This window comes from Clostridium sp. AM27-31LB (genome assembly GCF_003480745.1).
GTDB lineage: Bacteria > Bacillota > Clostridia > Lachnospirales > Lachnospiraceae > Butyribacter > Butyribacter intestini.
On record NZ_QUJS01000007.1, the window covers coordinates 1 to 55702 of the forward strand.

Below are 55702 nucleotides of genomic sequence, written 5' to 3' on the forward strand. Positions count from 1 at the left end.
ATGAGACTTGAAAGAGAAGAACAGTATAGGAAAGGCGAAGAAGCCGGAGAAGCCCGTGGAATTGAAATTGGAGAAAATCGTGGAAGATGTGAAGGAGAAAACAACAAATTAAAAGATTTGATAAGAAAGAAACTTGCAAAGGGAAAAGCAATTCCACAGATAGCAGATGAAGTAGAAGAAACAGAGGAAAAAGTGATTGAGCTGATAAAAGAAATTGAGACGGAGCAGGTATAGGGTGGAGAATAAATCAAGCTGTATTCGCAATTTTGCGAAGTTCATTTATTGGGATATGGTTTGACATTCTGTGTTAAAAAGCAAATAAATACCAATAATGTGAACATAATTATAATAATCAAAATAACTCAAAATGCTTCAAAATCGGTAACAGTTCAGCCATTCATTTATTACATTCATAAACCTGCCAGCAAGCTGTCAGTTGTTGCTTTGCAGCTTTTGTTTATTTACGCGAAAGCAAAGTGAGGATGGAACAAATAAATTTGTTCCATCTGAGCGTGCTCGTGAGGGCTTTGCCCTCATTTCAGAAATGAAAGGCTATTCTAACATAAAAATGTACTTAACAATACAATGAACAAGCTCATTGTATTGCCAATTACATTTTTATGGCTGAACTGTTACCAAAATTGTAAAAATAATACAACTTTAATATAAAAATTATAAAATTAAAAAATATCAATGTATAAAATTGCTAAATTTGCAGGTATAAAAAATATTAACACTGTGTTAATATTTTGTTCAAATGTTAAAGGCAGTTTGAGGGGTGCAATAAAGACCGATGATTTCTGCTTTAAGCAAAAGTAAATTAACAATTTATTACCCATAGAGATGGGAGAAGGAGGATTTCTTAATGAGATTAAAAAAAGGAATGAGAAAAGCCCTTTCTTTAGCTCTTTCAACAGCACTTATTATTACCAGTGCAAATATTGGAAGTACAAAAAGTAAGGCAGCGGAAGCGGATGATGCGACACATTCATATGTCGCAACAGTAGAAAAGAACAAATTAACAAAAGTAACTCTTGATGGAAAAGATGTTACAGATAGCCAGAAAGTATTTAACAATGGTACAGCCGATGATGGTAAGTTTTATGTAACAGATAAGGAAAATGCAAAAACAGTACATGGACTTGGGATTGATTTTTCTGAAGTTGTTTCTAGCACAAAGGGTTATAAAACACCAACTATCACATTAGCAGGTACAGGAGATTGCAATCAGTACTATTATGGCGGAAGTGTTGTTACTAAGTTTAATGGAACAGACAGTGATACTTGTGGTTCTTGGAATTATGTAGGAGATGGTGACTCATCAAAGGTTATCGCAGATGCAATAAAAGATAGCGGAAGTAAATTCCTTTTAAATATTAAAGATGAAGCTGGTGAGGATTGGACAAATATTAATTATACTGTTACAGTAGAGTATTATGACAGTTCAGCAAAACCGACTATTGATATGTCCAATGTCAAAGATGAGATTACTATTCATCGTGGAGAGACAATTAAGATTTCTGCACCTGTAACAAAACCAAATTCAACAAGAACTATTGAATTTGACGGATGGGCATATGACAAAACATATACTGCTATCAAAGGTGTAAAGGCTTGGTTTGATGATGAGACAGATGAGTTCTATATATCAGCAAGTGATGATGCGGATATGAATGCAGATACACCTAAGATTTATATGGGAACAAAAACAGATATTGATGGAACTACATATAAATTATCAGGTGGAAAAGATTGTGCTCTCGTTGTTAAAGAAGCTTTAGCAACACCGTCACCAACAGCAGAAGTTTCATCAGCACCTGCAGTGTCAACAAAGCCTTCAACAGCACCAACAAATGGAGCAACAACAGTACCGACAAACGGAGCAACAACAGCCCCAACAAATGGAGCAACAACAGCCCCAACAAATGGAGCAACAACAGCCCCAACAAGCGGAGCAACAAATACACCGGCACCTGTATCAACAAATACACCAGCCCCAACAAGCGATGCAACACCAGCTCCAACAGAAGCTCCTAAGGGAAATATGGATAAATTTAATGTTGCATTCAACTATGTAGCAGATGACAAATGGGGCGAGCAGTCATGGGGAGACAAGTCAGTTGATGTAACTGGTGATGGAAAATATGAAATCAGCTACACTGCTCAGTCTGATACAACTGACATCTTTATGATGATTCTTTCAACAGACCTTTACAAAGGTTCATTAAACAAAGACTTTAAGCTTGTTCCTACAACTGTTTCTGTTGGAAAGACAGATTACAAAGTAAATGCGAAAGGCGGATGGTGCTTCGCAGACCAGGAAAAAACAAACGCTTACAGATACAACATTGTAAATCCATATAACGGACCTATTGGTTCAGATGGTGTAACATATGTTGACCCTGCCGTAACATCTATTGATGGACTTGGAACAGCACCTGTAAAGAAGGGAGATACAATCAAAGTATCATTTACTGTATCAGGAATGAAGGGCAGCACTAGTGCGAAATCAAAAGCTAAAGTAACAGTTTCTAAGAAAACAGTAACAGTAGCAGCAGGAAAGTCAACAACAGTTTCTTATAAAGCACTTAATAAGGCAGGAAAAGCAGTTAAGGCATCAGCTAAGACTTCTAATAAGAAACTTGCAACAGTAAAAGTAACAAGCAGCAAGAAAATTAAGATTTCAGTACCTAAGAAAGCAACAAAGGGTTCTTCAGCTAAGATTACACTTACAAGTGCAGGAAAGAAAGCAACTATCACAGTTAAGGTTGCAAACCCTGTTAAGAGTGCAAAAGCAGCTAAGAAAACAGTAAAGATTAAGAAGGGCAAGAAAGCAAAAATAACAGTTAAGGTTACAGCTCAGAATAAGAAGAAAGCAACAACAGATAAATTAACAGCTAAATCTTCTAAGTCAAAGATTGCTAAGATTACAGGCAAGAAAGTTTCTAAGGGCAAAGTAACAGTAACAGTTAAGGGTGCTAAGAAAGGTGCTTCAAAACTTACAATCAAGATTGGTAAGAAATCAGTTAAGGTAACAGTTAAAGTAAAATAATTACCATAACATAATAAAATATTCCAAAGCATAATTTTTGAAATAAAAAGCAGAGGCGGATGTAAAAAAACGTCTCTGTTTTTCTTTGGTTATAGTAAATTTAGGGCGGAACTATTACGATTTTTCAAAAATTTTATTCCAAATATTGTCAAAAATTAGCCTTAACTATAATGTTGATAATATGGGAAAAATCACTGAAAAAAAACACATAATCAAGGTGTAATCATTTGATGAATATACAAAATACACAAAAAAAGCTGGAATAATTGTGCATTTTTACTGTTTATTTGAAAATATTATTCTGTTACTATGTTAGATGTAACGAAACGGCTTATAGGGTTGAGTGCGGACTACAACTTTATCGTTTCAAAAATTATGCAACCCTATATATGATAGGGAGAAGGAGGATATGTTAATGAGATTAACAAAGGGAACAAAAAAAGCTCTTTCCTTAGCACTTTCAACAGCATTAGTATTGACAGGTGCAAATGTTGGAACATTAAAGGCAGATGCAGCCGACAAAGACGGTGTTGAATTAACACTTAAAGGTGAAACTTTAAACAAAAAAGAGGCTACTGTTAAAGCAGACGGAAAAGTTGAAGTTACAACAACTTTTGCAAATGCAGCTACAGCAGGTGCTCTTGCTGGAGCTAATTTTGGAGAGACAACAACTACTGTTGAAAATGTTACTGAAGATTTCGATTTAAAGATTGTTTCAGTTAAAGTTGGAGACAAGGATGTGTTAAGTAAAAAAGCAGTGTATGGTGAATATGCTGATTCAAAAAATATCGCAACAACTAGTGTAGGTGATTTTGAAAAATTTACTGCAGAAAAAGGCGATGAGATTACATTTACATATAAAGTGAATGGTGTTACAGATTTAGATGCTCTTAAGAAAGAGAATGAAGCACTTGCAGCATCAAAAGCAGCCCTTGAGAAAGAGAACGGGTCACTTGCAGCATCAAAGGCAGCCCTTGAGAAAGACAATGCTTCACTTGTAGCATCAAAAGCAGCCCTTGAAAAAGACAACAAGTCACTTGCAGCATCAAAGTCAGCTCTTGAGACAGAGAACAAAGCACTTGCAGCATCAAACTCAGCACTCGTAGCATCAAAAGCAGCCCTTGAAAAAGACAATAAGTCACTTGCAGCATCAAAAGCAGCTCTTGAGGATCAGCTTAAGAATACACCTGCACCAACAGAGACACCGGCACCGGTTGCTAAAGGTCAGATGGGTAACTTCAATGTTTCATTCGACTATGTTGGGGATGATACTTGGGGCGAGCAGTCTTGGGGTGACAAGAGTGTCAATGTAACAAAAGATGGTGATTACTCTATCGAATACACAGCAACAAGTGATTCAAAAGGAATCTACTTAATGATGCTTGACACAGACCTTTATTATGGAAGTCTTGCAGACAACTTTGCACTCACAGTTAAGAATGTAAAGATTGGTGACAAGACATACGCTATAGATAACAAAGGATGCTGGGGATTTGCAGATCAGACAGTTTCAAAGAACTACAGATTCAACATCGTAAATCCATGGAATGGTCTCTTTGACAAGACTGGTGTTAACTGGCAGGATGAAAAAGTTACAACTATTGATAAGTTAAACAAAGCTCCTGTTAAAGCTAATGATAAAATTGTAGTAAACTTCAATGTAACAACAAAGAAAGCTTCTTCAACAGTATCTATCAAGGCTGCTAAGTCTAAGGTTTCAGTTGCTCCATCTAAGTCTGCAACAGTTAAGTACACAGTTAAGGGTACATCAACAGTTAAGGCTACAAGCAACAACAAGGCTGTAACAGTTAAGGTAAACAAATCTAAGAAGAATGTTACAATCACAGCTAAGAAGACAGCAGTTATGGGCAAGACAGCTACAATCACACTTAAGGCTGGTTCTAAGAAGTCTACTATTAAAGTAACTGTTGCTAAGACAGCAAATGTTAAGAAGAAAAAGACAGCAAAATACACAGTTGCACTTGCAAAGGTAACTAAGAAAGTTAAGGCTAAGAAGATTAAAGTCTCTGTAAAGAACAAGAAAGTTGCAAAAGTCACAGTTAAAAAGACTGCAAAAGGACAGGTAACATTCCAGGTTAAGGGACTTAAGAAAGGTAAGACAACTGCTACACTTAAATATGGTAAGAAGTCCGCAAAAGTCAGCGTAGTAGTTAAATAATATTTAATAAGTTTGAATTCCCACAATTAAGGAAAACAAATCGAAAGAGCTTTCAGGGAGGGCACACCAATAGGTGTGCTCTCTTTGTGTTATGAACAGATAAAGAGTAGATTGAAGATGTCCGATTGAGTATGCAACAGGTGTTTATAAATGCCGTATATATTAAAAAACATGTATAATATATCTAAAAGTCAGGATATAAATATTAACAAAAATATAATAAAATATGAACATAATAATAACAGTTCAGCTATAAAAATATATTGCAATATTTGAGTTTGCCAATTCTATTGCTATATTTATGACAAAACTGTTACTTATAAAAGGTATAAAATGAATTAAAATTATGTGAGAGGAGAATTATATGAGAAAAACAACTAAAAAATTATTAGCTGCTGCATTGTCAACTGCTATGGTTGTTACATCGTTTACAGGTGTAGGTGCAGTGAATGGTGCAAAGCCGGCAAGTGCTGCAATAAGTTCAGTCTGGAAAGAAGACGGCTATCATGCTTATCTTTATTATCAGACAAAGACATGGGATTACAGAGATCCGCTTAAAACAGGAAAAGAGTATTCGTATGTGCAGGCCGGTGGTCAGGATGTGACAGAGAAAGCAGAGATTACGGATGTTCTTTTAAAAGAAGGTGACGGAGAGTACACTGTTAAGATTTCAGGTGTTGACCTTACAGGTGCAGATGCATTTAACATGATGGGAATTTCGACAGATATTCCTCTTAAATCAGCAGACAGCATAAAAGTCACAGATGCAACATTAAAAATTGATGGTAATGAGGTAGAGGGAGCAGCAGGAGTAGAACTTCCACATACAAAATCATATGAGGCAAACGGTTATAGCGTATTCAGCTATACAGGTTATGACGGATGGAATCTTTCAAGCAATATTCCTTTCAAGCAGGGCAAACTTACAACAATGCCTAAATCCGATATTGAGATTTCATTTAAGATAACAGGTGTTCCTAAGTTTACAAAGACATATGGAAAAAAGGCTGGAGCTACATTTACAAGCGGAAATTATACATATAAGGTAACAACTGCCGCTACAGAAGATACAAATGGCAAAGTTGCAATTACAAAGCTTTCTACAAAGGGAAAGAAAGCAAAGACACTATCAGTTCCAAATACAGTTAAGGCATCAGGCGCGACATATACGGTATCTGCTGTTAATGCAAATGTTTTCAAAGCAGCAAAAGCAACATCTGTTACACTTGGAAAAGGTGTGACAAAGATTGCATCTTCAGCATTTGCAAATTGCAAGAAACTTACAAAACTTGTGGTAAACGGTAAATTATCGTCTGTTGCAAAGAATGCATTTAAAGGTTGTACTAAAAAGATTAGCATTTCAGGAAGTTCAGTTGATGCAAATGCTAAAAAGATTAAGGCAGCCGGTGCTAAGAGCATTAAAAAGGTTTATACACCTATTTTTGCCACAAAATATGCTACAAGTGGACTTGTGAGCGGAAAAGCTGGAACTGTTGCAATTACTGCTGAAAATGTTAAGAGTGTGACAAAGGTTACTGCTTCAAGTGCAGATGAAAAAATAATCAAAATTAAGAATGAGAAAACATCAGGTCTTACATATTCTGCTGAGATATTTGGTGAAGCTGCCGGAAGTGCAAAGGTTACATTTAAGATTGCATATAAGAGAATGGATGGAAAAACAGCAACAAAGACTATTACAAAAGATGTAACAGTTGCAGATGGCGGTTTTTACGGACATCTCGAAGATAAAGATATTACACTCCGTGTGAAGCTGCCGGAGACTTCAACAAATGTCGGTGAAGAGAGAACCGTTTCGATAAAGGGCGGGACTTCAGCAAACATGACTGTTAAAGACAACGGTACTGTTCGTAAAGATGTTTCTACACAGTGGCTCATTGAAAATGAGATGGGGGAGGGTGTAAACCTCGGAAATACTCTTGAAGCTACTTTAGGAACTTATGCTGACAAGGTTGCTGCTACAGATGCTACAGTATTTGAGCAGGCATGGGGGCAGCCTATTACAACAGAAGCTTATATCCAGTCACTCCGTTCATATGGCTTTAATACTATCCGTATTCCTGTAGCATGGTCAAACATGGATTCAGAGGATGGAACATATACTATCAATGAAAAATACCTCGGTCGTGTAGAAGAAGTTGTAAACTACGCATTAAACTGTGGTATGTATGTAATTGTCAACGATCATTGGGATTCTCAGTGGTGGGGACAGTTTGGTGCGTGCAAGGAGGATGCTGACGGAAAAAAAACTGCCGATGAGACAAAACGTGCAGAAGCATGGAAGAGATATAGTAGATATTGGACACAGATTTGTGACAGATTTAAGGATTATTCAGATCATCTCATTTTTGAAGGTGCAAACGAGGAACTTGGTGACAGATTAAACGATGCAATCTATGAAAGTGGTTATAGCGTACCAAAAGACGACAATGATACAAAGGCTATTTCAGGAAACCTTACAGAGGATGAGAGATACGAAATGGCAAATAAGATTAACCAGAAATTTGTAGACATTGTCCGCAGTACAGGCGGAAACAACGCATACAGACATCTTCTTATTGCAGGTTATGACACAAATATTGACAAGACTTGTGATGACAGATTTAAGATGCCTACAGATACAACAGAAAACGGAACTACAAAACTCAGCATATCAGTTCATTACTACACACCATGGGATTTCTGTGGAGATGGTGGTAGCGGTATCTATACACAGAAAGACAAAGAAGCAACAGAAACATACTTCACAAAGATGGATAAATTCTACAATGCAGGATATGGAATTATCATGGGTGAGTTCAGTGTTTGCAATCCAAAGCAGGAGGGTGTTGCACAGTGGTTAAATGATACAATGACTATTGCAGCTAAACATCATATTTTGCCTGTACTTTGGGAGACAAATCAGTATATGGATAAAGACAACTGCAGGATGAGATACAATGACATTGCTGTACTCTACAATACAATCACAGGTTCAAAAGGGGATACGAGTTCAAAGATAAACACAAACGGAACAACAACAGACGGTTCAATCGCTGATTATCTTGAGACAACAAATGTAAATAACCTCAAAGCAGGCTTTGAATGGACAGGAAAGTGGTACAAGAACGGCGGTGGAAACCTCGTAGGAGATGATATATACACAACAGAAGAAGGTGGAACAAAGGTAACAAAAGGTTCTGTTGAAGCATTTGTACCTGAGTCATCATCAAAGTCATCAATTGACGGAGATACAACAGAGCTTGGCTTTAATGACTGGGGCTATCAGGTATTCTTAAAGATTGATTTATCTAAGTATAAGAAGCCGGTTGTTGCATTTAACTTCTTAGATATATCAGATACAGAAGACTTTGTCGGAACAGTGACTATTGGAACATCAGACAAAGTTGGCGGAAGCGGAAAGAATACATATGACCTTAAGTATTCAGAATTCCACGGAAAAGGAATAGTGCTTAATGATACATTGTTAAAAGCACTTGAGACAGAGCCATACCTCTATATAACATTTGCAGGAAAACCTGCAGTGACAGGAATTACTGTTTACGAGGGTTAAAATCTTAACAGATAGTGTAAAGAGAATATTTTGTATAGTGTATCACTGACTTTTAGTTAAATAAGCATTAAAACAAGCCGAATACAGAATAAAATATCTGCGTTCGGCTTGTTTATTTATTTCTTAAAACTGGTTATGCTGATTATTTTCCACAGTTCTTTTTATCAATCTGCTGATTAAAAGCATAAAAGTTTCGACAGTCAAGGTTTTCCTGAGTGCGTCTGAGACATTCGCCAAATCTCTGGAAATGAACAATTTCTCTTTCTCTGAGGAAACGGATAGGTTCTGCAACTTCAGGGTCTTTTACTATACGAAGAATGTTATCATAAGTCAGGCGGGCTTTCTGCTCTGCCGCCATGTCTTCATAAAGATCGGTTATGGTATCACCGGTGCTCTGAAGCTGGCTCGCACTGAAGGGCTCTCCACTTGCTGCCTGCGGCCATATGGCAAGTGTATGGTCAATATAGTATTTATCAAAGCCGGATGCCTTGATTTCTTCCGGTGTAAGATTTTTTGTAAGCTGTCTGATAATGGTAGCAACAATTTCAAGATGACCGAGTTCTTCGGTGCCGATGTCAGTAAGAGCACCCATGACACGGCGGTCGGTCATACTGTAACGCTGTGAGAGATAACGCATAGCGGCACCAGCCTCGCCATCCGGACCACCGTAGTCGAGGACTGATGATATTACGAAAAGGCTTGAATTTAGGGGGGTGTGAGGAGTTATGGTTTTTGTTTGAGCAAAATATATCTTGCCGGATAGGCTGTAATCTTTGCTGGTTGCACTGGATATGTGAGCAATAATGCAATACAAAACTTGTCGGAATCCGACAGAATAAAATAGTTGCAAATATTTTTAATATTGTATATAATGAACTTAACAAGAGAGCCGAACGCTAGGTGCAGACTAGCCGCCGGCAAATAAGATGTTTATATTTAAAGTAACGCCTTACTTTGCTAGAGCTGGGGCGTTACTTTTTGTGTGTTATCGTATATACAAGAGTAATAACTGCACAAAGCATAATTACAAATGTGAATAAATCGCTATATGTAACCATTGGCATCAGCTCCCTTCCTTTGTAAGTCCGGCAACTGTCGTAGCACCCTTCGGCTCCCTGATTAAGTTCATTATTAAGTTATCGGTATTATAGTACATATGTTAATAATTGGCAATAGAGAACCCCTGAAAGTCTGGTCCACTTTCAGGGGTTTTGTTCAAAATGGAACATATTATGTGTCTGATGCCATTATATCATATGCAAAATCTATTTGCAATTTACAAGCGATATATCATCATTCAAAACCACGGTCATTTCCTGCGTTTCCTTATTCCAGACAAAATGGTCTACGACTTCCAGTAAAGCATTATGTTTTTCCATATCATTTGAATTTTCATCTTTTATAATATCAATCAATCCTTGAAAATCAACATCTTTGTGAACTGATGCAGGGTGAACAGTGATAGTGGCGGCTTCAAGTTTTTCGTTTAACTCCGTGCGTCTTTTCAAAATAAGTTCTTTATTTGCTTTGTATTCTTCTAAGGTGTCTATCTCATTTATATACGCATCTTTGATACGCTTCATTTTTGCATCAAGTGATTTGAGTTCTTTTAATATATATCCCCGTTCTGTATTTTCGGTATTGATTACATTTAGATTATAATTGTAAAAATATCCTGAGCCGGATAGTTCTTCGAGGATGGAGAGAACTTCTTTTTCAGCATTTTTCAATGTGATGCCATTTCGTGTAGAACAGAGCCCTTTTGAATATTTCCAGCAACAAAAATTTGGAACTGTTTTAGTACCACCGTGGGCGAAACCGAGCGAAGCACCACATTTTGAACATTTAATCATGCCGGACAACCAGTTGGCAAGGAGTGGAGCAGGGCGGCGTTTCTTGTTATATCCCGTGCGGAGTCTGTCGTGTGCTCTGCGGTTTGCAGCCTTTGAAAATTGTTCTTCAGATATGATAGCTTCGTGTTTGCCGTCAGATATAATCACATCGTCAGGATTTTTTCTTTTATTACTCTGTTTGTTAAAAAAGTTCCACCGGATTTTTCCTATATAAAAAGGGTTTTCAAGTATATATCCGATAACACGGGTTTCAAAAAGGGATCCTCTTGCAGTTCTATAGCCGGATTGATTCAGCCTTGCGGCTATGTCACCCATCGGGATATTCTGCTCTGTGTACATATCAAAAATCTTTCTGACAATCTCAGCACCTTTGGGTTCAATCTGTGGTATCTTATCTCTGCCACGCTCTTTGATGTAACCGATAGGAACATTTGAATTGTAGCCGCCCTTTAAGGCTTTTTGCGTCATTCCACGCATAACTTCACCTGAGAGATTATACAGATAAAATTCGTCACTCCATTCAATAACCATCTCGATAAGGCGGCCATACATACCCTCAGTGATAGGCTCGGATATGCTTATAACATCAACATTACATTTTTTTCTGAGAACTGATTTATAATAAGTGCTTTCATCAATGTTTCTGGCAAAACGGGAGAACTTCCAGAGAAGGATTGCATCGTAAGGATGTGACTTTTCTTTGCAGGTCGCAATCATTTCTTGAAAAGCCGGGCGTTTATCTGCTTTCTTGCCGGAAATACCCTTGTCTTCCTGATAAATTCGTGTAAGCAGCATATTGTGCTGTTCGGCATAATCCTTAATGAGTCTTATCTGGCTCTCCGGAGAAAGTTCTTCCTGTTTGTCAGTAGAGACTCGGATATATGCACAGACTTCTTTTAATTTTTCGCTCATGCGTCTTCCTCCTTAAAATTGAGTATAAAAAATAAGCCTATACAAAAGAAGTGGCTTATGTTAAAATAAATATGCGTTATCTTTATATTTTAGCCATATTCTTTTGTGGGTAAAGTGTAAGGTATTGACCGCCCGCAAAGGGCGGTCTTTTTGTTATATTAAATATACCGCATTTATATCTGATTGATTTGTTGTTTTAAAGCATCCTGCAATATCTGAGAAAAATTTAATCCTCTTTCTAATGCGGCGGCATTAAGCCACGCAGGAAGTGTTACTGTACGGTTTACTGATTTATTTACATTTGCCATTCTTATAGATGGCATATAAACATCAATCAATGCTGATTTTTGATTTTTTTCTAAAGTAATATCAGATAAATGTGTTGGTTCCGGAATAGGTTCGTTGTCTTCCTCAATTCCTAACATTGTGACTCCCAATAATTCTCTGGCAGATAAAAAAGCATCGTTTTCATCTTCTCCAGATGTGGCAGTATCTAAATCTGGAAACTCTACGGCAATTTCACAACCGTCCTCATAAGTGAAGATAGCAGGATAGATATAGCGTTCAACTTTCTTCTTGTTTGACATATAGGTCACTCCTTATAATTTTTTAAGACTTCCCTTGATGTAATTTGCATTATCGTTACCGCCTTACAACTATACGATAACAAATATAATTATATTTGTCAATTAAATATAACAAATATTTTTGTATTTGTTATGCTTTCTATTTCTAAAATATGGATTATTTACAAAATTAGAAATATATTGAATAACTAATTAATGAATAAGATAGGGTTTACAAAACAAAATTATTGCGTATAATATAAATAAAGATATTTTTATGGTGGGGCGTTGTGCGAATTTACGCTCTTTATTCAGTGAAAGGAGGTATATTATGAATAAAGAATACACGGATATTGATAGAAAGAATGATTTCAACTTTTTCTTAACTCATTATAATGAGTTTTATGAAAAGTATGGTTATTGTTGTGTGGCTATTAGATTTAATGAAATTTTGGGAGTATATAAAAGTATTCAAGAAGCAATTAATATACTTTCCAATCAGTATGAATTAGGGGAATATATAGTTCAGGAATGCAATGGCGATGAAAGTGGTTATACCAATTATATATCATCTTGGCAATTAATTAGTGTGTAGGGGAGAATTTTAATGAACAAAAGAATATTGTCTGTTTTCACAGAAAAATATACAAAAATAGAAAATCGTTTATTAAATAAAGTTGTTTTATGTGCAAATGAAATTGTAGATCAAGCATTAGCTCAATGGGATACTGGGGCAACAAATACTTGCATTTCAGAGGAAATTGCAAGTAGATATAAATTGAAGCCTATTTCTTATGCACAATCAAAAACACCTTCGGGAGTATTGACTGCACCGATATATTTAATGGATATTATTTTGAATAATGAAGTTATATTTACTGATTGGAATGTTATGGTGAGTAAAATTGGAGCGCAGGGTATAGATATTCTTATTGGAATGGATATTATATCAAAAGGGGATTTTGCTATATCCAATTATGACGGGAAAACTCAGTTTTCTTTTAGATTACCATCGCAACAAGATGTGGATTATAAAAATGGAGAATCTAATGACACAAATAAAGACACCTGATAAGGTGTCTTTATTATTTTATCTGTCGGAATCCGACAAAACAATATGATTATTTCAATGTTCATTAACAGCCTCCATCTCGTCAACACTCATATCTCCATAAAAGTCCTGATTTTGAATATGCCGCATTTCATGCCAGTATGCTTCAAGTCTTCTTTCATAAGATAGTCTTGCGTTTAGAAATATGCTGAAGCTGCCATCATCATTTATAGTTACAACCGCTGGAACAGAATTTCCGAAGTCTAAGATTTGTACATTTATATTGTAGTCATCGTTCAGATGCATCACCCCCATTGTATATTATTCACCCTTTTCTTTTCGTTTCAATGCCATCAACATACTGTGTACAGTCTGTAAATCCTCCGGCTCGGCATCCTGGGCGGCATCAAAAAGAAGTGAAAGTTCTTTATTATCATATATTTTCTGTGCAATCCTGCTTGTTTCAGGATTGAGATAGTAGGATTGATTTTTTTCAGTTGTTTTGTCTTCTATTAAGTCGGAGCGGTTAATATCAAAATATTTTGCTAAAATATCTACTTTATCCATGCGTGGTAAGCGTGTTCCATTGCACCAGGTTGATACAGAGGATTTGTTGAATCCTAAATCGTTTATTAAATCAGCCTGATTTTTATCATGTAACTTCATATAATGTTTTAAATTTTCAGCAAATATTTTTTTATATCTATCGTCAAGCATTAACTTCACCTCATTTCTGTTTTTAAAAATAATAATACTACAATATGTGGAAAAAAGCAATGGAAAAGTAGAAAAAGTTTACAAAAAGCATTGACATCTACAAAAAGTAGAGGTATAATATAATTGTAACAAGGAGTTAGCAAAAAGAAAGGAGTAAAACGATGGCTAAGAAACATAAGAAACAAAAAAAGCTGTCAGTTAAAGAAGTAATCGAGTTGATTATTGAAGCAGCAACCGCCATTGCAGCATTGATAGCAGCGATTAAGTCTTAACTAACAGCTAGGGTGGGAGGGGCGAAAGCCCCAACTGCTTAAATCTTAGCACATTGTATAATATAAAGCAATGAGAAATAAAAAAAGTAATGTTTTGTTTTATTTGTTATCACTTAACATAGTGTTTGGGATAGCAAATGACTGGCACATTGTAAGCCGTATTCTTACGATAGGAAATGCAATACTGTTACTGTTGGAATGTGGCTCAGAGTTGATGAATGGATTGAGAAGAGAGTGAAAGTAAACGGAAAGGAAATGATGTGATGAATGGAATGGATAAATTGAGAAGTTCGATAATAGTTCTTCTTTGCTGTCTTGTTGTAATCGGAGCACTTAAAGGTATGCTTTTGATTATGAAAGTAGCTATAGGGATTTTGGCAGTATTTTTATTGGTACTGATATTAAGAAAAATATTTATAGAAGATTAAAAAATGCCCCCGGAAGTATTTGACACTTTCGGGGGTTTTGTCTGTTAACGCTCCCAGACTGGTAAGGAAGGGAGGTGTTTATCATGGTCTATTATTTCCTTTTGTCTACCAACATTATAAAATATGCAAAGATGATTTGCAATATGCGTATTATAATTAATGTTTGTCGGAATCCGACAAGCTAAAAAAGGTAGATGTTTAAACGACATCTACCTTAACTAATAAATGAAATAGGTGGGGTGACAATCCCACATCTCTTTAAGACCACAAGGGCGTGACGGCTGCCTGTTCCGTCCTCAGATTTCATTTATATAAGTTTATGTTTTTCATACTTTATTATACACTGTAAATGAAAAAAGTCAATATATTTATATTGCTTTGGCACGACTGTTTTCAATGTAATTGTTAAGTTGAGAATCTCTTAATGGATACATTGTACGAAAAGATGCCTTACCGTCATTTGATATACGAACAGCAACGGATGTGTTTTTTGATTGCTTTTTTATAAATGATATACTACTGTCTTTAGGATTAGTACTTATAAAATCTGGATTGGATATTATAGATGGAATATTTTCAAAACATTGTTTAAATTGTTCTGGAGAATCAAAATCCGAAATATGTTTTTGAATGTGTTTTATACGATTTTTCCAAAAAATAATATCAGTGCCAGCTATCATGTTTTGTGCAATATTAGGGTTTAAGTCTTTTACAAGTGTAATCAATTTGGAATTTATAACACCTATAGAGACAGCTTTAGAATTATCCTTAAATGTGTTGTCGTCTAGTTTATTTACCTTTTTCATACATGTATTCCTTTTTATGTTTTTTATCTCATTCGCCCTTCTCTTTCCTCTTCGTGACCTCACGAAAATGGTTAAAATATTTCTTGTTTATTCGTCCTCGTCTTCTTCATCATCAGAATAGCTATCGTCTGAATAATTACCATTAGTTTCGAGCGAAGCACGATATTCACTTGCAAGCATTGTGCGATTGAATTCAGCGGTTGGTTCTATTTCTTCAACGAGCTTTTCAAGTTCATCTATTGATACTTTGAAGAACTCTTTACGAAGATTAACTTTATTTACTCGTTTATCTGTAAGCATCTGATGTAACTTGCTTTCAAGGGCAACTGCATCTTCTGAGAATATGAAGCTGTGGACATCGAATTTGAATGGCACACTTGCACTTCCAAGTTCGTTTACTCTGTCTTGTGGTTCAAGACGGCGTGTCATTCCGACCTTAAATACATCTTCGCCAAACGAACCAAGATTACTTATTATGTAAACAGTTCCAGCTTTACCATTCTGTAGGTTAGATATTTCTTCTTTCTTTAATACAACATCAGATAATTGATTTTGTAATTCAAGTATTCGTTTGTTCAGAATATCCATTTCTTCCTGAGCTGCATTTTTAAGCTGTTCTTTGACCTTATCAATTTCAGCTTTGTATTTGTCCTCTTCTTTTGCAATCTTTTTCTTTTCTGCTTCCAGTGCTTTGAGTTCGGCTGCTTCCTGACGCATCTTTTCTTTTAATGCAAGCTGTTCCTGCTTTTCTTTTTCTTTCTTTACATAATAGTTATATTCAATTTTGGCAGCATTTATAAACAGGTATTCAAGCTGGCCTATAAATTTTGTAAGAGTGCCGTATATCTGTTGGTTGCCATTGCCGGCAATCTCAAGATATTTCATCGTGACTTCTTTTATTTTATCTGTAGCTTTGTCTATTGTGCCATATTTCAAATCAGATAAAATATTTTGAAGTTCTGAACGCAATGCGATAACCATAAGCGAGTACATTGCTTTGTTTGATTTTGTAGTGTATCTTGAGGAATATTGTTCCATCAGTTTTGTTATCTGTTTGTCGTTTTCACGGTAGGCTTTGCGAAGTTCTTTTGAGTTCATGTATTGTAAATGCAAAAATACTGATGGAGCATAGGCATCAACAAGATTAAGGTCTTCTTGTTTGAAAGTTAGAAGTTCGGAAGATGGATCATATTCAAAGAAATTATTGATAGAGTATTTGATACTCTTGTAAAGCTCTCTGAATTTTGAAACTTTCTTTGCTTCTTTTTTGATAAGTTCTTTCTGTTTTGTTAATTCAAGATTTATCTCTGAATCAGCAGCAGCTTTCTGAATGTTTATTGTCTGATTTAAATTCTGGTATTCATTAGTGACATTCTGTAATTGTTTTTGTCTGTCTTTTATGTCAGATTTAAGCGTTTCAAGTCTTTTTTCAAGTGTTGAAATTTCTTCCAGTCGCTCTTTAGTGTCAAGTTCTTTAACTTTATCTTCAAGTTCTTTTATTTGATATTTGTGATTGTTTATAACCTGTTTTATTTCATCTTCTTTTTTATGAAGAAGGTAAAACTGGTATCCTATAAGTCCAGCTGCAATAACAAGCGGAACGATAAAATTCCAAAATAATGACGCAAAGCAGGCAATAGCACTTATAATTAGTATTTTTTTGATAAAATCTTTTTGGTTTTCCATATTATGTACCTCTTTTTGTTAATTTGTGTAATTTTAATCGAAAAGACTATGATAATCTGAATTATAGTCATCTAATGTATCTTCGATATTTTCGCCAAGAGCCTGAAAAATATTGTTTAATTTTTTGGCATAGTTAAAGGTAATAATTGCTGATATGAGCCAGCAGACAAGTAAAACTACAGTAACTCCAAACATGAATGTAACTTTTTTGTGCATGGAGTTCATTTCATTATGCATAGATTTGAGTTCATCATGCATTTCTGACTGTATATCGGGGGATACAATATTTGCATCAATGGCATCCTTTATAATCTTATCTTTTTGCAATGCTGATGCTTCATTCCATTCATTAACATTCATATGTAGATATATGCCGGGTTTGTGGCAAATTGGGCAATTTGCGTGTGTTTCTTCGTTTAAAAATGGTTGTTTACAGTTTGTGCAATAATGCATATAATTCATAGCTATTCTCCTTTTTGTAGTTTATTTATTCACCCTTTTCTTTCCTCTTTAAAGCCATAAGCATACTATGTACCGTTTGTAAATCTTCCGGTTCAGCATCTTTGGCAGCATCAAAGAGCAATGAAAGTTCTTTGTTATCATATATTTGTTGTGCAATCTTACTCGTTTCGGGGCTAAGGTAATAAGATTGACTTTGTTTATTTGTTTCGTTTTCGTTCCAACCCATTAAATATGGGACTGTAGTGTTTAATGATTTAGCAAACTTTACAACATCTTCTGTGGTTATTTTTATATTTCCACTTTCTATTTTGGAAATAGTTGTTCTTGATGTATATCCCATTTTTTGAGCAAGTTCATTTTGTGACATTCCACACTGAGTTCGTAATGTTTTTATTCGAGTGCCTATATTCAATATTATCACCGCCCTTTCTATTGGAAATTATACTATATGAGTGATTGAAACTCAACTATTTTTTAAGTTTTAATAAAACGGTGTTGACAAATAATCACATATATAGTATCTTATGTGTAGTGATTATAAATCACACAATAAGCGAAAGGAGTAAATTATTTATGACAAATACAGAACGATTGCGTAAGATTATTTCAAATTCTGGTTTAAAATATTCATATATTGCCGAAAAAATAGGACTTACGTATCAAGGGTTTAAGAATAAAATTGAGAATAAAAATTTATTCAATGTTGAGGAAGTTGATAAATTATGTAAGCTTTTAAACATTACGGATGTTTATCAGAAAGAAGAAATTTTTTTTGCTAAACAAGGTGATTTTTAATCACATGAGTTGCGAAATATTATATAAAAATGACTAAAGCGAGGTGAGAGCGATGGATAAAAAGGTAAAAGAGATAACAGAGTTGCAAAAAGAACTTGACCGCAGAACTGCGGTTGAAAAGTTGGCTGAGAAACTTATTATTGATGGAAAGTTTGAGGAAGCGAAAGAACTTCTTGAAACTTTAGATGATGATAAGGTTGAAAAGCTGATGGAACAGGAACCGCAACATGAATTTTCAAAAAATGATGAACGAACTTTAATTGAATACATAGCAGGTGCTGGTAAATCATGTTCTAAAGAAGAGGAAATAAAAAGAGCCGAAACACTTGGGAGGCTGTTTGCGGTATTGAGACAACCAGAAGATTTATATGCACTTCGATTTGCGTTAAGCAACCTTATAAGTTCGATACAAGTGGGTAGTTCTTTTCAGCTTGTTGTTAATTACGACAAAGACTTAAAAAAATTAAAAATAAATTATAGTCATAAGCCAGAAAATTTTTTGAAGTAATTGCAACAAGCCTTTGCTGTAGAGAACAAAGGCTTGCTGAGAATTAATAGGAATATTTAGTATTAATGACAAACTTTGCAGGCTCTAAGTTTTAAAGCCTTAGCTTTTTTAAGAGTTATTTTTTTGATTGTTTTACTGCGTCTAAGAGTGCGGCAGTTGCGTGTGGAATGATACGCATAACTAGAACCGGGAACATAATAGACGCTCTTAGCTTTAACTTTTTTAGCCTTAGCCTGAACGGTTGTACTTGTAGTGTTTAATGGTGCAAGTGCAATACTTGATACAAGGCATAATGATAAAGCTATTGAATAAATTTTCTTTTTCATAACAGTAAGCCTCCTTATTTAGTATTAGTTGCTGCAACAACTTATATATATCATAGGAGCATTTAGAGAAAAAATCAATAGATACTTAGATAGTAGTGAATAAAGACGAAAAGAGGTGAGCGGTATGGATAAAGCAAATGCACTAATTTTGGTTTCGATTATTCAGGAACAGGTTGTTGGATTTTGAGAAAGTGAGGTGAGAATAGTTGGGTGACAGTATAGAAGATATGTTAAATGTTACTATGAAGCGACTTGATTATATTATGAATGAAACAGATATTAATAGGGCATTAAAGTCGGAAATAAACAGTCTTATGCAGTCAGCTATTATAATTTTGAAAAGCCATTCAGGAGAAATTCAAGCAGAAAAGATGATGAAATGTTGGAAAAAATTGCAGAATTGGGCAAAAGTTTTATACATAGTTTCATTGAGGATGCCGTATGGAAAACCGCAATTAAAACAATTTCATTGTTCAAGATACTTTATGCACATAATTATTGAGAGCAAAAAGGAAATAAAACTAATTGAAAATTGTATAAAAGAGGCTGACGCAAAAACAGCGTCAGCCAAGAAGAATAAAACAGTTTAATGTTATTAGTAATTACTTCTTCTTTTTGAGCCTGCGTTCCTGCTTTTCTTCATAGGAACAGCGTGGAGCCGCAGAACCAAGCAGACAACCGTGTCTGTTGATGTCACGTGCGGAACAAATTTTGATATTGCAGCAATCTTGCAAATATGTTCCGTCAATATCCAGACGGTCTTCAAAGTCTGGAGAAATCAGGGGATTTACATAATTTCTTTTCATTGCAGCACCTCCTTTGTTATGGATTGCCAGCTCCGCAATAGCTGACAATTTGATTATAGCAATGGGGAAAGAAAAGGTAAATTATATAATTGCACCTGATTAAACAAAAAACTTTTGCATGGTACTTGGAATACGATGCGGAAGCTACAAATGTGTATATGGATTTTGAGAGAGTGAGGTGAGAGTGTGTATCAGATTATGGAGAGCTGGGCAGATGCTAAAAACAGAAATAATGTAACTCTTGAACAGAGGGTTATTGACAGGGTTGTTGCAGATGCATTGCAGACAATAAAAAATGGACTTCCTGAGGAAGCCCAGACGGTGGAAATTTTGGAATACATTGTTTCAAAATTGAAAGACAGGATAAAGGAGTGTCATTTGAAATTGTAGAAAGAGGTGAGAGCGATGGATAAAAAGGCAAAAGAGATAACAGAGTTGCAAAAAGAACTTGACCACAGAACTGCAGTTGAAAAGTTGGCTGAGAAGATGATTATCGAGGGAAAGTTTGAGGAAGCGAAAGAGCTTCTTTATACACTTGACGATGACAAGGTTAGAAATCTGATGGAAGAATGTCCAGATGAAGAAATTACAGAGACATATTTTTATCAGGATGAACTTAATCGTGAACATTCTGTTGATAAGCTTGTTACTGAGTATCTTATTGATGAAAAATTCGATGAGGCTATATCACTTTTAAAATCAATGGAAGATGAAAAAGTAATAAAAACTAAGTCTTTAAAAAATGATAGTAGCAGTGATAAGTGTTATGCGGAAGGGCATGAGGAAGTTAAAAGAGTCAAGCAGCTTGGAAGAATGTTTGTAAAGAAAGAACCGTTTGAAATAATGGCAGCTTTTGCATCAACATTATTTAGATTTTTTTATTTGACTATGAAGTTAAATAAAAACTTCCGCATGGTATTGGAATACGATGCGGAAGCCACGAATGTGTATGTGCATTTTGAGAAGATTATGGAATCTTTTTCACGATGCAACCATCCGGAATATTAATAAAGTTTAAATCATCTTCAGAGTAAAAAAAGAAATCGGATGATTGTTGGTTTGGCAACATTTCAAATCCGATAGCCGACATATCATCAATTTCTTTAATAACTCTAAGTCTTTCTTTTAGGGAAGTTGATTTAAAAGTTATTTGGTAATGGACTAAGCACATAAAGTTCTCCTTTCTTTGATACTTGGCTACGGCAATAGCCTGTATTAAAAGTATAGGGGGATGTGATGTGAAAATCAAGACGGCTTGTCGGATTCCGACAAGGGAGTTAGGAAGAAATTATCATTCATGATAAAAAAATCTGCAAAAACAGTTATTCATGATATGTTTTTTCGGATTTAGGCTCTTAAAATTAGATTAAAGAACAGTGGTCAAGACCTAAGCATAATATAAAACAAAAGCAGAAAAGGAGAGAATTATGGCAAAAAAGAAGATAACGCATAAAATCCTCGTGCCGACTAAAGACGGCGGTTATGTAAACTTTAATGATTTGTCTGAGGAGCAGAAGCAGCATATAAGAAATCAGTGCTTTACAAGATTTGCTGACAGCTACATGGGACAGCTTGGATATACAAGGGTACATACAGAGGACGAAGCGGTTTCACAGAATTAATAATATGCTGTGCTATCGGCATGACGGGCTGTTGTTCTTCCAAAATTATTTTTAGGGCGGGATTGCCCGCCCTAAAGAATTTGAGGACAGCAAAAATCAAGATAAAGGAGGCAAAAAAGTATGGCTAGGTTAAAGCTGGACGAGCTTGCAGGCGGTGCGGCTCAGGAAAAGTTTGACAGAAGTTTTAGCAAGGTGGCACAAAATCTTATGGATGTAAATTGCCCGTTTGATAAGAAAAGGGCAATAACGCTGCAGTTTGAGTTTGCATTTAAGGATGAGTCAAGAACTGAACTTGAGGTTAAGATTACATCTAAAGAATCGCTTGCTCCTCAGATGCCAATTCGTACACAGATGTCAATCGGACAGGATTTAGAAACTAAGAAAATATCTGTGCAGGAATATGGCAGCAGTGTTCATCAGAAATCTCCGGTAAATACAAATGAATTAGAGGATGGTTCAGAGGTGACATTATCTGATGGTTCGGTTGTTAATACGGATACGGGCGAAGTAGTAAATTATAGGGATATTAACAGATTAAAGGCTGTTCAGTAAGGAGGAAATCAATGATTAAAGATGCGTTAGAGTACATTGTAGGAATGAAAAAACCTAACATTACAGAAATAGGCGGTCAAACTTATTCGGATAAAAAGCTGGAAAGGATAAGTTATGAGCCTCATATTGAACCTTTTAAATTATCTACTTTAGATAGTTTAATAAAGTACATCAAATCTGATTTAGAAGTGCCTGTTACTCCATTCTTTTTACATATAGTAAGTGAAAAAAGTGTAAAAATGCTTTCAACACTTGACAGTGATAAGCATAGAGAATGTTTAGCAGTTGTTGATGCAGAAGTTCCAAGATTTGAATTTGGTGCGTATATCCCGCAGGAAAATTTTTGTATCAATCTGAAAACGAAGTTTATTCAGAATGAGGACAGAGAACTTTTAGTTTCATTTGCCGGAAATGTTGAGGATAAAACTGTAGCAGAATATGGTGACGATGGCATTTCGCAGAAAGCAACAGTAAAAACAGGGGTTGCTTCAAAAACAGAAACAATCGTTCCTAGTCCGGTACATCTGAAACCGTATAGAACATTTGATGAAATAGACCAGCCGGAATCAGATTTTATTTTTAGAATTAAATCTGATAAATTTGATGGAATTACTTGTGCATTGTTCTCGGCAGATGGCGGTGCATGGAGAACAGAAGCTAAGCAGCGTATAAAAGAATATTTAAACAATGAATTGTCTGATTTGATAGAAAAAGGAAAGATTATAATTCTTGCTTAATAGGATAGGTCAATATTATTCAAGTGATCCGTTCTTTATTGTGAAGTGCAATAAGTGTGGTAAAGAGGTTTACAGTACCAGACGGAAAAATGAAAAATGCAGCAAGTGTGGAAGTGCCGATGTGGAAACATCGGTACCGTACCACACGATTGAACAACATAAAAAATGAATATCAGGAGGAACAACATTATGAAGACAATTTGTATTGCCGGGTTGAAGGGTGGTATTGGCAAGACCACTACCACAACAACCCTTGCTTATTTATTACAGGCTGAAAAAGAAAAAAGAGTGCTTTTGATTGATGCGGATTGTCAGGCAAATGCTACCATGACATACGATGTAGAGCCGTCGGATGATGGTATTGCGGATATTATGTCATATGCGTTAAAAGGTGATACGCCGGATATTAAAAGCCACATTATAACTACGGACTATGGTGTGGATATTGTTCCATCGTCTCCGGGTTTGCAGGTTGTAAACGGACGCTTACAGGTAGAAAAGGAACATAGCCAAATTGATGTTCTGAAAAGAGCATTGTCTGAGATTGAAAATGAATATGATTATTGTATTATTGACTGCGGTTTGCAGCTTGATATTACGGTTTTAAATGCTATATGTGCTTCTAATCTTGTACTCAGTCCGCATAAGATTGGTGGATTTGAGGAACAGGGAAGTGATGTATTGGATGAAATTCTTATTCAGTTATCCAATACGGATATAGGTGAGAATATAAGTTTGAGAAGATTTGTGACATTGTTCAGGAAAAACAAGACAATGTGCAATTTTCTTCTCGCAACGCAGGAGAAATATGACTCTACTCTTATGCCGTCATATGTGCGTGAGAGTGTGCAGGTTATTAAAAATTCTATGATGTCGGGTCCATTGCCGTATAATTTTAAAAATTGTATTGCGGTAAAAGATTACAGGCAGCTTCTTGATGATGTGCTGGAGGTGATGGCATGACAGGTTCAAACATTCTTGATACTTTAAATTCAAAAAGTATATCCGGAGGTATGAATACTACATATGCGAGATTTCGTTTACAGGATATACCGATTGATAAGATTTATTCTAATGATAAAAATTTTTATCCTCTAACTGATATTGAGCAGCTTGCAAATGAAATTAAACTTTGCGGTCTGATGGAAAATCTTACTGTAGTCAAAGATAGCTGCGAGCGTGGAGAGTATCGGCTTGTCAGTGGCGAACGAAGATGGAGAGCGTTGACTTATCTTGTAGAACATGGTGAGAGTAAATTTAAGAATGTATCAGCTAAGATTACAAAGTTTGATAATCAGAATGAAGAGGAATTGTATTTAATTGTGGCAAATTCTTATAGAACAAAGGATTCTGGTACAAAGATGAATGAAGTTAAGCGGATGCAGGAGCTTCTTCAAAATGCAAAAGAAAACGGGACAAGTATCAATGGTTATGATATGCAGCAGGAGAGCATCAGAAGTGTTATGTCAAAACTTCTGGGAATGTCGGAAACTAAGATTGCGGAGCTGACTGTTGTTATAAATCATTTGATTGATGAATTTATGACAATGCTTAACGATGGGACGCTCGGTATATCGGTTGCTTACAAAATAGCAGGAATGTCACCCGATATGCAGCTTGAGTTTTTTGATTATTGTGAAAATGAACCAAAGATTTACATAAATTATATATGTCTTTTTGACTATCTTTTTATATCTTCTTAAATGTCCGCAAAGCCTTATTTTATCGGCTCTACGGGCATTTTGCTTTTGTGGTAAACCTCACATATCTAGGTCTATCTTCTTATATTTTCGCTATCAAGCGTGGTTAAAATCGTGGTAAATACTTCTATGCAATTAGACGCTGAACCTCTGATTTTGCGGTATCTATGGACGCATGAGCGTACCAATTCATTGTGATACTAATGTTTGAATGCCCCATGATATACTGTAAATCTTTTGGGTTCATGTTCTTGCTTGCCAGCCTTGTGCAGAACGTATGGCGTAGCGTATGCGGTGTGATATGTGGCAAGGGATTGTCCTTGTGGTGCTTGTTGTATTTCTTTACCATACGGACAAATAAGGCGTTGTAATCAATCGCAACTTTTGGCTTGTCCTTATGATTGACAAATAGGAAATTGCCCCGTCCGTCTATCACAAATGGTTCTGCCTTTGGGCGTTTCTTCATAACCCGTTGAAATGCCTGTATCGTTTCTCTGCTTAATGGTACTTGCCTTATTCCGCTTTTCGTCTTAGGCGTTTCAATATAATAGCCTTGTTCCTTGCTCTTTAGTAACTGGTGGTCGATAATCACAACTTCATTCTTGAAATCAATATCGGCTACTGTCAGTCCGCACAGTTCCGAGATACGAAGTCCTGTTTTTAACAGTATCAGCACATCATCATAATACTTGTGATACACATTGTCCGTCTTGATGAATGAGAGTAAGGCTTGTTCCTGTTCCTCTGTCAATGCAACTTTCTCTTTGGTATCATTTTCTAGGACTTCACTTAACTTGAAATCAAAGGGATTTTTCCTTACGCAATCGTCTTGTATGGCGATATAGAATGACGCTTTTAACGAGCGTTTATGGTTGTTAATGGTATTGTAGGAAAAGCCTTTGTCTTTCATGCGTAACGCCCATTCTTTAGCGTCAGAGGGTTTTATCGTATCAATGCTCCTAGCACCTAACTTATCCTCTTTCAATAACCGCATGAGTTGTTCCCGTTGTTTTATTGTGCTTTTCTTCACATTTGCCCTCTGTGCGTTCTGTTTGGCATAGAGTTGGCAAAGCGTCATTTTCTTGCCTGTGCTGTCGATACCGTCCTCAATATCCCGTCTTATCTGCTGTTCCAGTTCACGAAGTGAGGGTTTTTCCCGTTTTCCCTTTGGTGTCGGGTCTGTGGGTGTCAATCTCCAAGCATACACATATTTTGTGTTTCCAAATGCGTCTACATATTTATATAAGTATTTCCCGTCTGTTCGTTGGCTCTCTCCAGTATGCAGGATACGACCTTTGTTATCCCGTCTTTTTTCTTTCATGGTGTCTGCTCCTTTCCTTGTTGGAAAGAGCCTTGATATGACTTGTGTTCATCATAACACATACAAGGCTCATTTGCATTAGATTGCGTCCAATTTGTCAATAACCTGTTCAAACTGTCGGCGTTTAATCTGTATGCGGTTGCCATTCATAATGAGCCAGCCAGCGTCCTTGTTTTCCTCTGCTAAGCGTCTTAACTTGTTTTCTCCGATACGGAAATACTTTGACGCTTCTTCAATGGTAAGGGTGTATTTTTCCCATACGGGAATATCGTTGTTATTCATCAGATACCCCCTTTCCCATGTTTCGTGTCATACTGGATATAGGGGATAAGGTCGGTGCGGTTTATCCTCTGTAAATGGGCGGTTAATTTACTGGAAAGGGAATTGCTGTATCTTGCCTTATCAAGCATAGTTCCCACTTTTTCCAGTCCGCCTAATGCGTCATGTTCTTCCAAGAAGTAAAAACTTTTGACAGCGGAAATCACGCCACCCTCTGTGAGCCATTGCTGTGTTTCTTCAAGGGAATTTTGCTGTTTTGGTACTTGCAGTTTTAAGACTTCCACAGCCCCTAAAAAGCGTTCCCAAAACCGACATGTTTTCCATCTGCTCTTATTACTTTCGTTTCTGTTTGGTACGACAAAGCGTAGGTTGTTTGCCAATAGACCGAAAGCCAGTTCTCCAAGTTCCAGCGGTCTTTCCTTGAATGTCATGGCAAAAGCATGAGCCTTATCATCACGCAGTTGCATTTCTGTCCGTTTCCAACTGCCGACTTCCTCAAGCGTCTTATTATGTTTTGAACAGACTTCCTTATCCTTATCATAAAAGCGGTAGGACAATCCCGATTTACCAGCACCGATATAAACAGTCTTTGCGGTGTCGAAATCATCAAACTTGCTTTCGTCAAAGTGGTAGCCCTCACTATTCGAGATAAATTCCTCTTTTTCGCATTTCTTCTTTATCTGCTCTATGGTAAAAAATGGCTTTTCGTTTTTATCATCAATGGCAATATCAAGCCTTGTGAAGTGGAAGTTATCCTGTCCGTATCTTCGCTCACAATGTTTGAACATATCCCCAAAAGTACAATTCCTACTGTCGAGAATACGGAAAATATCATCACACCCTCTGCCGGTCATAACAAGATAACAGCCTAACCCTTGTGGGTTATCCTCTGTTTTTCTTGCGTCGCCCGATACATAAATATCTCCAATCTGCCAGCGTGCTTGATAGGTTTTGTATTTAATGCTTGCCGGATAGACATTGAAAATGTCAGTCGGTAAACCTAAAATGTGCATGATGACATCTTCAGCAGTTGCCGTTTCAAATACAATGCTGATGTAATCAATCTTAACGGATAAATTTTTGTGTGTAGTTATAGTGCATTACTCCTTTCGTATGTCCCGTTTTTTGCGGGGTAAAAATTGTGTTTTTTCCTTTATTTATCACAGTTTCTAGGTACTATGACATGTATGCGCAGGGCGGTGTTACATATACGCCCTCTGCGAACGCCTTTAGGCGTTCCTTTTCCAAAAGGAACTGTCTGTCCGAACACGTCTGGGGGACGTGCCCCGTCCAGCCAGCCCCTTTTGGAAACCACTATTTTCGGTCTGATAGTCCATGCTTATTCATGCTATCAAAGTGAAAATGTATCTTCTCTATGCTTACTCAAGCGTGTGATTGACCCTATCGTGCTTAATCACTCTATCTGATACGATAATAACGCCATTAGAATTACTTGTCAAGAAGTTTTTGTTGACTTTTAGATGTAGATTAAGTATGATATGCTTATAAATACCAAGAAAAGCAACGAAAGGAGCGGTTATACTAAGTTATGGAGCATTATGAAAAGAAAATCAGTTTCTTAGGAGAGAACATACAGACCATAAGAAAACACAGAGGAATGAAACAACAGGAACTTGCGGATAAAATCGGTATCAATATGCAGAGCCTTTCCAAGATTGAACGAGGTGTGAATTTTCCTACCTTTGATACATTAGAAAAGATAATGGACGTGCTGGGTGTAATGCCCAATGAATTATTATCGGGAGAATGGAAGTATGTTAATCAATCCGAAAAGGAAGTCTGCCAGTTTTTAAGAATTGAAGAACGATTAAATGCAGAACTAAAACATGGACATTATGACAACTTCTTTGACAGCGAGGAAGAATGGCTGGAATATGAGTTGGAAAAGTTACGGGAATATATTACCGACTACATCAACGGGAAAAGTATTGTAGCGTCCGACCTTTATCCAATCAAAGAATTTATCCAGCATTTGAAGTTTCAAAAACTGTTAGACCGCTATGATGATTTATACAGCATGGATATGTTCGGGGAAAGCATAGAGGGACATAAATATAGGACACCTTATCAAGTCGTAAAAATGATAAACCCCAATTCAAAAGAAGATATGGAATTATTACGGGAAGTATTGAAAAATAACCATTTTGATGATGAGGACGAATAACTTTTTTCCTCTTTGTAGAAGATACAGCAAACAAAAAGCCCAGTAAAGAGTGCAAAGCACCACCAATGGTGGCAAGGCTCTTGACAGGGCTTTTTCTTTTCTGTGGAGGGTAATCAAGAGGAAGAAAAGATAAAATTTGATTTGTGGTAAATCGGATAATATCAATGAAATTGTCACGGTACAAGTTTGGGCTATATAAGGAATAGTAACTGGAAGATTGTTGGATAAAAGAAAAAGGCTTGCAGTTCTGTATTGATTTGCAAGCCTAAATATATTATTTATACTTCTGGAAAATCCCGACTAATAAAGTATCTATCGCTTCAGCTAATTCAAATCTAACTTTATCTGAGGCAGAAAAAGCGTTTCCTAATTGCAAAGTTGTATAACCGTGAATTATTCCAGTAAGCATATTTAATATTTCAAGTGTTTTGTCTTTGTTAAGACTGCACGATTGGATAAGAGTAGTTAATAATGAAAGATAGTTGTTAAAAATGGTTGCTGTTTCCTCTGTTCCGTGCCACACAGCCCATTGAATTGTTTCATAAACTCCGGGGTGTTCAATCATATAGTTTAGGTATTCGATAGAAACTAACTTAATTGCTTCTTTCCCTATTTTTCCAACGGCAATTTTCATCATTCTTTCATTCATGTCACGCATACCATTATGAGCAACTTCTAAAAGAAGATTATCTAAACTTTCTATGTGATTATATAAAGATGGTGTACGAATGTTTAATTTTTGAGCAACAGCTTTTAACGAAACGTTATTTAATCCTTTTTCATCTGCTAAGTCTGATGTTGCTTTTATTACTGCTTCTTTAGTGGTTTTCATAGTTATGCACCTCATTCAAAATATCATACAAACACAATTCTAGCTAATTGAATTAGTGTAGTCAATAACACAATTAGAAAATTATGATTATTTATTGACTTTCCTACAAAAACATTTTAAAATACTAATTGAATTAGTTAAATAACTATTTGAAGTAGTATTTTGAGGAGTGAGTATATGTGTACAAGATTTGTTTACAATGGTATAGATAAAATTGTTGGTTTTAATTTTGATATTGACCTTTCTGTATGGGATCATACTGTAATTACCGAAGAAAATAGATTTTATATTGGTATTAAAATGCCTGACGGTATGTATCATTCATTTCATGGGATAAATAAAAATGGTAATGTAGGAACACTTCTTTATGTTCATGGTAATGAAAATGCAAGGTATATAGAAAGCGAGGATTGTATTACAATATCTGAATTAACAGAAAAATTCATTAAGGCAGAGATTTCTTTTGATAAAGCCTTGGACATTGTTAAAAAGAAAAAAATTATTTATGCACCAGATGCTACTATGCAAGCTATGCTTTCTGATAAAAAAGGACGAGTTTTAATTATTGAACCCGGAATTGGGTATAGATATGAACAAGAAAATTTTTCACTTATTACAAATTATTCTATTCTAAAACCAGATATAACAAAGCCGTACATTGTTTCTGGGGATACAAGATACGAAGTGGCTAAAGAGTTATTGGCAGGATATGATAAAGATTTTTCAGTAAATGACGCATTTAAAGTATTAAAATCTGTTTCTCAAAAAGACTTGTGGGCAACTAGGGTTTCATTTGTATATTCTACAGAAAAAAATAAAGTTTATTATGTCTTGAACAATGATTTTAGTAATGTATTTGAATTTCAGTTTTAATACTAATGAATTTATAAATTTGCAATTATGATAAGAAAGGTTATTATGATAGGACTAAAAAAGCAAGATATAAAAGCATTGAAAGTAACTGCTGTGGAAAGTTTTAGGAATAATCTTATACGATTATGCACTACCTAACAGCATTTTATCAACAACTAAATATTTTACAATATTAAAAGTTCGTACAGACGGTATATTTTGTACGGACTTTTTTCTTGTTCTTCTTTTTGTATTTTCCAAAGATATAGACGGTATCTCCGTTTATATATTTCAGCGTATGCGGAAAGGAGGTGAGATTATGAACCCATCTTCTTTCGAGCATATCGTTAGAATACAGTTTAATGCTTTGATGATGACTGTTATTAAATGCACAGTAAAAAACAGAAACAGACAGTTTGCAAGACGTTCTAAGCGTGAAGTTTTATTCTGTGAATTATCAGATACGAAAAATGTTGAATGTGTAACTAAGGATAACTATTCTTGTGATTACATTTCGTTTGAAGTCTTGAATTTTACAATTCAAATATCAAATGAGAAACTTGCTGTTGCTTTATATAAGTTATCGAATAAAGAGCGTGATGTAATTCTATTACGCTATTTTCAAAGTATGAGCGACCAAGAAATAGCCGAATTATATCATGTATCACGTTCTGCTATTTATCGCAGAAGAAGTAACGGATTGAAGAAACTAAAAACAGTATTGAAAGAAAGGAATTGAACCAATGAAAAAAGAATATGGCTACCCTACATTAAAAGTAATATGTCAAGCGTCTGCTGGAAATGAAACTGCCATAAGAGAGATTTTGAAGTTTTATGACGCTTATATATGTAAATTATGCTTGCGTCCGTTTTACCACTCTGAAAGTGGTAAAATCATTATGCAGGTTGATGAAGAATTAAAAGGTCAAATCCATACAGAAATGATGAAAGCAATCTTGAAATTTGAAATCAGAGTAAAATAATCATACTACATGAATGAAAAACGGGAGATACACAGATATTTGTGCTATCTCCCATGTTGTTTTTGTGTCATATCAAGGCTCATTCAATCGTGGTAAATTCGTGGTAAAATGAATAGTTTTCTATACTTCAAAATGTTTGAAAGTATAGTGTTTATGCGGATAATCAAAAATCAGATATAAAATTTACATTAAATGTTGTAAAGGATTTTAAGTGGCTTAAAGAATCCGAACATGAAAATCAGCAGATACCGGGACAGAGTTCTATTGATGATATAAAAGGAGACTATGATATAGAGCCTGAGAATATTGAAAGCGATGTAAATAATGTAATTAAGGCTTTGGAACATGATAGCGATGCAATAGAAATAGAAACAGGACAGGACGATGCAGAGGTAAGTTCACAGGCTGCTGATGTAAAAGACAGTATTAAATCATTTGATGCATTGATGGCAGAAAAACATGGAAAGTGTGATGTAAATGTTGATGATGATATTGAATTGGAAACACATAATGTTTGTGAAAACGATAAGGCAGCAGATTACATTGCCGGGATGCTGAACAGTCCGGTAAATGAAAAAAATACTGAAAATGTTGAAAATAATTGTGAAATAAAAGAGGAGATGAGACACAGTATTATTGAGTATGTAGTAAATAAATATAATATCAGTTTACTTCAGTATATCAAAAGCAGGATTGCTATGTGCTGTGAAGACTGCTGCATAAAGATTGATGATGAGCAGATGAGTACAATGAGCAGTTATCTGTCAAGGGATATAAATGCCCTTGCTGAACAGTATAAGTATGATGACTGATATTGCTATTTGAAAGGATGTGGTTCTATTGATTGTTTTTAACCATAAGGCAGATAAACCTTTGATTTTATCAGATAGGAGATGTAATGAGGAAAGACAGACCTTTGAAGAAACTTAACAAGTTCAAATATAAAGAGCTTGCTTATTTCTGTTACCAATATAATGAGTGGTTGTCTCAGATAAGAGACATTAAGCACAATATTGGTGTATCGGGAGTGAATTATGACGGGATGCCACACGCACATAATACGGCATCCTCTGTGGAAAATCTTGCTATTAAGCTGGCAATGCTGAGTGGCAGAGTAGAACTTATTGAAAAGGCTGCAAAGCTTACGGATGCTGGACTTGCATATGCTTTAATAAGATATTGCACAACGCCCGGTATGAGTTTCAGGGAATTATGCAGCGTTGAAACTGTAAGCTGCAGCGAAAGTACATTTTACAGAAAAAGAAGTGAGTTCTTTGAGATATTGAATAAACTCAAAGAAGAAAGTTATTATTCAGAGCTGCCCAGGAAATACAGGGCAGTAGAAAAACATCATAGGGGTAAGTGGACCTCATGATAGATTTATTTACTTATTAGCTTATATGGTTTCTTTAAAAATATTGTGAAAGTATATGGGTTAACAATATAGTTTTTGATTATTTTATTTTTATGGGACTTGTATGCTTTGCTATGGTGAGCATATTTGGTCTGTGATACAAGAGGATGCCGACTATTCGGACGGAGTCAGTTGGTCGGATGTTTCTCTTTGCTTTTGTAAAATAGCCCGTTTAATTAAAAGGAGGACGCACTAATGAACCATAAGGAAGGTATTGACTACTTTCCAGTTAAATGTGCGGCTGATAAAGCAATTGAACTTGTAACAGCAGAATGTGGGTTAAAAGCATATGCCGTCATATTTACCATGTTAAAAAAGATTTATGGTGAGCATGGGTATTATTGTGAATGGCAGCGAGAGGACGCTTTGTTACTTGCGTCAAATATGTTTGGCGGTGGTGACGGGGCAGTCAGTCGTATAAATCATATAGTGAACTGCTGTGCAAGGCGGGGTGTCTTTTCATTGGAACAGCTTGAAGAAAACGGAATATTAACTTCCGAGGAAATTCAAGAAAATTTTCTTTTCGCAACAAAGAGAAGAAAATCTGTAAAAATGAAGAGAGCATACCTCTTAGTTAAAGTCGCCCTTTTGCCGGATAATGTAATCATTTTGGATGAAAATGTAGACATTTTGGACGAAAATGCAGACATTTTAAAACATAGTAAAAGTAATAGTAAATATACTAACACTCTATCTATAGTGCCAACGCTTCAGGAGGTAAAAGATTATGTTGCTTTAAACAATCTTAAAATCAATCCTGAAAAGTTTTATGAATATTATGACCGTATTGATTGGAAAGACAAGTATGGCAGGAGAATAAACTGGAAAAGCACTGCTGATTATTGGAATAAGACAGAGCGGGCAGACCAAAAGCCGTCAGGCAATACAAAGTCAGGATATTCAACTAAAAAGAAAAATCAGTTTAATTTATTTAACCAGAGAGAGATAAGTTCCTCAGATATGAGCGAACTTGAACAGCGATTATTAAATCGTGGTTGATTTGTCGGAATCCGACAAGATAAAAAATTTAAATGCACCTTTACATAGCAAAAAAATAGCTGTAGGAAAATTAACTATCACAAATAAATATTGGGAGTGTGGTGCAGCTCCCGGAAAGGAGTGAATATGGGTCAGCTAGAGAAAAAATGTATAGGATGTGGCAAAACATTTACTGTAAGTGCAAAGAATCAAGTTTATTGCACTGTAGAGTGCCGAGAGAATGAACGCAGAAAAAGACATGCGGAAATGTACAAGAAAAGAAAAAGGCAGAAAAAAGTAAGCAAAGTCAAAGAAAAGAAAGAAGTACATATGGGAGAAATTGCCACATTTAATGATAAAGCAAAGCAGATGGGACTTACATATGGACAATATATGATTTTTCTGCAGACGGAAAAAGACAGAGAAGAAAGAGCAAAAATAAGATAAAACAAGTGATTAGGAGGATGTTGATATGTTGAATAAATTGTTGATAAAGATGGTAAAAAGATTTAGATATGTGCAGGATTTGGAAACATTCCCGGAAAACAGAATCATGGTGAGAGTTAAGGAGGGAACAGAAGAATGATTGATGAAAACATACTTATAAAAGTTTTTGAAAACAGGATTGATACATTTTTAAAGCAGCACCCAGACCAGAAAGATTGTGTAGCAGTGCAGGGACAGAGAGAAATTATACAGTTGATTGAGGCAGAAGCAAAAAGGCAGGAGGCAGAACGGCGGGAACACATAAAGAGCTTTGAGTGTAAGCTGTTAGGCAGACTGGACGATATAAAGGAGTCAAAAGAAGCGTTTTGCGATGAGCAGGAAGAAAAGTGCGGATTGTATGATAGTTGTTTTAATTGCTTAATCGGTGGAATTGTCGATTTGATAAAACAACTTGAGGATGAACAGGAATACTCTTATGCAAACTTTGATGAATATGTGGACGAGGTTGCACCGTACTTTGATGCGGAATATAATGACCGATTTTGTGACGGCATTAAACAAGCAATTATGGTTATCAGAACGGCTTTTAGAGAGAAAATGCCGAGGATAATGGAATATGTTGTGACAAAGTGAAGATAAGGGAGGAGTGCCGGAGATGAGATTGATTAGTGATGAAAATTTAAAAGATAGAGCAAGTGAATATTGCTTATCAGAAGATGAGTTCAGAAGATTTTGTGAAATAATAGACGCAGAACCAACGGCTTGTGATGTGAATAAATTGATAAAACATTTAAACGATTATGCTTTGCAGGAAGCACCAAACGATAATGAAAGTCCAGGAGAAAGAAGAATATCAAAAGCTGTGTATGATACAATACAGAATTGTATTAAGAGTATAAAAGAAACAGTGGGAGCTTATGACAAAGGGTAAATTTAAAATACTTAAAAATTAAGGAAAGGCGGTCGATAGACCGTCTTTTAAAAAATAAAATAAATTTATAAAAAAGCATTGACATAAGGGTAACCTTATAGTATAATATAATTGTAGCAAGGGAATGGCAGGAAAGGAGATAGAAATGGAAACGGAGATTGAAGAAATGACAAAAGCAGATTTGATAGCAATATTGGTATCAATTAGAGAAGTAGCAAAAGCAAATAATGAACAGGCAACAGTAAATCACATAACAAAAATGCTTGAAGAAATTCGTAAATAAAATCTTCAAGCATTAACCATCAAAACCGAGGGCAGACCTACAACTTCCTGCTATCTGTCCTTGGTATAAAAATAATAGCAGGAAAATAAAAAAAAGTAAAGAGGTGATATGATGCCAACAGCACAGACAAAGGCAACTGAAAAATGGCAGAAGAAAGCCGGATATATGACAAAAGGATTTAAGTTAAAAAGAGAGTTAGCCGATGAATTTAAGGAAGCCTGCGAGAAAGCTGGAGTGAGTCAGGCGGCACAGATTTCCAAGATGATGCGTGAGTTTATAGACGAGCAGAAATAAATATTTGAGGTAGATTTTATGAAAGTTGCATATCCGGTTATTTTTACAGATGTCGGTACAAATATTTTGATTGAAGTACCGGATTTGGGTATTCTGACAGAGTCAAATGAGGAAGGTAAAACAAAGGGAAGTATGGCAGATGCAATTACAATGGCAAGAGATGCTATTGTACTGAGCAACAGCGAAGCACAAGAAGCAGGAAAGAAAGTAATACAGCCATCTAAAATGACGGATATAGACATATCCAAAGGTAAATTTTTTCAAGATGGGGTAAGCATTTTATCTTTAGTTGATGCTGAGATAGTATCATAAAAATATTATAAAAGGCGGTCGAAAGACCGTCTTTTTTGAAAAAATAAAATAAATTTTAAAAAGTATTGACATAGGGGACACCGTATGGTATTATATAATTGTAGCAAGGGAATGGCAGGAAAGGAGATAGAAATGGAGAACGAAGAAATGAACTTAGCGGAATTGTTAAAAGATACAGCAGAGGAAAATCAAACAAGAAAAATCTTAGCAATCTTGGAAGAAAGCAAAGACTTGCAAGAGGCAAAGGAAAAAGTAAAAGCCCTACTTAAAAAGTAGAGCTTACACAAACCAAAACACCGAGGGCAGACCTACAACTTCCTGCTATCTGTCCTTGGTATAAAAATAATAGCAGGAAAATAAAAAAAAGTAAAGAGGTGATATGATGCCAAAGGCACAGACGAAAGCTACAGATAAATGGCAGAAAAAGGTTGGTATAATATCAAAGTCGTTCAAGCTGAAAAAAGAACTGACTGACGAATTTAAGGAAGCCTGTGAGAAAGCTGGAGTGAGTCAGGCGGCACAGATTTCCAAGATGATGCGTGAGTTTATAGATGAGCAGAAATAAAAATAAATTCCCTGTCGGATTCCGACAAAATAATTTTTTCAAAAAGTTGGGAGGCAGGGACACCAATTCTGTGATATAATGCTAATATCGCAAAAATAGAAACAAAGGGAGAGAACGCAGGTTTTCTCTCTTTTTTAATGCTTGATTTAAGGAGGTGAGGAGGAGTGAATACGGTTGAACCAATTCGTGATATAAACACGGTGATGGATATTGCTGATTATCTAAAAAGCAAGAATGAAAGAGATTATGTAATGTTTATGTTTGGAATTTATACGGGACTTAGAATATCGGACATACTTAAGTTTCGTGTGCGAGATGTTAAAGGGAAAGATGCGATTTATCTTAGAGAAAAAAAGACAGGGAAAGAAAAACGGTTTCCACTTAATGCTGAACTAAAACCGATTATTGAAGATTATATATCTGACAAGAAAGATTATGAATATCTCTTTAAATCATGCAGGAGTGGTAATAAAGCAATAAGCAGACAGCAGGCATACAAAATACTGTCGGTAGCAGGTAGGAAGTTCAACATTGATAAGGTGGGAACACATACACTCAGAAAAACATTTGGGTATCATATGTACCAGCAGACACACGACGCAGTCACTATAAAAGAGATTTTAAATCATGCAGATATAAGTGTGACATTGAGATACATTGGTATCAATCAGGACAACAAGGACAAAGCGATAAAAGGTTTATCGTTTAGAAAGAGTGGAGAGCATAAGGCTCTCTATTGATGTTAAATCTAAAAATTGGCATAAGATTTATTTTTTCATGTGCTAGTTGTCATATTGTGGCTATGTAATCTTAGATGAATATTTTTTTCTGCACTTTAATGAAAGAATACAGTTTAAAAGAAGTTTACAAAATTACTAGATATGTCAACTATTTTGAAGAAAAACGGAAAATTGAAAAAAGCTAGGAAAATTGAAAATTTTTGTGAAAATTCCGCAGAAAAAATTTAGGTTCTGTGACGGGTCTGAAAAAAATTGAGGGTCATGTGAGCCCGATTCTTGGCTAGTTTTTTATAAAAATAATATTGCATTGCCGTTTCCGTTTTTAAAGAAAGGTGGTGGTAAAGATGGCAGATAGCACAAAGGTAACAGATGTATCAGCGGTGACAGTATCAGCAAAGGTGCTTGCAAACATAATAGGCGTTGGTGACAGGCAGGTGAGAAATCTTGCAGATGAGGGAATTCTTGTCAGAAATAGTCATGGTCGCTATTTGCTTGAGAAGTCTGTTAAGAATTATATTATGAATCTTAAAATATCAAAGGTCGGTGAAACAGTAACCAGCGATTTTGAAGACGGTGAACTGGATCTTAAACAGGAACAGGCAAGGCATGAGCATATAAAAAGTATGATTTCAGAAATTAAGCTGCAACTTATCAAAGGACAGGTTCATAAGTCTTATGATGTAGCAAATGTGATTACAGATATGTTTACTAAGTTCAGAAGCAAGATTTTGGCTATCCCGGCGGAGGTTGCTCCGTCAGTCGAGGGAAAGAGTAAAAGTGAGATTATGGAGGTTTTGCGTGATGAGCTTGAAAATGCTCTTAATGAGCTGGCAGACTATAATCCATCTGATTATTATCCGGATGAGTATATAGAGCTGTCAGAGGATGACCTTTTTAACGAGTCAGCAGGGAAAGCAGGTGAGGCAGATGAGGACTAAAAAGAAAAATGAAAAGGTAGCTTACCACACATTGCATTTTATATGTTCTCTTACAAAAGCTCTAAGACCTAAGGAAAAAATGTCGGTTTCCGATTGGGCGGACAAACACATGGTTTTGCCGGGGGGAAGTAATAAGGCTGGCAAGTTTAGGAGTGATTCTGTTCCGTATCAGAAAGAAATAATGAATGCGATTACGGATTCTGCCGTAACGGAAGTTACTGTTATGTCATCGGCTCAGATAGGAAAGACAACTATTGTATTGTGTGGTATTGCATACTATATAGAGCATGAGCCGAGTACACAGCTTTTGGTTCTTCCAACTTTATCGCTTGGTGAAAAATTCTCAAAGACAAGGCTTGCACCTATGATAAGAGATATTCCGGTGCTTCGTGATAAGATAGCACCTGCAAAGTCAAAGGACTCTGATAACACGATTCTTTTTAAACAGTACGCAGGCGGTTATATCGTTGTGTCGGGTGCTAATTCTGCGGCTTCACTATCATCAATGCCTATCAGGGTTGTATGGATGGATGAGGTTGACCGCTTTCCGGCTAGTGCAGGCGGTGAGGGTGACCCTGTAACACTTGCTCAAAAGAGAGCAACAACATTCTGGAATAAAAAATATATTAAAACATCAACACCGACTACAGAAAATGGTCGTATCAATAAAGAATATTTAAAAGGCACTCAGGAAGAATGGTGTGTGCAGTGTCCTTGCTGTGGTATGTATCAGCCGTATTCGTTTAAGAGAGTGGATTTTAACATAGTCGGAATGAAATGCGAATACTGTGAGGAAGTAATCGAAGAAAAATATTGGAAAGAATCAGAGCATATGTGGATAGCTGCACATCCGGAAAGAAAAAATAAAAGAAGTTTTCACCTCAATGCAATGGCATCGCCGTGGGTGGCTTGGAGCGATATTATAGATGAATTTCAAAGTGCAATGGATGAGTTTAAGACATATCACGATACAGAAAGGTTACAGGCTTTCGTGAACACAACTCTTGGCGAAACATGGAAAGAGGACGAGGTCGCAGAAGAATCGACCACCGAAGATAAACTTTTGGAGCGTGCGGAGCATTACAAAGCTGAGATACCGGAGGGAGTTCTTTTGCTGACGGCAGCAGTAGATGTTCAGAACAACCGTTTTGAGGTTGAAGTGAAAGGCTGGGCGAGGGATTACGAAAGCTGGGGCATACATAAGACAGAGATTTATGGAAATCTTGAAACATCACAGGTATGGAATGAGCTGGAAGAATATCTTGAAACAACTTTTTGCTTTGAGGATGGCAGGGAACTTAATATAGCTGCATTTGCTATTGATACGGGTGGTAATCACACAAACAGAGTATATAAGTGGATAAAAGCAATGAAGAAAAAGGGCAAGAAAGCATATGGAATTAAGGGATATGCCGGAAAGCCCGGCATACCACTTTTATATAAGCGAAGCAAAGTCGAGATTAAGGAAAAGAGCAGAGACGGCAAGAGAGATATAGTTGTGGACTCAACAACGATATGGATACTTGGAGTTGATGCAGGCAAGGAAAATATAACAAACTGGCTGACGATTGAGGAAAAAGGCGAGGGATATTGTCACTTTCCGAATAATGTCGGAAAAGGTTATGACAGAGAGTATTACAAGGGACTTCTCTCAGAAAAAAAGATAAAAAAGAAAGTCAGAGATGTTATTAAAGATGTGTGGGTAAAGAAAAGCGGTGCCAGAAATGAACCGCTTGACCTGTTTAACTATAATCTTGCAGTATGTGAACTTTTGCGTCCTGTGTGGAGTGATTTAGAACTAAAAATTTCAAAAGGAATAAATTATACAAAAGCGGTTAAAAAGGTTAGAAAACAGAGAAAAAGCACAAAAGGTCTGTCAATTTGAGAAAAATTTTTATAAAATTTCAAAAAGTTGGGAGGCAGGGACACCAATTCTGTGATATAATGCTAATATCGCAAGAGGTGAAGAAAGAGAAATATTGTTGATTTTGAGGAGAGAACGCAGGTTTTCTCTTTTTTTGATGCTCAATTTTATTTGGAGGGTTATTGTGGAAAAGAATAAAGAAAGAATTACTTTTTTGAAGAAAAGGCTTGAAATGTATTACGAAGCAGAAGAAAAGATATTGCAGGGGCAGTCTTACACTATCGGTTCGAGAACATTGACAAGAACAAGCCTTGCGAATGTTCAGAGCAAAATTAAAGAACTTGAGAGTGAGATTTCTGCATTGGAGACAAGAGGAAATAGCAAAAGGCGAAGCGTCAGAGTTGTGCCACTTGGATAGGAGGTCATATGTTTGAAAATATAATGGCTGTTGTTAATCCGGGCGGTGTGGCAAAGAGAGCAGAGGCAAAGCTTAAAATAGCTGAAACAAACATGAAGATTGATGCGGTCAAAATGAAACATACTATGTTGAATGATATTATTTCAGACAGCGGAAAAGATGTGACAAACAGCGGATATTCTCATGGAGCCGCATCAAGAAGGAGAAGCTGGGCGAAGAAATATCATTCAACGAGTTTATCTCCAAAGTCGGATATTGAGGAAAACAGAAAAATTTTAAGAGAGAGGTCGAGAGATCTTGCCATGAACGCTCCGCTTGCATCAGCGGCGATTGCGAGTACAAGAACAAATTGTGTCGGAGCTGGTCTTGTTCCAAAGCCTAAGATTGATTATGAATTTTTAGGGATTTCAGAGGATGAAGCAAAGGAAATTCAAAGGCATATCAAGAAAGAATTTGCAATCTGGGCGGAAAGTACCATGTGCGATAATAACGACCAGAATAATTTTTACGAATTGCAACAGATAGCTTTTAATGATTGGCTGCGTAATGGTGAAGAGTTTGTCTTGATAAAATATGACAAGCCTACAGCGAATATGCCGTATCGTCTTAGGATAAAACTTGTAGAAGCTGACAGGGTATGTACTCCGGGAAGTATTGACGGAGAATATGATGGTTTTGATAAAAAAACAGCAAACGGCAACACGATAATAAACGGCGTTGAGATTGATGCAAACGGCAAGGTTGTAGCTTATCACATATCATCACAGTTTCCGGGTGAGTATAACTCTGCAGAAACAAAATGGACGAGAGTTGCAAAACGTGGTGATAAAACAGGAAATCCAAATATATTACATATGTTTAATGGGGAACGTGCCGACCAGTACAGGGGCGTTCCTTTTTTAGCACCTGTTGTTTCTACGATTAAGCAGCTTACAAGATACACCGAAGCTGAGATAATGGCAGCAGTCATAAATTCAATGTTTACCATTTTTATTCAGACGGAGAGTGGCGAGGATATGGGTGGATTTGCCGGAGAGGATGAGTATGACGATGGAGCAGAGACAGAAGATGACGAGGTCGAACTTGGTTATGGAAATGTCAATTTTCTAAAGACAGGCGAGAGTGTCAAGACTGTTGAATCATCACATCCAAACGCAAATTTTGATACATTTGCAACGGCAATGGCAACTCATGTTGGTGCCGCATTGGAGATAGCTCCGGAGGTGCTTCTTAAAAAGTTTTCTAATAACTTCTCAGCATCCAAAGGTGCAATGAATGAAACATGGAAAGCTTTCAGAATGCGCCGCACATGGTTTGTAAATGATTTCTGCAAGGAAATCTATGAACTTTGGTTTAATGAGGCAGTGAGCACAGGGCGTATAAATGCACCGGGGTATTTTGAAAATCTTCTTGTAAGAAAAGCATATCTCAACTGTACATGGAATGGACCTGCACAGGGTCAGTTGGATCCGGGCAAGGAAGTCGTGGCTGCTGCAAAGAGGATTGAGGCAGGGCTTTCAACGCATGAGGATGAGTGTATTGCATTAAATGGCTCTGATTTTGAAGATAATGTCAGGGCATTAAAGAGTGAAAATGAGATGCTTGCTGATGCAAATAAAAATGAAAGTGAGGATGTAAAAGAGTGACGAAAATAAATGTCAAAGGTCCGATAGTATCAAATGACTCAGCGTGGCTTTACCGCTGGCTTGGGTGGGATGCCTGCTGTGTTAATGATATTAATACGGGACTTGAAAGTGCAAATGGTGATGATGTAGTAATTGAGGTTAATTCGCAGGGCGGTCTTTGCACAGCCGGATTTGAAATGTATTCGACTATTAAGCAGTATGAGGGAAATGTAGAAGTTCATGTTATAAATGCCTGCTCTGCCGCCACGTTTATCCTTTGTGCAGCGGATAAGGTGCTTATGTCAGATGCAGCGGTTGTAATGATACATAATACTCAAAGTTCTTGGGGTGGTGGTGATTACAGAGATGCACAGATGACTGCTGATATGTTAAGAGAGTTTAACGAGAGTGTGTTAAATGTCTATGAGAAAAAAACCGGAAAGAGCAGGGAAGAATTGCAGGCAATGATGGATAATGATACATTTATGTCCCCTCAGACTGCGATTGAAAATGGATTTGCTGACGGTATGCTTTTTGAGGATGAAAAGGACGATGAAAGCAGCCAGATGAATTTTATTGAGGCATCAAAGCAGATGGCTGTATATAACAGCACACTTCCGGTTATTTCAGATGAAAAAGCACATGAACTTATGCTTTTGTTAAACAGTGGAAAATTGCCGGAGAGAAAAGTACCTGATGATTTGAACAGCAATAAGGCGGATAATCCATCTGAAAATGCTGATACAAATAATATAACTAACGAAAACAACGGAAAGGAGCAGAACATGACATTAGAGGAAATGTTAAAGGAGCATCTGGAGCTTAAAGCTGAGGTTGATGTGTTAAAAGCTGAGGCTAAAGCAGAGGGTGAAAAAGAGGGAGCAGACAAAGAGAGAGACAGACTTGAAAATCTTGATAAGATTGCGGCAAATGTATCTGCGGAAATGCTTAAAAATGCAAAGTACGGGGATGCTGATGCGAGGGTTGATGCGAGAGAACTTGCTTATCAGGCTATGCTTGCGCAGAAACAGGAGGCGGTTGCATATATGCGTGATGCAATGGCTGATTCTAAGGAGTCGGGAGCTACTGATGTAGGGGCGAGTTTGTCGGATTCCGACAAGGACCTGCAGGATGTTGAAAATATGGCAGCATATGTAAATGGCAGAAGAGGAGGCAAGAGATGAGCTTAAACAGTAGTATAAAACATTATAGTGACAAGCTGATTTATGATTCTTCACATGAGATTGATGCGGGAGTTTTTACAGTGACGCTTCCTACGGAATCAAAAGCAGCAGGAACAGTAAAAAGAGGTCAGATTATTTACTTTGATACGACCAAAAAAGAATATGTTCTGAAAAAGGGTGATGATGGTGTGGCAGCAGTTATTGCTGCAGAAGATACATCTTATGCAGAGGATGACACAGAGGTTGCGGTACAGTCATACATAAGTGGAACATTCAGGGAAAGTGAATGTATTTCTGACGGAAAACTTGAAGCGGATGATATTGACACATTACGCATCAGAAATATTTATCTCAAATAAAGGGGGAAAACAGAGTGATAAGAGAAACTTACAAACTTGTAAAAACAGTTAAAAAAATGTATCCGGTAGTACAGTTCTTAAAAGACAGATACTTCCCGGATGGACCTGTTTATTATTCAGAAAAGGCGTTAATCGAGTTCAAGAAAAAAGGACGAAAGATTGCGCCTTTTGTTATTCCACTTGTAAACGGAATAGTCATGGAAAAAGACGGTTACAGAACGGATATTGTAGATGCGCCGTATATTGCACCTAAAAGGGTTATTGCAGCAAAGGAACTTGAGCAGAAAGCGTTTGGAGAGTCTCCTGAGTCAGGAAGAAGTCCTGAACAGCGTGAAAATGAACTTGAGTCGGAGTTTATTGACGATAATCGTATATCTATACTCAGAAGACATGAAAAGATGTGTGCAGATATTCTTTTGACGGGACAGGTTATAATGAAACATTATGCAACAGCGGAAGATGCCGCAAAGGGTGAAAATTATGATTTTAAATATCTCCGCTTTTATGAGGGTGAGTTTAAAAATAAATATAAATTCACAAAGAAGTTTAAGGACATGACAACAGCCGAAAAAATTCAGGAGTTTTACAAAATGGCTACAGTTCTTCGCAAGAGGGGTGTTAGAGCAACAGATATTGTTATGACATCTGATGTGTCAATGCTTCTTATGTCGGATAAGGACTTTTTAGAGTTCTATAACAAGGCAAAAGTAAATATCGGTGAAATCAATCCGACAGAACTTCCAGACGGTGTGGTATCAAATGGCAGCATCAATATAAACGGTGTAGTTATGACATTGTTTACATATGATGAAATCTATGAAGATTTAGATGGTGAGGAAAAAGCAATTCTTCCGGCAGGAACTATTGCTTTTTTACAGCCTAACATGGGAACTACAGTATATGCTCAGGTTACTTTCTATACAAAAGATGGATTTAAGTCATATGCAGAAAAGATTGTTCCACGCTTAGTTGGGGATGAAAAGTCAAACATGGCAGAGGTTCAGGCATTTTCAAGACCTGTTATGTATCCAAATGATATGGATGGTTGGCTTGTGGCAAATATTTATGATGAGACTGCATCTACTCAGACAGAAGCGGACAACAGCGTGGATACGCATGAGCCTCCGACAGCAGATGTGAGTACATTAAAGACAGAAGCTGAGATTACGGCAATGACAAAGAAAGCGGAGCTTATTGCGTATGCAACATCAATCGGACTCAGTGGTCTTGATAATTCAATGAAGCTTGATGAACTTCAGGACGCAATTCTTAACTATCAGGAAGAAATTTATGGTGAGTAGCAGGAGGTGACAGGGATATGATTGCAAATATATTATTAACTGTTGCTGATAAAACTTATAAACCGGGTGAAAGTATTGATAAACCGTTGAGTAAAATTGACAGAGAATTTTTGTTGTCGGGAAATTATATTTCTCTTGAAGATAAAGATGATGTAGGGTCTAAAAAGGCAGTTGAAATATCAAAAGATAAAAAGTCGGAATCCGACACATCAAAAAAAGATAGCAAGATTTTGAAAAATGGTTCAGAAAACAAAGTAATTGTTGATACAGAGGTTAAATAACATGGGTTTTGTGGAACAGGTATCAAAAGATATTGATGAAGTATTTTTTGATGAAGGCTTTTTCGGAAGTAAGCACAGTCTTGATAATAAGGAGATAACTGTAATCGTGGATGAGGACGCACTTGAGGAAATAAAAAAGAACTGGCGGGACGAGCTTGTAAAAAAGCCCGTCCTTCTTTATGTCAAAGAGTGTGACATAGAAAGAAAGCCGTCTGTCGGTTCAGTTATTGAGTACGACGGAAGACCTCACATAATACGGGAGATTTCAAAACAGGATGGTGTTTGGAAAATTTTAATGGGAAGGAGCGGAAATTGATGGGTTCAACATTTGTTGATATAACCACGAATGCTGATGAGGTGGAAAGAAAATTAGCGGAAATAACTGATAAGTCAAAGCTGGTTATGATGCGTGCTATGAATAGAACAGCAAGTGTGGTTAATACTTCTGTGAAAAAAGAAGTGTCAGCAAGATATTTTATTTCTCAGAAAAAAATATCAGAAACCTTGCATATTGAAAATGCAAGTACAAGTAATCTTACAGCATTAGTTGTTAGTCAGGGGTCAAAACTTGGGTTGGAGAAATTTAAAGTCAGTCCGCTTCGTCCTGTGAAACTTTCTAAGAAAGGAAAAAGGACACCGGGAGTTTACAAGGCAGCAATAAAAAAAGCAGGAGGATTAAAGCCTCTTACCGGAAAAAATATTCTCGGAAGAAAAAACAAACCATTTGTAGCGATAATGCCAAATGGTCATGAAGGTGTATTTATTAGGGAAACTTGGGATGCTTACCCTATAGATAGCATGATGGGACCGGCAGTGCCACAGCTTGCAGGTAAAAAAGAAGTTATGGAGGCTGTTACTAAAAAAGCAAATGAAACCTTGGAAAAGCGTATAGAACACGAACTTAGCAGGGTAATGCAGTGAGGTTAGTGTGAAAAATAAGCCTGATAGCTTATTTTCACACGCAAGATTTGTGTCAGTGCATACTTGACACAAACTTGTTATGTGCAAAAAAATGCACAGAAAAGGGGATTTTATGACAGATTTACAGTTGTTAAATAACATTGTTGAATCACTTAGGGAGTTTGTAAAAAGTGATGCTATAACGATGAAACTCGGAAACGAGTATAAAGATTTAAAGGTATATCCACAGGATTTGCCTGAAAAATATGACGAGGATGACGAAGAACTTCGTAACTATGTTGTAGTAATGATAGCGGATGAAGATGTGGTGGATGATGAATGGCGTGTTGAAGTTCATTTTTCAATCAATATTGAAGATATGGATAATGATCATTCTGGATGGGTAAATGTTATGTATCTTATGAATGAGATATATAGGCATTTTATAAAAGTTGGAATTGTTGGCAGACATACAAGGATGGAAAGAAAGGCTCATAAGCGGTTTAATCCGAATGTATTATATCCTTATTTTGAGTCAGATTTGATTACATACTGGACATTGCCAACACCATGCGAAGAATTTGACGAGATGGAGGTAAGTATTTGATGACGCAGAAGATTTATATTGGTCCTACTATTCCGGGAGTGGTGACAAATGGGACTATTTTTAAGGACAAACTTCCGGAGCATATTGAGAAAAAAGCAGAAGAAAACAAAAACATTGCAAGGCTTATCATACCGATAGGTGATGTGCTGGAGGCTAAAAAGAGACTTAATATTGAGGGCTCAGTGGAGTATGCAGCATATAAGAACTTGCAGAGCAGGAAAGGAGTAAACAATGAGTATATATAAACATGGTATTGCAACTAAGTCAAGTGGTGCTGTTGGAATAACTCAGAGTAAAACAACATATTCAGCACAGGTTATTATTGGAACTTTGCCGATAAATACACTCAAAAATCCAAAGGATGCAGTAAACTCAATAATTCTACTTGAAAATTCCGAAGACATGGATAATCTTGTTGGTAAAACTAATGAGATTGAAAAGTACACAGCAATGCAGGGTGTGTATGCTTCACTCAAAGTACACAAGGTTGCTCCGGTTGTTGTTATCAATGTTCTTGACCCTGATAAAAGTCAGCATACACAGGCTGTTGTCGGAAAAGAATATGATGTAGTAAATAAGATGGTGGTTATAGAAGATACGGGTGTGCTACTTGATAAAGTTGTGGTGTCTGAAAATGAAACAACTTATAAGGCAGATGATGATTATGTTGCGTCGATTAACTCAGAGGGTTATCTGGTTATTGCTTTGACGAATGACGGAGCTGCTTCATCGCTGCAGAAACTTAATATAAGCTATGCAAAGCTGAATCCTGATGGAGTTACGGCGGAGGATATTATCGGAGGTGTTGATGAAAATGGCGTGAGAAGCGGTATTGAACTTCTTGACGAGGTATTCATCAATACAGGAGTTATTCCGGCGATTGTTACTGCACCTGTTTTCAGTAAGCAAAAGGAAGTTGCGGCGGCACTTGAAGCTAAGGTACGGCTTATTGGAAGTCTGCACAATGCAAAGGCATATGTTGATATTGACAGTTCAGAAAGTGGTGCAGTCAATGTATTTAATGTTGCCAAAGTTAAAGAAAAGAATGTTCCTCAGAGTGAACTTATTGATGCCTGCTGGCCTATGGTAAACAAAAATGGAAATGTGCTTGCATTTTCAAGTTTCGCTGCGGCACTTGCACAGGCTGTAGCTGCTGAAAACGGAGATATTCCTGACGGTATCGACAATAGGGAACTTCTTGTTGATGGTATTTGTACGGAAGACGGGACTCCGGTGAAAGTGATACAGGGTGATGCAAACTCATATCTTAATGCCAATGGAATTATTACGGCAATAAGACTGCCTGAGTGGAAAGCGTGGGGAAATAATACTGCAATGTATCCAGCATCAAAAGACCCGACAAAAAGATGGTCGAAATGTGTCATGATGCTTAATTATCTCCAGAACCGTTTTAAAACGGAATATCTTTCAAAGGTCGGAAGAAATGCTAAAGTTAAGTTTATCAAGGGAATAGTTGATGAGTATAATGCCAGTCTTAATGCCCTTGCTCCGGATTATCTTGCAGGTGGTGAGATTATTTTTGATACCGCAAAAAATCCGCCATCGAGTATGCTTGAGGGTCATTATATATTCTCGACGAGGTATGCTGATTATACTCCGGCGGAGTACATTGAAAATGACTTTGTATATGATGCCCAGATTCTTACAGATGCGATGGAAGGAGGCGATGAGTAATGTCAAAAATTCATGATAAGACTAATATTTTTAAGGCATATTACGGTCAGGTAAGTGAAGACGCAAGACTTGCAGGTGTGACTGATGAAATGACTCTGCCAAACTTTGAAAATGTTTCAGAAACACTTAATCTTGCTGGAATGGTAGGTGAGATTGACAGCCCGTCAGCAGGTCAGTATAAGAGTGCTACGATTGACATCCCATTTACACAGGTGTCAAAAGAAGCTTTTGGAATTATGTGTGACGACAGTACATCAATTATTCTTAAAAGTGCACAGGAAATCCTTGATACGGAGACATATAAAAAGATATATGTTGTTAGGACAATAACTATCAAGGGAATGACTAAAGGTCACGATTATGGCAAGCTGAAAAAGGGTGGATATGGCAATCCGACTATCAAAAAAGAAGTCATATATTACAAAGATCAGGTTGGCGAAGATGTTATTGAGGAAATTGACAAATTCAACGGCAAGGCTGTTATAAATGGCGAAGATGTACTTGGTAATGTTGCCAGCCTTATTTAGTTAAAATCTGACAGCAGCTTATAATAAATAGTTAATCAAAAATCAGAGAAGATACATTGAAAAGCAGATGTATCTTCTCTTTTGATGTAATGAATGGAGGAATATTATGGATGTAAAAGAAGAAAATTTGGACGAATTGCTTGAAAAGGCAGAACTTGAAGCGGCAGGTGATGAGGTTGTGAGCAGCGGAAGAAATTTGTCGGATTCCGACAATGAGAATGAAGAAAAGGAAAATCCATATCTTGTTGAATTTTCAAGGGAGTATGACTGGCTGAATGATAAGGGGGAGATGGAAAAGATTTCTTCACTTGATCTGTCAGGTCTTGTAGATCTTACTACGATTGATGGAGAATATTTTGACAGACTTCTTATCAAGGTAGGTCACAGACCTCAGAATAAATTTACGGACTTCACATATTGCAAGTATGTGGCAATGCACGTGACAAATCGTCCGGCAGAGTTCTTTAATATGCTTGGAATAAGAGACATGATGATAGTTATTGCACTTATAAACCATTTTTTTATGTACGGGCAGGGCTTAGTGATGACTGGGCAGTAATGCTTTCCAAAACGGCAATGCGTCTGGCTCTTGCCACAAACAGCGGCATTGAGTATATCAAAAAGGTGCCGGTGATTGACTTTTTAAGGATATATGAGGACTTGCTTGAAATAGTCAGAGGGGAGGAATAATGGCTAAAAACAGATCACAATACAGTCTTGAGATTTTGCTTGGTGCTAAAAAAACATCAAGTTTTCAAAGCGGTATAAATGGTGCTAAAAGTGGATTACAGGGGATGAGTTCTACAGCAAAAAAAGTGGCAGGTCTTATTGCTACGGCTTTTGGAGCAATAAAGATAAAAGATTTTGTCAAAGAGTCAGTTGATACTTTTTCTGATTATGAACAGTCACTTGCCAATACTGCAGCTATTGCAAATGCCACACAGACTGAGCAGGAGCAGCTTAACGAAGCGGCGAGAGAAGCAGGAAAAGCTACGACAAAAACTGCAAAAGAAAGTGCGGATGCACTTGGATATATGGCACTCGCAGGATGGAATGTAAAAGAGTCTACATCAGCATTGCAGCCTGTTCTAAAACTTAGTGCGGCATCGAATATGGATCTTGCTACTTGTTCCGACCTTGTTACTGACTCAATGAGTGCTTTAAAATTGCAAGTCAAAGATTTACCCGAATATCTTGATATGGTTACAAAGGCACAAAACTCCTCCAATATGAACTCCCAGCAGATGATGGAGGCATATATAAAAGCCGGAGGTGCAGCGAGAACATTAGGAGTAAGTGCAAAGGACACAGGTGTTGCATTTGGTATTCTCGCCAACAATGGTACAAAGGGTGCTGAGGGCGGAACTGCTCTTAATGCAATGCTCACACGAATTGGAAGTAACAAGAGTGCACTTACCATGATGAAATCGTTGGGAATATCAATTTTTGATTCACAGGGCAAATTTGTAGGTCTTGAGGAGGCTTTGAAGCGTATCAATGCAGGAGTAAGTAAACTAAGTACGGAAGACCAGGCAAAGGCACTTAAAGAGATTGCCGGAACAAATTATTACTCAAAAATGGCTTATCTTCTCGATGGAGTAAAAGAAGGGGCAAACGGTGCAAAGAGTGCTTGGGATGACCTTGACAAGAAACTCAAAAATTCAGATGGTTCGCTTGAAGATATGTATAATAAGCAGACGAATACACTTTCTGCCACAAGAGAAATTATGAACTCTGCTCTTGATGACCTTAAAATATCATTTGCGGATTCATTTGACGGAGAACTTGCTGATGGCATTAAAAAGCTGACTGAGTTCATAAATGAAACATCTGAAAATATATCGGACTTTGCAGATACGCATCAGGTAGAGATACATAATGTGTTTGAAACATTTTATGAGGACATTGAGAAAGCGGCGGACTTTGTAGGAGATGTCGGTGGATTTGTAGTTGACAATTTCGATGCAATAGCCTCGGGAGTTGAGGCGATAGGTATTGCACTTATCACATACAAAGTGGTTTCAGGAATTTCATCGCTGGCAGCTTCTATAGCTGCTCTTGGCGCAGGACCTATTGGATGGGTAGGGGTTGGCTGTGCAGCGGCGGCTACAGCAATCACAGGAATTGGCATTTATGCAAATAAAACAAAACAAAGGCTTGCACAGGCAAATCTTGCAGAACATTTCGGAAATATATCATTGTCGCTTGATACGCTGGATGAAGTGGCACAACAGATTGTTGGAAAGAAAAAACTTACACGGATTTCTGAAATGCTGGAGTCGGTCGGAAAAACTGAAGATGCCATATCTGCTATGAGTAAGAGCTTTAAATCGGTTAGTGAGATAAGCTGGAAAGTCAAGGCTGGGTTTAAGATTGATAAGGACGATATTGATAAGTATAAAGTATCTGTAGAAAAATATGTGGAGTCGGCAAAAGAAGCTGTTGAGAGCAAAGGGTACTCGGTGTCGATTGCAACAAAACTTTTGCTCGGAAATAATTCAAAAATAGGAAAAGAAAATGATAAATTTTATGCCGGATTGGATGTTGAACTTGATACTCTACAAAAGCGATTAAATAAAAAAATAAATTATGCTGTAAAAAATGGAATTGACATAGATACAGACTCAACCGTACAGAAGATATTAGAACAAATATCTGATATAACATCTTCTGTAACCGAAGCGGAGAATGAAGCTAAACTTCAAACGATTGATTTAAAATATTCAGGAAAAAGTCTGACGGCTGAAGATTTTAAACAGTTGACAAAAGATGTAAAAGATTATGAGAAAAAGGCGATGGAAGGGTACGAGGAAGCCCACACCACTTCTCTGACAAATCTGAATGAAAGAAGAAATAACGGTGACCTATCAAAAAAGAAATATGACGCTGAAAAAAACAAGATTGATGCAGCGTATTATAAGCAACAGCAGAACACATTGGCAAGGGGTTCTGATTATATTGTATCCACTATAGAAGCAACATACCCTAAAGCTAAAAAGGCCATGAAACAGCTAAGAACAAATTTAAAGAAAGAAGTTGAGGATATAGCTAATCAGGGAATATCAGCAAAAGAACCATTGTCATATTTAAATGCGGCTGTAGAAAAGGCATTATCTAGTATAGATTTAGGAGAGGATGCTGAGGGTATTTCTATATTATTTAAAAATGGATTAAGTGACATTCAATCAGAAATGAGTGATTTACAAAATCAGATGAAACAAAAAGGTATAGAAACTACAAGTGCATTTGGAAATGGAATTAATGATATGGAAGGGCTTGCAGCAGTTTCAGGTTCTACAAGAGATGCTCTTACAATACTTGGTGATGAGATAGGTGGCAACGATGAATGGACAGCAATTATAGAGGCTTGTAAGAAAAACGGCGCAGATATACCACAGGAAATAGCTAATGGTATAGACGAAAATTCAGTAAAGGTTAGTGGTGCAGCAAATAGATTGAATAATCAGATTAAAGATGCTTTTAATGACAAAAACTTAAGTCCGGTGATTACACTGGATATGGCTGTTAATGCATCTGCTTCTTCAAAGTCAGACAACCGTGTCAAAAAGTTGTACCCTGCTTCAATAGGACCAAAACAGCAAAAATATGGCGGCAGACAAAAGACAATCAAAGCAAAGAAAAATGCAAAAGGTGGAATTTACAAAAATCCTGTTATTTCGATGCTTGCTGAAAAGGATAGTGAAGCTGTCATTCCTTTAAATAGCAGTCCACGTTCAAAGGCTCTTTATCAGCGTACAGGTGAGCTGTTAGGAATGTCGTTTACGGACGATAACACATCTTATAAACAGAGAAGAGATGTGCGGTTATACAATGCCGTTAAGAGAAGTCCTAGTATAGGTGGTGAAAAAATAAATATAACTTATTCGCCAAATATTCAGGTTACAGGAAATGCAGATGAAAAGACATTGACTAAGGTAGTAAAGATGAGTCAGGCAGAGTTTGCGAAAATGATGCAGAAATATATGCTGTCAAATAAGCGTGTGAAATTCAGTTAGGGGGCGAGATAAAAACATGATGGGCGGCTTTACTTACACGACCAAACAGGGAGATATGTGGGATTATATTGCGTGGAGAGTTTATGGTGATGAGTCTTTGGTATATTTACTTTATCGTGAAAATCCCAAGTATCTTGATACATTTATTTTTGATGAGGGTGTGAAGCTGTATTGTCCGGAGGTTGAAGTCATAAATGAAGATGAGGACGAAGATGCTCCTGAATGGCAGGAGGACGAAGATGATGAGGATGCAGAAGAAGATGCTTTAGACGGTGTATCTGATGAAGGAGATGAAGACGAAGAAGATGAAAGCTAGAAATGCCTATGTAAGGCTTAGATATAAAGGCGGCGGAACAATGGATATAACAGAAGAAAGCAGCGGTTGTACTATTGTAGATTGTGCTTCAGGGGAAGCTGACACAATATCCGTAAGCCTGTTTAATAAGAGTGGAAAATGGTTTAAGAAAAATTATTTTCCGAAGTCATCAGATTATATAAGGGCAACAATAGTCGTTGATAAATGGAAAAATGATAGTGAACATCGGGAAGTTTATCAGGGAAAATTTGTTGCAGATCAATTTGCAGCATCGGGATTTCCGGCTACGGTTGATTTGGAGGGAATGAGTATTCCGCTTCATACAGGATTTAATGTCACTCAGAGAAGCAAGACATACAAGAAAACATCTCTGAAAAGTATTTTACAGATTATAGCAAAAAGGGCGGGCATAAAGTTAGTTTTTGAAGCGTCAAATCATAAGGCTGATGAGGTCAGTCAGGATGGAAATACTGATTTGGAATTTGCCTTTTCAATATGCAGCGATTATGGATGCTGCATGAAACTTTACAACGGAAAAATGATTATATATGACCAGACGGCATACGAGAGAAAAGCAAGTCGATTTACATTGAATAAGTCGGATCTTGGGGATGACAGTACATATAATTTTACAAGAAGTGTATCAAAGATTTATGACAGTGTTAAGTTCCAGTATCAGAATAAAAAAGGAAAAAATATAACATACAATTATAATATTCCGGGAAGAACCGGGAGGAGGACATTGTTTATATCATCTTCGGCAGACAGCCATGCAGATGCAGAGAAAAAGGCAAAAGCACAGCTTGCATCAACTTTAAGAGAGGCAATAACAGCATCGTTTACAGTTATGGGAGACCCTAAATATCGTGCGTGCAGGGTGTTTAGGGTAACCGGCTTTGGAAAGTTTAACGGCAGATATTTTATTGACAAGGTTACGCACAATTTTTCAGATGAAGGTTATACAAGCACTATAGAATGTCATAAATGTGTAACCAATATTAGATAAAAGTGTTAGCTCGGAGGTGATAGTTTGGATTCGATAAGGGTTGGAAGAATATCTTCTATCGACTATAAAAAAGGATGTGCGGATGTTTATTTTGAGGATGAGGAGAATGTAATATATTCAGAACTGCCATTTTTGGCATTTGAATATAATATGCCAAAAGTCAATGATTTAGTGCTTGTAGTGGCTCAGAAATATGCTCAGAAGAAAACAGGGTTTATATTAGGACCTTATTTTAATGATGAAAACAAGCCGGAGTTTACAGGTAAAGGATTTTTTAAAAGGCTTTCTGACACGGCATATATAAAATATGATGCACAAAAGGATGAGATTGAGATTGCTGCCGGAAAAGTAGTCTTAAAAAATCTTAATGCAGATTAGAAAGGAGAAAAAATGGGACAAGTCGGGCATTTTGGTGGAATAAAGTTTTATTCAAAGATGAGTAAACCTATTTTGAAGAAAACAGTTAAAGGTAATTATCTGGAACTTCCATATAGCGGTGGAAAAGTAGAAGCATTATCTTTTTCTGATGCGACATGGAGTTCATCAATAAATATTGCAGAGCACAAAAGACATGGAAAGAAGCCATTGCTTGAATTTACATCAAGAAATGCAGATGATTTTACGATGACAATATATTTGTGGGCTCAACTTGGGGTGTCGCCGTGGAAAATGCTTAATAAATTGCGAAGTTATACGCTTGAAGCAAAAGTGTATCCACTGTATCTTGGCGGCAGAAAGGCAGGGCATAATAAATGGATTATAAGCAGTGTGTCAAATGAACTGAAAACATTTTATAAAAATGGAAAACCAATTTTAATTGTTGCTAATGTAACTTTTAAGGAATATTTATCAGTAAAAGAGAAAAAGAAGTCAAAGCATAAAAGAGTGGCTGTTAAAAATAAAAAAAGGAAGAAGAAAGTAGCGAAAACGAGCAGCAATAAAAAACAGAATACAAACAGTTCAAAAAGTAAAAAAGCGAGCAGCAGTAAGTCTAAAAAGAAGAGTGTAAGCAGTAAAAAGAGTGGTGGATATATTACATATACATTAAAGAAAACCGACACACTTTGGAATCTTGCAAAGAAATATTACGGTTCAGGTGACAAATACAAGAAGATTTATAATGCGAACAAAAGCCTGCAGCAAGGCTATAAGTTAAAACCCGGTTCAACTATTAGAATACCAAAAAAATAGGGAGGTGATGTGCATTGAATGTTATTTACACGGGAGACAGGGCAGATGCACCAGATATAGTTGGCTGCGTGGGGAATATTATATCAAGTATAAAAGGAAGTATTCCATATGCAAGGGATATGGGGATAGATGATAGCGTTGTCAGTTCTCCGGAAAATTCTATCGAGGGAATTTATATGGCAGAAGTCGAAGATCAAATATCCTTTTGGGATGAAAGGGTGCTTGTGGATGAAATAAGTTTATCAAGAAAAAATGCAAGATTAGATTCGGAGGTGACACTAAAAGATGGCGATTAAATTGGATGCGTTGCAAAATTTGCCTGAAATTGATTTTTTGAGCGATCTTAATATCACGCAGGAAACAATAGCGGAGGAGATGCTTGAAGATTATCAGAGCAAATATGAAGAACTGACAGGAAAAGAAATAACATTATATCCTGCCAATACCGAAAGATTGA

The 55702-nt window shown here is 36.6% G+C and carries 70 protein-coding genes and 1 pseudogene (1 of these 71 cut by a window edge); 56 read left to right on the plus strand and 15 right to left on the minus strand.

Going from position 1 to position 55702, the window contains the following annotated elements; translation table 11 throughout:
* The 4 genes and pseudogenes from DW721_RS16110 to DW721_RS10650 all read left to right on the plus strand — a co-directional run.
* Positions 1-234, plus strand: a pseudogene (locus DW721_RS16110) (hypothetical protein); the annotation flags it as partial.
* A gap of 631 nt (positions 235-865) precedes the next feature.
* Positions 866-3052 (plus strand): hypothetical protein, encoded by a 2187-nt coding sequence (locus DW721_RS10640; RefSeq protein WP_118745734.1) that lies wholly within the window; start codon positions 866-868, stop codon positions 3050-3052.
* A 415-nt stretch (positions 3053-3467) separates the two neighbouring features.
* Complete coding sequence (locus DW721_RS10645) at positions 3468-5231, plus strand: hypothetical protein (protein ID WP_118745735.1); 1764 nt, start codon at positions 3468-3470, stop codon at positions 5229-5231.
* 364 nt (positions 5232-5595) lie between these two features.
* Entirely contained in the window at positions 5596-8802 is a 3207-nt protein-coding gene (locus DW721_RS10650; protein WP_118745736.1) for a cellulase family glycosylhydrolase, read from the plus strand.
* Positions 8803-8944: 142 nt separating this feature from the next.
* Here the strand turns inward: DW721_RS10650 and DW721_RS10655 are convergent, their stop codons facing one another.
* The 3 genes from DW721_RS10655 to DW721_RS10665 form a co-directional block, all read right to left on the minus strand.
* Complete coding sequence (locus tag DW721_RS10655; RefSeq protein WP_243036005.1) at positions 8945-9529, minus strand: manganese catalase family protein; 585 nt, start codon at positions 9527-9529, stop codon at positions 8945-8947.
* A gap of 538 nt (positions 9530-10067) precedes the next feature.
* Positions 10068-11567: a recombinase family protein gene (locus tag DW721_RS10660; protein WP_118745737.1), complete on the minus strand. Its 1500-nt coding sequence runs from the start codon at positions 11565-11567 to the stop codon at positions 10068-10070.
* Between the two features lie 173 nt (positions 11568-11740).
* On the minus strand, positions 11741-12154 hold the full coding sequence (locus tag DW721_RS10665) for a type II toxin-antitoxin system HicB family antitoxin (RefSeq protein ID WP_118745738.1): 414 nt from the start codon (positions 12152-12154) through the stop codon (positions 11741-11743).
* A gap of 310 nt (positions 12155-12464) precedes the next feature.
* On the opposite strand from DW721_RS10665, the gene DW721_RS10670 reads away from it, so the two are divergent.
* Together DW721_RS10670 and DW721_RS10675 are read left to right on the plus strand one after the other, a co-directional pair.
* Positions 12465-12728: a hypothetical protein gene (locus tag DW721_RS10670; RefSeq protein ID WP_118745739.1), complete on the plus strand. Its 264-nt coding sequence runs from the start codon at positions 12465-12467 to the stop codon at positions 12726-12728.
* 12 nt (positions 12729-12740) lie between these two features.
* Positions 12741-13205 (plus strand): retroviral-like aspartic protease family protein, encoded by a 465-nt coding sequence (locus tag DW721_RS10675; protein WP_118745740.1) that lies wholly within the window; start codon positions 12741-12743, stop codon positions 13203-13205.
* A gap of 54 nt (positions 13206-13259) precedes the next feature.
* On the opposite strand, the gene DW721_RS10680 is transcribed toward DW721_RS10675, so the two are convergent.
* Both DW721_RS10680 and DW721_RS10685 read right to left on the minus strand, forming a co-directional pair.
* A complete protein-coding gene (locus DW721_RS10680; RefSeq protein ID WP_118745741.1) occupies positions 13260-13499 on the minus strand; it encodes a hypothetical protein in 240 nt (79 codons plus the stop codon).
* A 6-nt stretch (positions 13500-13505) separates the two neighbouring features.
* Positions 13506-13901, minus strand: coding sequence for a helix-turn-helix transcriptional regulator (locus tag DW721_RS10685; protein ID WP_118745742.1), 396 nt, complete (start codon positions 13899-13901; stop codon positions 13506-13508).
* A gap of 342 nt (positions 13902-14243) precedes the next feature.
* Here DW721_RS10685 and DW721_RS16115 point away from each other — a divergent pair, with 342 nt between their 5' ends.
* Both DW721_RS16115 and DW721_RS16120 read left to right on the plus strand, forming a co-directional pair.
* Entirely contained in the window at positions 14244-14411 is a 168-nt protein-coding gene (locus DW721_RS16115; RefSeq protein WP_182436298.1) for a hypothetical protein, read from the plus strand.
* Positions 14412-14436: 25 nt separating this feature from the next.
* On the plus strand, positions 14437-14601 hold the full coding sequence (locus tag DW721_RS16120) for a hypothetical protein (RefSeq protein ID WP_182436299.1): 165 nt from the start codon (positions 14437-14439) through the stop codon (positions 14599-14601).
* Between the two features lie 368 nt (positions 14602-14969).
* Here DW721_RS16120 and DW721_RS10690 read toward each other — a convergent pair whose 3' ends face one another.
* From DW721_RS10690 to DW721_RS10705, 4 genes are all read right to left on the minus strand, one after another.
* Positions 14970-15407, minus strand: a complete 438-nt coding sequence (locus DW721_RS10690; RefSeq protein WP_118745743.1) for a PBECR2 nuclease fold domain-containing protein — start codon at positions 15405-15407, stop codon at positions 14970-14972.
* Positions 15408-15494: 87 nt separating this feature from the next.
* Entirely contained in the window at positions 15495-17093 is a 1599-nt protein-coding gene (locus DW721_RS16255) for a GIY-YIG nuclease family protein (RefSeq protein ID WP_207665622.1), read from the minus strand.
* Positions 17094-17126: 33 nt separating this feature from the next.
* On the minus strand, positions 17127-17555 hold the full coding sequence (locus DW721_RS10700; RefSeq protein WP_118745744.1) for a hypothetical protein: 429 nt from the start codon (positions 17553-17555) through the stop codon (positions 17127-17129).
* A gap of 25 nt (positions 17556-17580) precedes the next feature.
* Positions 17581-17967 carry a helix-turn-helix transcriptional regulator gene (locus tag DW721_RS10705; RefSeq protein ID WP_118745745.1) on the minus strand — a complete coding sequence of 129 codons (387 nt, stop codon included), beginning with the start codon at positions 17965-17967 and terminating at the stop codon, positions 17581-17583.
* Positions 17968-18128: 161 nt separating this feature from the next.
* On the opposite strand from DW721_RS10705, the gene DW721_RS10710 reads away from it, so the two are divergent.
* Together DW721_RS10710 and DW721_RS10715 are read left to right on the plus strand one after the other, a co-directional pair.
* Complete coding sequence (locus DW721_RS10710; RefSeq protein ID WP_118745746.1) at positions 18129-18350, plus strand: helix-turn-helix transcriptional regulator; 222 nt, start codon at positions 18129-18131, stop codon at positions 18348-18350.
* 52 nt (positions 18351-18402) lie between these two features.
* Complete coding sequence (locus DW721_RS10715; protein ID WP_118745747.1) at positions 18403-18858, plus strand: hypothetical protein; 456 nt, start codon at positions 18403-18405, stop codon at positions 18856-18858.
* 62 nt (positions 18859-18920) lie between these two features.
* Here DW721_RS10715 and DW721_RS10720 read toward each other — a convergent pair whose 3' ends face one another.
* Positions 18921-19184: a hypothetical protein gene (locus DW721_RS10720; RefSeq protein ID WP_118745748.1), complete on the minus strand. Its 264-nt coding sequence runs from the start codon at positions 19182-19184 to the stop codon at positions 18921-18923.
* 206 nt (positions 19185-19390) lie between these two features.
* On the opposite strand from DW721_RS10720, the gene DW721_RS10725 reads away from it, so the two are divergent.
* A complete protein-coding gene (locus DW721_RS10725) occupies positions 19391-19774 on the plus strand; it encodes a hypothetical protein (protein WP_118745749.1) in 384 nt (127 codons plus the stop codon).
* Between the two features lie 12 nt (positions 19775-19786).
* On the opposite strand, the gene DW721_RS10730 is transcribed toward DW721_RS10725, so the two are convergent.
* Positions 19787-19990 carry a hypothetical protein gene (locus tag DW721_RS10730; RefSeq protein ID WP_118745750.1) on the minus strand — a complete coding sequence of 68 codons (204 nt, stop codon included), beginning with the start codon at positions 19988-19990 and terminating at the stop codon, positions 19787-19789.
* Between the two features lie 186 nt (positions 19991-20176).
* Between DW721_RS10730 and DW721_RS10735 the strand changes: the two genes are divergently transcribed.
* From DW721_RS10735 to DW721_RS16125, 7 genes are all read left to right on the plus strand, one after another.
* Positions 20177-20380 carry a hypothetical protein gene (locus tag DW721_RS10735; protein WP_118745751.1) on the plus strand — a complete coding sequence of 68 codons (204 nt, stop codon included), beginning with the start codon at positions 20177-20179 and terminating at the stop codon, positions 20378-20380.
* Between the two features lie 15 nt (positions 20381-20395).
* Complete coding sequence (locus tag DW721_RS10740; RefSeq protein ID WP_118745752.1) at positions 20396-20998, plus strand: hypothetical protein; 603 nt, start codon at positions 20396-20398, stop codon at positions 20996-20998.
* Between the two features lie 419 nt (positions 20999-21417).
* Entirely contained in the window at positions 21418-21612 is a 195-nt protein-coding gene (locus tag DW721_RS10745; protein ID WP_022014480.1) for a hypothetical protein, read from the plus strand.
* A gap of 120 nt (positions 21613-21732) precedes the next feature.
* Positions 21733-22164 carry a hypothetical protein gene (locus DW721_RS10750; RefSeq protein ID WP_118745753.1) on the plus strand — a complete coding sequence of 144 codons (432 nt, stop codon included), beginning with the start codon at positions 21733-21735 and terminating at the stop codon, positions 22162-22164.
* An 11-nt stretch (positions 22165-22175) separates the two neighbouring features.
* Positions 22176-22901: a hypothetical protein gene (locus tag DW721_RS10755; protein ID WP_118745754.1), complete on the plus strand. Its 726-nt coding sequence runs from the start codon at positions 22176-22178 to the stop codon at positions 22899-22901.
* 189 nt (positions 22902-23090) lie between these two features.
* Complete coding sequence (locus DW721_RS10760; protein WP_182436300.1) at positions 23091-23864, plus strand: ParA family protein; 774 nt, start codon at positions 23091-23093, stop codon at positions 23862-23864.
* Positions 23861-24604, plus strand: coding sequence for a ParB N-terminal domain-containing protein (locus DW721_RS16125; protein WP_182436301.1), 744 nt, complete (start codon positions 23861-23863; stop codon positions 24602-24604). Before DW721_RS10760 ends, DW721_RS16125 begins: the two co-directional genes overlap by 4 nt.
* A 124-nt stretch (positions 24605-24728) precedes the next feature.
* On the opposite strand, the gene DW721_RS10775 is transcribed toward DW721_RS16125, so the two are convergent.
* The 3 genes from DW721_RS10775 to DW721_RS10785 form a co-directional block, all read right to left on the minus strand.
* Entirely contained in the window at positions 24729-25922 is a 1194-nt protein-coding gene (locus DW721_RS10775) for a site-specific integrase (protein WP_009243728.1), read from the minus strand.
* Positions 25923-26000: 78 nt separating this feature from the next.
* A complete protein-coding gene (locus DW721_RS10780; RefSeq protein WP_002607397.1) occupies positions 26001-26204 on the minus strand; it encodes an excisionase in 204 nt (67 codons plus the stop codon).
* Positions 26204-27265, minus strand: coding sequence for a replication initiation factor domain-containing protein (locus DW721_RS10785; protein ID WP_256151268.1), 1062 nt, complete (start codon positions 27263-27265; stop codon positions 26204-26206). Before DW721_RS10785 ends, DW721_RS10780 begins: the two co-directional genes overlap by 1 nt.
* A gap of 485 nt (positions 27266-27750) precedes the next feature.
* Here DW721_RS10785 and DW721_RS10790 point away from each other — a divergent pair, with 485 nt between their 5' ends.
* Entirely contained in the window at positions 27751-28386 is a 636-nt protein-coding gene (locus DW721_RS10790; RefSeq protein ID WP_005946876.1) for a helix-turn-helix transcriptional regulator, read from the plus strand.
* Between the two features lie 274 nt (positions 28387-28660).
* Here DW721_RS10790 and DW721_RS10795 read toward each other — a convergent pair whose 3' ends face one another.
* Positions 28661-29218 (minus strand): TetR/AcrR family transcriptional regulator, encoded by a 558-nt coding sequence (locus tag DW721_RS10795; RefSeq protein ID WP_005946872.1) that lies wholly within the window; start codon positions 29216-29218, stop codon positions 28661-28663.
* Positions 29219-29395: 177 nt separating this feature from the next.
* Between DW721_RS10795 and DW721_RS10800 the strand changes: the two genes are divergently transcribed.
* The 37 genes from DW721_RS10800 to DW721_RS10980 form a co-directional block, all read left to right on the plus strand.
* Positions 29396-30091, plus strand: a complete 696-nt coding sequence (locus tag DW721_RS10800; RefSeq protein WP_005946868.1) for a hypothetical protein — start codon at positions 29396-29398, stop codon at positions 30089-30091.
* A gap of 298 nt (positions 30092-30389) precedes the next feature.
* Positions 30390-30809 carry a sigma-70 family RNA polymerase sigma factor gene (locus DW721_RS10805; protein WP_008728841.1) on the plus strand — a complete coding sequence of 140 codons (420 nt, stop codon included), beginning with the start codon at positions 30390-30392 and terminating at the stop codon, positions 30807-30809.
* Positions 30810-30813: 4 nt separating this feature from the next.
* Positions 30814-31053 (plus strand): helix-turn-helix domain-containing protein, encoded by a 240-nt coding sequence (locus DW721_RS10810; protein ID WP_005946862.1) that lies wholly within the window; start codon positions 30814-30816, stop codon positions 31051-31053.
* A 338-nt stretch (positions 31054-31391) separates the two neighbouring features.
* Positions 31392-31865 (plus strand): hypothetical protein, encoded by a 474-nt coding sequence (locus DW721_RS10820; protein ID WP_118745756.1) that lies wholly within the window; start codon positions 31392-31394, stop codon positions 31863-31865.
* 86 nt (positions 31866-31951) lie between these two features.
* Positions 31952-32428, plus strand: a complete 477-nt coding sequence (locus tag DW721_RS10825; protein WP_118745757.1) for a hypothetical protein — start codon at positions 31952-31954, stop codon at positions 32426-32428.
* Between the two features lie 234 nt (positions 32429-32662).
* The gene (locus DW721_RS10830; RefSeq protein WP_118745758.1) at positions 32663-33466 is read left to right on the plus strand and encodes a DUF4373 domain-containing protein; all 804 of its coding nucleotides are present in this window, start codon (positions 32663-32665) and stop codon (positions 33464-33466) included.
* A gap of 126 nt (positions 33467-33592) precedes the next feature.
* On the plus strand, positions 33593-33892 hold the full coding sequence (locus DW721_RS10835) for a hypothetical protein (RefSeq protein WP_118745759.1): 300 nt from the start codon (positions 33593-33595) through the stop codon (positions 33890-33892).
* A 135-nt stretch (positions 33893-34027) separates the two neighbouring features.
* Positions 34028-34525, plus strand: a complete 498-nt coding sequence (locus DW721_RS10840) for a hypothetical protein (protein WP_118745760.1) — start codon at positions 34028-34030, stop codon at positions 34523-34525.
* A 22-nt stretch (positions 34526-34547) separates the two neighbouring features.
* Positions 34548-34823: a hypothetical protein gene (locus DW721_RS10845; RefSeq protein WP_055945335.1), complete on the plus strand. Its 276-nt coding sequence runs from the start codon at positions 34548-34550 to the stop codon at positions 34821-34823.
* A gap of 145 nt (positions 34824-34968) precedes the next feature.
* Entirely contained in the window at positions 34969-35106 is a 138-nt protein-coding gene (locus DW721_RS16130; protein WP_156335824.1) for a hypothetical protein, read from the plus strand.
* Between the two features lie 108 nt (positions 35107-35214).
* Positions 35215-35400 (plus strand): hypothetical protein, encoded by a 186-nt coding sequence (locus DW721_RS10850; RefSeq protein ID WP_055945333.1) that lies wholly within the window; start codon positions 35215-35217, stop codon positions 35398-35400.
* A gap of 18 nt (positions 35401-35418) precedes the next feature.
* On the plus strand, positions 35419-35712 hold the full coding sequence (locus DW721_RS10855) for a hypothetical protein (RefSeq protein WP_055945331.1): 294 nt from the start codon (positions 35419-35421) through the stop codon (positions 35710-35712).
* A gap of 84 nt (positions 35713-35796) precedes the next feature.
* Positions 35797-35988 (plus strand): protein phosphatase, encoded by a 192-nt coding sequence (locus DW721_RS10860; RefSeq protein ID WP_243035995.1) that lies wholly within the window; start codon positions 35797-35799, stop codon positions 35986-35988.
* A 103-nt stretch (positions 35989-36091) separates the two neighbouring features.
* Positions 36092-36277 carry a hypothetical protein gene (locus tag DW721_RS10865; RefSeq protein WP_312032824.1) on the plus strand — a complete coding sequence of 62 codons (186 nt, stop codon included), beginning with the start codon at positions 36092-36094 and terminating at the stop codon, positions 36275-36277.
* Positions 36278-36441: 164 nt separating this feature from the next.
* A complete protein-coding gene (locus DW721_RS10870) occupies positions 36442-37017 on the plus strand; it encodes a site-specific integrase (RefSeq protein WP_118745761.1) in 576 nt (191 codons plus the stop codon).
* Positions 37018-37361: 344 nt separating this feature from the next.
* Positions 37362-37955, plus strand: a complete 594-nt coding sequence (locus DW721_RS10875; protein WP_118745762.1) for a hypothetical protein — start codon at positions 37362-37364, stop codon at positions 37953-37955.
* Positions 37945-39840, plus strand: coding sequence for a terminase gpA endonuclease subunit (locus tag DW721_RS10880; protein ID WP_182436302.1), 1896 nt, complete (start codon positions 37945-37947; stop codon positions 39838-39840). The genes DW721_RS10875 and DW721_RS10880 overlap by 11 nt, the downstream gene beginning before the upstream one ends.
* A 163-nt stretch (positions 39841-40003) precedes the next feature.
* The gene (locus DW721_RS10885; RefSeq protein WP_243035996.1) at positions 40004-40237 is read left to right on the plus strand and encodes a DUF6148 family protein; all 234 of its coding nucleotides are present in this window, start codon (positions 40004-40006) and stop codon (positions 40235-40237) included.
* A gap of 8 nt (positions 40238-40245) precedes the next feature.
* Positions 40246-41883 (plus strand): phage portal protein, encoded by a 1638-nt coding sequence (locus tag DW721_RS10890; protein WP_118745765.1) that lies wholly within the window; start codon positions 40246-40248, stop codon positions 41881-41883.
* Entirely contained in the window at positions 41880-43046 is a 1167-nt protein-coding gene (locus DW721_RS10895) for a head maturation protease, ClpP-related (RefSeq protein WP_118745766.1), read from the plus strand. The genes DW721_RS10890 and DW721_RS10895 overlap by 4 nt, the downstream gene beginning before the upstream one ends.
* On the plus strand, positions 43043-43405 hold the full coding sequence (locus DW721_RS10900) for a hypothetical protein (RefSeq protein WP_118745767.1): 363 nt from the start codon (positions 43043-43045) through the stop codon (positions 43403-43405). Before DW721_RS10895 ends, DW721_RS10900 begins: the two co-directional genes overlap by 4 nt.
* A gap of 14 nt (positions 43406-43419) precedes the next feature.
* Positions 43420-44706 carry a major capsid protein gene (locus DW721_RS10905; RefSeq protein WP_118745768.1) on the plus strand — a complete coding sequence of 429 codons (1287 nt, stop codon included), beginning with the start codon at positions 43420-43422 and terminating at the stop codon, positions 44704-44706.
* Between the two features lie 17 nt (positions 44707-44723).
* The gene (locus tag DW721_RS10910) at positions 44724-44987 is read left to right on the plus strand and encodes a hypothetical protein (protein WP_118745769.1); all 264 of its coding nucleotides are present in this window, start codon (positions 44724-44726) and stop codon (positions 44985-44987) included.
* A gap of 1 nt (position 44988) precedes the next feature.
* The gene (locus DW721_RS10915; protein ID WP_118745770.1) at positions 44989-45303 is read left to right on the plus strand and encodes a hypothetical protein; all 315 of its coding nucleotides are present in this window, start codon (positions 44989-44991) and stop codon (positions 45301-45303) included.
* Positions 45303-45908, plus strand: coding sequence for a phage tail protein (locus DW721_RS10920; RefSeq protein ID WP_118745771.1), 606 nt, complete (start codon positions 45303-45305; stop codon positions 45906-45908). Before DW721_RS10915 ends, DW721_RS10920 begins: the two co-directional genes overlap by 1 nt.
* A 112-nt stretch (positions 45909-46020) precedes the next feature.
* Positions 46021-46494, plus strand: coding sequence for a hypothetical protein (locus DW721_RS10925; RefSeq protein WP_118745772.1), 474 nt, complete (start codon positions 46021-46023; stop codon positions 46492-46494).
* Positions 46494-46739, plus strand: coding sequence for a hypothetical protein (locus DW721_RS10930; protein WP_118745773.1), 246 nt, complete (start codon positions 46494-46496; stop codon positions 46737-46739). Before DW721_RS10925 ends, DW721_RS10930 begins: the two co-directional genes overlap by 1 nt.
* Positions 46726-48189: a hypothetical protein gene (locus tag DW721_RS10935; RefSeq protein WP_118745774.1), complete on the plus strand. Its 1464-nt coding sequence runs from the start codon at positions 46726-46728 to the stop codon at positions 48187-48189. Before DW721_RS10930 ends, DW721_RS10935 begins: the two co-directional genes overlap by 14 nt.
* A complete protein-coding gene (locus tag DW721_RS10940) occupies positions 48189-48716 on the plus strand; it encodes a phage major tail tube protein (RefSeq protein WP_118745775.1) in 528 nt (175 codons plus the stop codon). Before DW721_RS10935 ends, DW721_RS10940 begins: the two co-directional genes overlap by 1 nt.
* A 106-nt stretch (positions 48717-48822) precedes the next feature.
* The gene (locus DW721_RS10945) at positions 48823-49275 is read left to right on the plus strand and encodes a hypothetical protein (RefSeq protein WP_118745776.1); all 453 of its coding nucleotides are present in this window, start codon (positions 48823-48825) and stop codon (positions 49273-49275) included.
* A 130-nt stretch (positions 49276-49405) separates the two neighbouring features.
* On the plus strand, positions 49406-52732 hold the full coding sequence (locus tag DW721_RS10950; RefSeq protein ID WP_118745777.1) for a phage tail tape measure protein: 3327 nt from the start codon (positions 49406-49408) through the stop codon (positions 52730-52732).
* Between the two features lie 16 nt (positions 52733-52748).
* Positions 52749-53048, plus strand: coding sequence for a tail protein X (locus tag DW721_RS10955; protein ID WP_243035997.1), 300 nt, complete (start codon positions 52749-52751; stop codon positions 53046-53048).
* The gene (locus DW721_RS10960; RefSeq protein WP_147355401.1) at positions 53014-54054 is read left to right on the plus strand and encodes a hypothetical protein; all 1041 of its coding nucleotides are present in this window, start codon (positions 53014-53016) and stop codon (positions 54052-54054) included. Before DW721_RS10955 ends, DW721_RS10960 begins: the two co-directional genes overlap by 35 nt.
* Positions 54055-54078: 24 nt before the next feature.
* Positions 54079-54432: a hypothetical protein gene (locus tag DW721_RS10965; RefSeq protein WP_118745779.1), complete on the plus strand. Its 354-nt coding sequence runs from the start codon at positions 54079-54081 to the stop codon at positions 54430-54432.
* Positions 54433-54444: 12 nt separating this feature from the next.
* Entirely contained in the window at positions 54445-55245 is an 801-nt protein-coding gene (locus tag DW721_RS16410) for a phage tail protein (protein WP_118745780.1), read from the plus strand.
* Between the two features lie 14 nt (positions 55246-55259).
* A complete protein-coding gene (locus DW721_RS10975) occupies positions 55260-55541 on the plus strand; it encodes a hypothetical protein (protein ID WP_118745781.1) in 282 nt (93 codons plus the stop codon).
* Positions 55531-55702, plus strand: partial view of a baseplate J/gp47 family protein gene (locus DW721_RS10980; protein WP_118745782.1) — the 5' end (the start) only. It continues 992 nt past the right edge of the window; only the first 172 of its 1164 coding nucleotides appear in the window; its start codon is at positions 55531-55533; the stop codon falls past the right edge of the window. Before DW721_RS10975 ends, DW721_RS10980 begins: the two co-directional genes overlap by 11 nt.

What these genes read in the sequence shown, in the direction of transcription:
- DW721_RS10690 (WP_118745743.1), bottom strand. Translation starts at nt 15,407, where the DNA reads ATGAAAAAGGTAAATAAACTAGACGACAACACATTTAAGGATAATTCT.
- DW721_RS10960 (WP_147355401.1), top strand. Translation starts at nt 53,014, where the DNA reads ATGAAGGAGATGAAGACGAAGAAGATGAAAGCTAGAAATGCCTATGTA.
- DW721_RS10860 (WP_243035995.1), top strand. Translation starts at nt 35,797, where the DNA reads ATGGTATTATATAATTGTAGCAAGGGAATGGCAGGAAAGGAGATAGAA.
- DW721_RS10880 (WP_182436302.1), top strand. Translation starts at nt 37,945, where the DNA reads ATGAGGACTAAAAAGAAAAATGAAAAGGTAGCTTACCACACATTGCAT.
- DW721_RS10855 (WP_055945331.1), top strand. Translation starts at nt 35,419, where the DNA reads ATGAAAGTTGCATATCCGGTTATTTTTACAGATGTCGGTACAAATATT.
- DW721_RS10780 (WP_002607397.1), bottom strand. Translation starts at nt 26,204, where the DNA reads ATGAATAACAACGATATTCCCGTATGGGAAAAATACACCCTTACCATT.
- DW721_RS10640 (WP_118745734.1), top strand. Translation starts at nt 866, where the DNA reads ATGAGATTAAAAAAAGGAATGAGAAAAGCCCTTTCTTTAGCTCTTTCA.
- DW721_RS10660 (WP_118745737.1), bottom strand. Translation starts at nt 11,567, where the DNA reads ATGAGCGAAAAATTAAAAGAAGTCTGTGCATATATCCGAGTCTCTACT.
- DW721_RS10910 (WP_118745769.1), top strand. Translation starts at nt 44,724, where the DNA reads ATGATTGCAAATATATTATTAACTGTTGCTGATAAAACTTATAAACCG.
- DW721_RS16130 (WP_156335824.1), top strand. Translation starts at nt 34,969, where the DNA reads ATGGAAACGGAGATTGAAGAAATGACAAAAGCAGATTTGATAGCAATA.
- DW721_RS10810 (WP_005946862.1), top strand. Translation starts at nt 30,814, where the DNA reads ATGAAAAAAGAATATGGCTACCCTACATTAAAAGTAATATGTCAAGCG.
- DW721_RS10730 (WP_118745750.1), bottom strand. Translation starts at nt 19,990, where the DNA reads ATGAAAAGAAATTATGTAAATCCCCTGATTTCTCCAGACTTTGAAGAC.
- DW721_RS10840 (WP_118745760.1), top strand. Translation starts at nt 34,028, where the DNA reads ATGATTGATGAAAACATACTTATAAAAGTTTTTGAAAACAGGATTGAT.
- DW721_RS10835 (WP_118745759.1), top strand. Translation starts at nt 33,593, where the DNA reads ATGGGTCAGCTAGAGAAAAAATGTATAGGATGTGGCAAAACATTTACT.
- DW721_RS10795 (WP_005946872.1), bottom strand. Translation starts at nt 29,218, where the DNA reads ATGAAAACCACTAAAGAAGCAGTAATAAAAGCAACATCAGACTTAGCA.
- DW721_RS16125 (WP_182436301.1), top strand. Translation starts at nt 23,861, where the DNA reads ATGACAGGTTCAAACATTCTTGATACTTTAAATTCAAAAAGTATATCC.
- DW721_RS10890 (WP_118745765.1), top strand. Translation starts at nt 40,246, where the DNA reads ATGTTTGAAAATATAATGGCTGTTGTTAATCCGGGCGGTGTGGCAAAG.
- DW721_RS10955 (WP_243035997.1), top strand. Translation starts at nt 52,749, where the DNA reads ATGATGGGCGGCTTTACTTACACGACCAAACAGGGAGATATGTGGGAT.
- DW721_RS10935 (WP_118745774.1), top strand. Translation starts at nt 46,726, where the DNA reads ATGAGTATATATAAACATGGTATTGCAACTAAGTCAAGTGGTGCTGTT.
- DW721_RS10945 (WP_118745776.1), top strand. Translation starts at nt 48,823, where the DNA reads ATGGATGTAAAAGAAGAAAATTTGGACGAATTGCTTGAAAAGGCAGAA.
- DW721_RS10865 (WP_312032824.1), top strand. Translation starts at nt 36,092, where the DNA reads ATGATGCCAAAGGCACAGACGAAAGCTACAGATAAATGGCAGAAAAAG.
- DW721_RS10670 (WP_118745739.1), top strand. Translation starts at nt 12,465, where the DNA reads ATGAATAAAGAATACACGGATATTGATAGAAAGAATGATTTCAACTTT.
- DW721_RS10925 (WP_118745772.1), top strand. Translation starts at nt 46,021, where the DNA reads ATGACAGATTTACAGTTGTTAAATAACATTGTTGAATCACTTAGGGAG.
- DW721_RS10700 (WP_118745744.1), bottom strand. Translation starts at nt 17,555, where the DNA reads ATGAATTATATGCATTATTGCACAAACTGTAAACAACCATTTTTAAAC.
- DW721_RS10680 (WP_118745741.1), bottom strand. Translation starts at nt 13,499, where the DNA reads ATGGGGGTGATGCATCTGAACGATGACTACAATATAAATGTACAAATC.
- DW721_RS16410 (WP_118745780.1), top strand. Translation starts at nt 54,445, where the DNA reads ATGGGACAAGTCGGGCATTTTGGTGGAATAAAGTTTTATTCAAAGATG.
- DW721_RS16120 (WP_182436299.1), top strand. Translation starts at nt 14,437, where the DNA reads ATGAATGGAATGGATAAATTGAGAAGTTCGATAATAGTTCTTCTTTGC.
- DW721_RS10920 (WP_118745771.1), top strand. Translation starts at nt 45,303, where the DNA reads ATGGGTTCAACATTTGTTGATATAACCACGAATGCTGATGAGGTGGAA.
- DW721_RS10645 (WP_118745735.1), top strand. Translation starts at nt 3,468, where the DNA reads ATGAGATTAACAAAGGGAACAAAAAAAGCTCTTTCCTTAGCACTTTCA.
- DW721_RS10665 (WP_118745738.1), bottom strand. Translation starts at nt 12,154, where the DNA reads ATGTCAAACAAGAAGAAAGTTGAACGCTATATCTATCCTGCTATCTTC.
- DW721_RS10875 (WP_118745762.1), top strand. Translation starts at nt 37,362, where the DNA reads ATGGCAGATAGCACAAAGGTAACAGATGTATCAGCGGTGACAGTATCA.
- DW721_RS10710 (WP_118745746.1), top strand. Translation starts at nt 18,129, where the DNA reads ATGACAAATACAGAACGATTGCGTAAGATTATTTCAAATTCTGGTTTA.
- DW721_RS10900 (WP_118745767.1), top strand. Translation starts at nt 43,043, where the DNA reads ATGAGCTTAAACAGTAGTATAAAACATTATAGTGACAAGCTGATTTAT.
- DW721_RS10940 (WP_118745775.1), top strand. Translation starts at nt 48,189, where the DNA reads ATGTCAAAAATTCATGATAAGACTAATATTTTTAAGGCATATTACGGT.
- DW721_RS10825 (WP_118745757.1), top strand. Translation starts at nt 31,952, where the DNA reads ATGAGGAAAGACAGACCTTTGAAGAAACTTAACAAGTTCAAATATAAA.
- DW721_RS10745 (WP_022014480.1), top strand. Translation starts at nt 21,418, where the DNA reads ATGGCAAAAAAGAAGATAACGCATAAAATCCTCGTGCCGACTAAAGAC.
- DW721_RS10775 (WP_009243728.1), bottom strand. Translation starts at nt 25,922, where the DNA reads ATGAAAGAAAAAAGACGGGATAACAAAGGTCGTATCCTGCATACTGGA.
- DW721_RS10740 (WP_118745752.1), top strand. Translation starts at nt 20,396, where the DNA reads ATGGATAAAAAGGCAAAAGAGATAACAGAGTTGCAAAAAGAACTTGAC.
- DW721_RS10850 (WP_055945333.1), top strand. Translation starts at nt 35,215, where the DNA reads ATGATGCCAACAGCACAGACAAAGGCAACTGAAAAATGGCAGAAGAAA.
- DW721_RS10915 (WP_118745770.1), top strand. Translation starts at nt 44,989, where the DNA reads ATGGGTTTTGTGGAACAGGTATCAAAAGATATTGATGAAGTATTTTTT.
- DW721_RS10800 (WP_005946868.1), top strand. Translation starts at nt 29,396, where the DNA reads ATGTGTACAAGATTTGTTTACAATGGTATAGATAAAATTGTTGGTTTT.
- DW721_RS10755 (WP_118745754.1), top strand. Translation starts at nt 22,176, where the DNA reads ATGATTAAAGATGCGTTAGAGTACATTGTAGGAATGAAAAAACCTAAC.
- DW721_RS10750 (WP_118745753.1), top strand. Translation starts at nt 21,733, where the DNA reads ATGGCTAGGTTAAAGCTGGACGAGCTTGCAGGCGGTGCGGCTCAGGAA.
- DW721_RS10720 (WP_118745748.1), bottom strand. Translation starts at nt 19,184, where the DNA reads ATGAAAAAGAAAATTTATTCAATAGCTTTATCATTATGCCTTGTATCA.
- DW721_RS10685 (WP_118745742.1), bottom strand. Translation starts at nt 13,901, where the DNA reads ATGCTTGACGATAGATATAAAAAAATATTTGCTGAAAATTTAAAACAT.
- DW721_RS10805 (WP_008728841.1), top strand. Translation starts at nt 30,390, where the DNA reads ATGAACCCATCTTCTTTCGAGCATATCGTTAGAATACAGTTTAATGCT.
- DW721_RS10760 (WP_182436300.1), top strand. Translation starts at nt 23,091, where the DNA reads ATGAAGACAATTTGTATTGCCGGGTTGAAGGGTGGTATTGGCAAGACC.
- DW721_RS10790 (WP_005946876.1), top strand. Translation starts at nt 27,751, where the DNA reads ATGGAGCATTATGAAAAGAAAATCAGTTTCTTAGGAGAGAACATACAG.
- DW721_RS16115 (WP_182436298.1), top strand. Translation starts at nt 14,244, where the DNA reads ATGAGAAATAAAAAAAGTAATGTTTTGTTTTATTTGTTATCACTTAAC.
- DW721_RS10675 (WP_118745740.1), top strand. Translation starts at nt 12,741, where the DNA reads ATGAACAAAAGAATATTGTCTGTTTTCACAGAAAAATATACAAAAATA.
- DW721_RS10950 (WP_118745777.1), top strand. Translation starts at nt 49,406, where the DNA reads ATGGCTAAAAACAGATCACAATACAGTCTTGAGATTTTGCTTGGTGCT.
- DW721_RS10830 (WP_118745758.1), top strand. Translation starts at nt 32,663, where the DNA reads ATGAACCATAAGGAAGGTATTGACTACTTTCCAGTTAAATGTGCGGCT.
- DW721_RS10930 (WP_118745773.1), top strand. Translation starts at nt 46,494, where the DNA reads ATGACGCAGAAGATTTATATTGGTCCTACTATTCCGGGAGTGGTGACA.
- DW721_RS16255 (WP_207665622.1), bottom strand. Translation starts at nt 17,093, where the DNA reads ATGGAAAACCAAAAAGATTTTATCAAAAAAATACTAATTATAAGTGCT.
- DW721_RS10650 (WP_118745736.1), top strand. Translation starts at nt 5,596, where the DNA reads ATGAGAAAAACAACTAAAAAATTATTAGCTGCTGCATTGTCAACTGCT.
- DW721_RS10715 (WP_118745747.1), top strand. Translation starts at nt 18,403, where the DNA reads ATGGATAAAAAGGTAAAAGAGATAACAGAGTTGCAAAAAGAACTTGAC.
- DW721_RS10845 (WP_055945335.1), top strand. Translation starts at nt 34,548, where the DNA reads ATGAGATTGATTAGTGATGAAAATTTAAAAGATAGAGCAAGTGAATAT.